This window comes from Zoogloea sp., assembly GCF_041904905.1.
GTDB lineage: Bacteria > Pseudomonadota > Gammaproteobacteria > Burkholderiales > Rhodocyclaceae > Zoogloea.
The window spans coordinates 1-45769 of record NZ_JAYRMI010000029.1 but is presented as its reverse complement, the minus strand read 5'-3'; the positions used below and the strand labels follow the sequence as shown (position 1 = coordinate 45769).

The 45769-nt window shown below is 70.2% G+C and carries 45 protein-coding genes; 18 read left to right on the top strand and 27 right to left on the bottom strand.

The features are described 5' to 3' along the window. The 6 genes from ACE3N6_RS10290 to ACE3N6_RS10265 all read right to left on the bottom strand — a co-directional run. A partial coding sequence (locus ACE3N6_RS10290) for an AAA family ATPase (protein ID WP_374245427.1) occupies window positions 1–1690 on the bottom strand: 1690 nt, incomplete at its 3' end. Further along, window positions 1687–2799, bottom strand: a complete 1113-nt coding sequence (locus ACE3N6_RS10285; RefSeq protein WP_374245425.1) for an exonuclease SbcCD subunit D — start codon at window positions 2797–2799, stop codon at window positions 1687–1689. The genes ACE3N6_RS10290 and ACE3N6_RS10285, both read right to left, overlap by 4 nt. Window positions 2800–2872: 73 nt before the next feature. Next, the gene (locus ACE3N6_RS10280) at window positions 2873–5809 is read right to left on the bottom strand and encodes an EAL domain-containing protein (RefSeq protein ID WP_374245423.1); all 2937 of its coding nucleotides are present in this window, start codon (window positions 5807–5809) and stop codon (window positions 2873–2875) included. Beyond that, complete coding sequence (locus ACE3N6_RS10275) at window positions 5806–9210, bottom strand: response regulator (protein WP_374245421.1); 3405 nt, start codon at window positions 9208–9210, stop codon at window positions 5806–5808. Before ACE3N6_RS10275 ends, ACE3N6_RS10280 begins: the two co-directional genes overlap by 4 nt. Next, complete coding sequence (locus tag ACE3N6_RS10270; RefSeq protein WP_374245419.1) at window positions 9207–9743, bottom strand: YfiR family protein; 537 nt, start codon at window positions 9741–9743, stop codon at window positions 9207–9209. The genes ACE3N6_RS10275 and ACE3N6_RS10270 overlap by 4 nt, the downstream gene beginning before the upstream one ends. Window positions 9744–9762: 19 nt before the next feature. Further along, window positions 9763–11814, bottom strand: coding sequence for a TonB-dependent receptor plug domain-containing protein (locus ACE3N6_RS10265; RefSeq protein WP_374245417.1), 2052 nt, complete (start codon window positions 11812–11814; stop codon window positions 9763–9765). Window positions 11815–12066: 252 nt separating this feature from the next. Here ACE3N6_RS10265 and ACE3N6_RS10260 point away from each other — a divergent pair, with 252 nt between their 5' ends. Further along, complete coding sequence (locus tag ACE3N6_RS10260) at window positions 12067–12618, top strand: winged helix DNA-binding protein (RefSeq protein ID WP_374245415.1); 552 nt, start codon at window positions 12067–12069, stop codon at window positions 12616–12618. Here the strand turns inward: ACE3N6_RS10260 and ACE3N6_RS10255 are convergent. From ACE3N6_RS10255 to ACE3N6_RS10205, 11 genes are all read right to left on the bottom strand, one after another. Then, window positions 12615–12875 (bottom strand): SemiSWEET family sugar transporter, encoded by a 261-nt coding sequence (locus ACE3N6_RS10255; protein WP_374245413.1) that lies wholly within the window; start codon window positions 12873–12875, stop codon window positions 12615–12617. The two genes, ACE3N6_RS10260 and ACE3N6_RS10255, sit on opposite strands and share 4 nt — an antisense overlap. Before the next feature lie 3 nt (window positions 12876–12878). After that, window positions 12879–13895: a 2Fe-2S iron-sulfur cluster-binding protein gene (locus ACE3N6_RS10250; RefSeq protein ID WP_374245411.1), complete on the bottom strand. Its 1017-nt coding sequence runs from the start codon at window positions 13893–13895 to the stop codon at window positions 12879–12881. Next, the gene (locus ACE3N6_RS10245) at window positions 13886–14218 is read right to left on the bottom strand and encodes a non-heme iron oxygenase ferredoxin subunit (RefSeq protein ID WP_374245409.1); all 333 of its coding nucleotides are present in this window, start codon (window positions 14216–14218) and stop codon (window positions 13886–13888) included. Before ACE3N6_RS10245 ends, ACE3N6_RS10250 begins: the two co-directional genes overlap by 10 nt. A gap of 52 nt (window positions 14219–14270) precedes the next feature. After that, entirely contained in the window at window positions 14271–15431 is a 1161-nt protein-coding gene (locus ACE3N6_RS10240; RefSeq protein WP_374245407.1) for an OmpP1/FadL family transporter, read from the bottom strand. Next, window positions 15428–16210 (bottom strand): SDR family oxidoreductase, encoded by a 783-nt coding sequence (locus ACE3N6_RS10235; protein ID WP_374245405.1) that lies wholly within the window; start codon window positions 16208–16210, stop codon window positions 15428–15430. Before ACE3N6_RS10235 ends, ACE3N6_RS10240 begins: the two co-directional genes overlap by 4 nt. A gap of 148 nt (window positions 16211–16358) precedes the next feature. After that, the gene (locus tag ACE3N6_RS10230) at window positions 16359–16898 is read right to left on the bottom strand and encodes a flavin reductase family protein (protein ID WP_374245403.1); all 540 of its coding nucleotides are present in this window, start codon (window positions 16896–16898) and stop codon (window positions 16359–16361) included. Further along, entirely contained in the window at window positions 16888–18156 is a 1269-nt protein-coding gene (locus tag ACE3N6_RS10225) for a styrene monooxygenase/indole monooxygenase family protein (RefSeq protein WP_374245401.1), read from the bottom strand. The genes ACE3N6_RS10230 and ACE3N6_RS10225 overlap by 11 nt, the downstream gene beginning before the upstream one ends. Window positions 18157–18183: 27 nt before the next feature. After that, window positions 18184–18663, bottom strand: a complete 480-nt coding sequence (locus tag ACE3N6_RS10220) for a nuclear transport factor 2 family protein (protein ID WP_374245399.1) — start codon at window positions 18661–18663, stop codon at window positions 18184–18186. Window positions 18664–18675: 12 nt separating this feature from the next. Continuing rightward, complete coding sequence (locus ACE3N6_RS10215) at window positions 18676–19020, bottom strand: hypothetical protein (RefSeq protein ID WP_374245397.1); 345 nt, start codon at window positions 19018–19020, stop codon at window positions 18676–18678. 11 nt (window positions 19021–19031) lie between these two features. Continuing rightward, window positions 19032–20237 (bottom strand): SRPBCC family protein, encoded by a 1206-nt coding sequence (locus tag ACE3N6_RS10210; protein WP_374245395.1) that lies wholly within the window; start codon window positions 20235–20237, stop codon window positions 19032–19034. A gap of 39 nt (window positions 20238–20276) precedes the next feature. After that, window positions 20277–21599: an acetamidase/formamidase family protein gene (locus tag ACE3N6_RS10205; RefSeq protein WP_374245392.1), complete on the bottom strand. Its 1323-nt coding sequence runs from the start codon at window positions 21597–21599 to the stop codon at window positions 20277–20279. Window positions 21600–21865: 266 nt separating this feature from the next. Between ACE3N6_RS10205 and ACE3N6_RS10200 the strand changes: the two genes are divergently transcribed. The 3 genes from ACE3N6_RS10200 to ACE3N6_RS10190 all read left to right on the top strand — a co-directional run bounded on the left by ACE3N6_RS10200 (window position 21866) and on the right by ACE3N6_RS10190 (window position 24454). Beyond that, on the top strand, window positions 21866–23371 hold the full coding sequence (locus tag ACE3N6_RS10200) for a PAS domain S-box protein (RefSeq protein WP_374245390.1): 1506 nt from the start codon (window positions 21866–21868) through the stop codon (window positions 23369–23371). Further along, complete coding sequence (locus ACE3N6_RS10195; RefSeq protein ID WP_374245388.1) at window positions 23352–23984, top strand: response regulator transcription factor; 633 nt, start codon at window positions 23352–23354, stop codon at window positions 23982–23984. Before ACE3N6_RS10200 ends, ACE3N6_RS10195 begins: the two co-directional genes overlap by 20 nt. A gap of 158 nt (window positions 23985–24142) precedes the next feature. Next, window positions 24143–24454, top strand: coding sequence for a BON domain-containing protein (locus tag ACE3N6_RS10190; protein ID WP_374245386.1), 312 nt, complete (start codon window positions 24143–24145; stop codon window positions 24452–24454). Between the two features lie 99 nt (window positions 24455–24553). Here ACE3N6_RS10190 and ACE3N6_RS10185 read toward each other — a convergent pair whose 3' ends face one another. Next, complete coding sequence (locus tag ACE3N6_RS10185) at window positions 24554–24952, bottom strand: response regulator transcription factor (RefSeq protein ID WP_374245384.1); 399 nt, start codon at window positions 24950–24952, stop codon at window positions 24554–24556. A 310-nt stretch (window positions 24953–25262) separates the two neighbouring features. Here ACE3N6_RS10185 and ACE3N6_RS10180 point away from each other — a divergent pair, with 310 nt between their 5' ends. Continuing rightward, window positions 25263–26231, top strand: a complete 969-nt coding sequence (locus ACE3N6_RS10180; protein ID WP_374245382.1) for a diacylglycerol kinase family protein — start codon at window positions 25263–25265, stop codon at window positions 26229–26231. Beyond that, on the top strand, window positions 26228–27055 hold the full coding sequence (locus ACE3N6_RS10175) for a metallophosphoesterase (RefSeq protein ID WP_374245380.1): 828 nt from the start codon (window positions 26228–26230) through the stop codon (window positions 27053–27055). Before ACE3N6_RS10180 ends, ACE3N6_RS10175 begins: the two co-directional genes overlap by 4 nt. A gap of 53 nt (window positions 27056–27108) precedes the next feature. On the opposite strand, the gene ACE3N6_RS10170 is transcribed toward ACE3N6_RS10175, so the two are convergent. Beyond that, complete coding sequence (locus tag ACE3N6_RS10170) at window positions 27109–27537, bottom strand: hypothetical protein (RefSeq protein ID WP_374245378.1); 429 nt, start codon at window positions 27535–27537, stop codon at window positions 27109–27111. Window positions 27538–27760: 223 nt separating this feature from the next. Between ACE3N6_RS10170 and ACE3N6_RS10165 the strand changes: the two genes are divergently transcribed. Continuing rightward, window positions 27761–28396, top strand: coding sequence for a response regulator (locus ACE3N6_RS10165; protein WP_374245376.1), 636 nt, complete (start codon window positions 27761–27763; stop codon window positions 28394–28396). Here ACE3N6_RS10165 and ACE3N6_RS10160 read toward each other — a convergent pair. The 4 genes from ACE3N6_RS10160 to ACE3N6_RS10145 all read right to left on the bottom strand — a co-directional run bounded on the left by ACE3N6_RS10160 (window position 28370) and on the right by ACE3N6_RS10145 (window position 31645). Next, window positions 28370–29806, bottom strand: coding sequence for a CHASE3 domain-containing protein (locus ACE3N6_RS10160; RefSeq protein WP_374245374.1), 1437 nt, complete (start codon window positions 29804–29806; stop codon window positions 28370–28372). The two genes, ACE3N6_RS10165 and ACE3N6_RS10160, sit on opposite strands and share 27 nt — an antisense overlap. A 95-nt stretch (window positions 29807–29901) precedes the next feature. Continuing rightward, entirely contained in the window at window positions 29902–30069 is a 168-nt protein-coding gene (locus ACE3N6_RS10155) for a DUF1328 domain-containing protein (RefSeq protein ID WP_374245372.1), read from the bottom strand. A gap of 22 nt (window positions 30070–30091) precedes the next feature. Further along, the gene (locus ACE3N6_RS10150) at window positions 30092–30274 is read right to left on the bottom strand and encodes a hypothetical protein (protein ID WP_374245370.1); all 183 of its coding nucleotides are present in this window, start codon (window positions 30272–30274) and stop codon (window positions 30092–30094) included. 156 nt (window positions 30275–30430) lie between these two features. Then, window positions 30431–31645, bottom strand: a complete 1215-nt coding sequence (locus ACE3N6_RS10145; RefSeq protein WP_374245368.1) for an RtcB family protein — start codon at window positions 31643–31645, stop codon at window positions 30431–30433. Between the two features lie 197 nt (window positions 31646–31842). Between ACE3N6_RS10145 and yiaY the strand changes: the two genes are divergently transcribed. Further along, window positions 31843–32994, top strand: a complete 1152-nt coding sequence (gene yiaY, locus ACE3N6_RS10140) for an L-threonine dehydrogenase (RefSeq protein WP_374245366.1) — start codon at window positions 31843–31845, stop codon at window positions 32992–32994. A 120-nt stretch (window positions 32995–33114) separates the two neighbouring features. After that, complete coding sequence (locus tag ACE3N6_RS10135) at window positions 33115–34134, top strand: zinc-dependent alcohol dehydrogenase family protein (protein WP_374245364.1); 1020 nt, start codon at window positions 33115–33117, stop codon at window positions 34132–34134. A 1-nt stretch (window position 34135) separates the two neighbouring features. On the opposite strand, the gene ACE3N6_RS10130 is transcribed toward ACE3N6_RS10135, so the two are convergent. From ACE3N6_RS10130 to ACE3N6_RS10120, 3 genes are all read right to left on the bottom strand, one after another. Next, window positions 34136–35536, bottom strand: a complete 1401-nt coding sequence (locus ACE3N6_RS10130) for a dihydrolipoyl dehydrogenase (protein ID WP_374245362.1) — start codon at window positions 35534–35536, stop codon at window positions 34136–34138. After that, entirely contained in the window at window positions 35533–36447 is a 915-nt protein-coding gene (locus ACE3N6_RS10125; RefSeq protein WP_374245360.1) for a YihY/virulence factor BrkB family protein, read from the bottom strand. The genes ACE3N6_RS10130 and ACE3N6_RS10125 overlap by 4 nt, the downstream gene beginning before the upstream one ends. 259 nt (window positions 36448–36706) lie before the next feature. Next, window positions 36707–37105 carry a BLUF domain-containing protein gene (locus ACE3N6_RS10120; RefSeq protein WP_374245358.1) on the bottom strand — a complete coding sequence of 133 codons (399 nt, stop codon included), beginning with the start codon at window positions 37103–37105 and terminating at the stop codon, window positions 36707–36709. A 153-nt stretch (window positions 37106–37258) separates the two neighbouring features. On the opposite strand from ACE3N6_RS10120, the gene ACE3N6_RS10115 reads away from it, so the two are divergent. The 5 genes from ACE3N6_RS10115 (at window position 37259) to ACE3N6_RS10095 (ending at window position 41567) form a co-directional block, all read left to right on the top strand. After that, complete coding sequence (locus tag ACE3N6_RS10115; protein WP_374245356.1) at window positions 37259–37990, top strand: Crp/Fnr family transcriptional regulator; 732 nt, start codon at window positions 37259–37261, stop codon at window positions 37988–37990. Between the two features lie 20 nt (window positions 37991–38010). Then, on the top strand, window positions 38011–39102 hold the full coding sequence (locus ACE3N6_RS10110; protein WP_374245354.1) for a putative zinc-binding metallopeptidase: 1092 nt from the start codon (window positions 38011–38013) through the stop codon (window positions 39100–39102). A 51-nt stretch (window positions 39103–39153) separates the two neighbouring features. Further along, a complete protein-coding gene (locus ACE3N6_RS10105; protein ID WP_374245352.1) occupies window positions 39154–40899 on the top strand; it encodes an ABC transporter ATP-binding protein/permease in 1746 nt (581 codons plus the stop codon). Between the two features lie 255 nt (window positions 40900–41154). Further along, the gene (locus ACE3N6_RS10100) at window positions 41155–41358 is read left to right on the top strand and encodes a CsbD family protein (protein ID WP_374245350.1); all 204 of its coding nucleotides are present in this window, start codon (window positions 41155–41157) and stop codon (window positions 41356–41358) included. Between the two features lie 41 nt (window positions 41359–41399). Continuing rightward, complete coding sequence (locus ACE3N6_RS10095; RefSeq protein WP_153163244.1) at window positions 41400–41567, top strand: DUF1328 domain-containing protein; 168 nt, start codon at window positions 41400–41402, stop codon at window positions 41565–41567. 99 nt (window positions 41568–41666) lie between these two features. Here the strand turns inward: ACE3N6_RS10095 and ACE3N6_RS10090 are convergent, their stop codons facing one another. Further along, window positions 41667–43577, bottom strand: a complete 1911-nt coding sequence (locus ACE3N6_RS10090; RefSeq protein ID WP_374245348.1) for an AsmA family protein — start codon at window positions 43575–43577, stop codon at window positions 41667–41669. A 324-nt stretch (window positions 43578–43901) separates the two neighbouring features. On the opposite strand from ACE3N6_RS10090, the gene ACE3N6_RS10085 reads away from it, so the two are divergent. The 4 genes from ACE3N6_RS10085 to ACE3N6_RS10070 all read left to right on the top strand — a co-directional run bounded on the left by ACE3N6_RS10085 (window position 43902) and on the right by ACE3N6_RS10070 (window position 45646). After that, the gene (locus ACE3N6_RS10085) at window positions 43902–44240 is read left to right on the top strand and encodes a BON domain-containing protein (protein ID WP_374245346.1); all 339 of its coding nucleotides are present in this window, start codon (window positions 43902–43904) and stop codon (window positions 44238–44240) included. A gap of 74 nt (window positions 44241–44314) precedes the next feature. Next, a complete protein-coding gene (locus tag ACE3N6_RS10080) occupies window positions 44315–44644 on the top strand; it encodes a hypothetical protein (protein ID WP_374245344.1) in 330 nt (109 codons plus the stop codon). Between the two features lie 80 nt (window positions 44645–44724). Next, window positions 44725–45372, top strand: coding sequence for an OmpA family protein (locus ACE3N6_RS10075; RefSeq protein WP_374245342.1), 648 nt, complete (start codon window positions 44725–44727; stop codon window positions 45370–45372). Window positions 45373–45397: 25 nt separating this feature from the next. Then, complete coding sequence (locus tag ACE3N6_RS10070; RefSeq protein ID WP_374245340.1) at window positions 45398–45646, top strand: hypothetical protein; 249 nt, start codon at window positions 45398–45400, stop codon at window positions 45644–45646. The last annotated feature ends 123 nt before the right edge of the window (window positions 45647–45769 follow it).

Sequence of the window (45769 nt, the reverse complement as noted above, 5' to 3'; positions counted from 1 at the left end):
CGTCGGGGGGCGCGGCGGGCAGGCGGGCGAGGGCTTGGGCGGCGTCGGCGGCGCGGGCGCGCTCGGCGTCCAGGTCGGCCTGGAGGGCGTCGAGGCCGCGGGGGGCGAGGGCGGCGAGCCGGGCGGCGGCGGTCTTGACCTCGAAGTCGAGTTGCTGGGCGGTGCGGTGGCGGGCTTCGGCGGCGTCGAGGCTGTCGAGGCCGAGGCGCTGGAGGTGGTCGGCGTGGGCGTCGGCGAGGTCGATGGCGGCCTGGGCGAGCCGGGCGAGATCGGCGCCGCCGGGGGTGACGGTGAGCCGGCCGAGGCCGGGCAGGGCGATGGCGGTGGCTTCGAGGAGCTGGCGCTCGCCGCTGCCGGCCACCGGCTCGCCGCCGATGGCGATGTGCTGCCCGTCGTCGAGGTGGAACTGGAGGCGGGTGGCGGCGGCGGACTGGCGGAGGCGGGTTTCGTCGAGCTGGCGCTGGCGTGCCCGCAGGGCGGCGAGGTCGGCGTCGTCGATGCGGCTGGCGGCGGCCTGGGCCTGGAGGGCGTGGAGGCTGTGCCGGGCGGCGTCGGCGGCGCGGAGGCGGTCGGTGCCGTCGGCGGCTTGCTGGCGTAGGCTGGCGAGGCGGGCGGCGAGCTGTTGGCGGGTGTCTTCCTGGCGGGCGAGGCGCAGGGCCTGGCGGGCGGTGTCGGCGGCGCGGGCGGCGTCGGCGTGGCGGGCCTGCCACTGGGCGGTCTGGCGGCGGGCGTCGTCGGCGCGGTGGGCGGCGTCGGTGGCGTCGGCGTGGCGGCGGCGGGCGTCGTCTTCCTGGCGGGCGAGGGTGTCGAGCTGACGGTGGAGGAGCTGGATGCGGGCGTCGAGCTGGCCGGCTTGCTGGCGGGCGCCGGTGAGTTCGGTTTCGAGGGTGGCGATGGCGTCGAGGCGTTCGGCGGCGCCCCGGGCCTGGGCGCGGAAGGCGAGCCAGGGGCGGGCGGCGTCGTCGGCGGCGTGCTCGCGGCGCAGGGCGGCGAGGCTGTCCACTTGCCGGCAGTAGCCGGCGATGGCGGTGTCGAGTTCGGCGAGGCGGGCTTCGAGGGCAGCGACCCTGGCTTCGGCGTCGGCAAAGGGGCCGCGGGGGCGCCCGCCGGCGGGGGTGAGCAGCTCGTTGCGGGCGGCTTCGACCTTGGCGAGGATGGCGTCGCCGCGGCTGCTGGCGACTTCGCCGAGAGATTGGCCGAGCACCCGGTTGAGGTGGCCGGCGGCGTGCTCGACGGGCTTGGCGATGGTCTGGGCGCTGCCCTGGGCGATCCACAGCAGGCCGGGGATGCCCCAGTGTTCTTCGGTGCTGGCGCCGCGGCCGGCGAACTGGAAGCCGAGCAGTTCGGCGAGCTGGTCTTCGGCGTCGGCGCCGTCCAGGTGCTGGTTGCCCAGTTGCAGGTCGCAGCGGGCGCGGCCGAGGAAGCGCTTGACGAGCCGGCAGGGTTGGCCGTCGAGTTCGAAATCGAGTTCGACGGTGGGGGCGGCGGCGGTGTCGCCCCAGGGTTGGAGGTCGTCCACGCGGCGGGAGCGGTGGCGCTCGAAGAAGGCGGCGCGGATGGCGGCGACGAGGGTGCTCTTGCCGGCTTCGTTGGGGCCGGTGATGACGTTGAGGCCGGGTTCGAGGCCGGCCAGTTCGAGGGGCTGGCGGAACTGCCGGAACTGTTCGATGCGCAGGCGGGTGAGCTTCATGGGGCGGCGCTCCGGTCGTCGGCGAGGAGGCCGGCCAGCAGGGCCAGGGCGTCCCGGGCGGGGCCGTCGGGGCGGGCGCGGAGGTCGGCGCCCAGGTCGGCGATGACTTCGCCCAGGTAGCCGTCGGCGTCGAGGGCGGCGATGTCGGCGTCGGTGGGTTCGAGGCGCAGGGCGTCGAGGTTGGCGCTGAGGCTGCGGGCCTTGCCGCCGGCGCGGGCGATGGCGTCGTGCAGGCGGCGGTGTCCGGCGAGGTCGGTGTGGCCGCGCAGGGTGAGCTGCACGACGTCGGCGGGGCCGTAGCCGCCGAGGCGTTCGAGGGCGGCGTCGAGGTCGGTGGGCACCTGCAGGTCGACGGTTTCGTCGAGCCAGCGGTACTGGCCGGTGGCGAGGCGGGTGACCTGGGGCGGGGCGCCGGGGCCGTCGAGGCGGACGAGCAGGGCGTTGCCGGAGTCGTTGGCGCGGAAGCGGTCGGTCTCGGGAGTGCCGGCGTACCAGCAGCGTTCGTCCACCTGCCGGGTGCCGTGCCAGTCGCCCAGGGCCAGGTAGTCGAGGTGGGCGCTGGCGGCGCGGCCGGCGGCGATGGGGTTGGAGGCGTCGATGCCGTCGGCCAGCAGGCCCTCGACGCTGCCGTGGGCGAGGCCGACGCGGGGCAGGCCGGCGGGGGTGGCGGCGCCGGCGAACCAGTCGGTGAGGTCGGCGTGGGTGATGCGCTGGGTGAGGGGCGCCGGGAGGATCGCCAGCCCGGCGACGGTGAGCGGGGCGGGCTGCAGGCAGAGGTGTACGTTGGGGGGCACGGCGCCCAGCCGCAGGGCGCGGGTCCACACCGATTCGGCGAGGCCGGCGTCGTGGTTGCCGGGGATCATCACCCACGGCCCGGCAAAGCCGGCGAGGGCGTTGAACAGGCGGAACACGGTGCGGTCGGCCACGCCCTGGGCGTCGAACACGTCGCCGGCCACCAGCACGGCGTCGACCCGGTGCTCGGTGGCGAGGCGGGCGAGGCGCAGGATGGCGGCGAGGCGGGCGTCGGCGAGGAGGGCGGCGTCGTCGGGCTCGAACTGGCCGAAGAGTTTGCCGATCTGCCAGTCGGCGGTGTGCAGGAAGGTGGTCACGGGGGCGGGGCGAAAACGGGGAGGCGGCGCGGATTGTGGCACGCCCGGCCGGCCGCGGGGGCGGGCGGCCGGATCAGCCGCGGCAGAAGGCTTCGAAGCGGTCGGCCGGCACGGCGCGGGAGTAGAGGTAGCCCTGGGCGTAGTCGCAGCCGATCTGGCGCAGCAGGTCGCGCTGGAGTTCGGTCTCGACGCCTTCGGCGATGACCTTCAGGCCGAGCTTGTGGGCCATCACGACGATGGCTTCGCAGAGGGCGAAGTCGGGGGCGTCGGGGCTCAGGTTGCGGGTGAAGGATTGGTCGATCTTGAGCACGTCGATGTCGAACTTCTTGAGGTAGGCGAGCGACGAGTAGCCGGTGCCGAAGTCGTCGATGGCCACGCCGATGCCGGCGTCGCGGAGGCGCAGCAGGATGTCGAGGATGCCGGGCTCGGTGTTCATGAGCAGGCCCTCGGTGATCTCGATGACGAGGTTGGCGCCGGGCAGCTCGCCGCTGGAGAGCTGGTCGAGCCACTGGCGGCAGCTGGGGCCGCTGCCGTTGAACTGGACCGGCGACATGTTCATGCTGACCTGGAAGTCGGCGCCGAGGGCTTCGCGCCAGCGGCGGGCCTGGCGGATGACCTGACGGAAGACCCACTCGCCCAGGTCGTGGATGATCCCGGTGTCTTCGGCGACGGGGATGAACACCGCCGGGCTGACGTTGCCCTGGGTGGGGTGCTGCCAGCGCAGCAGGGCTTCGGCCTTGGTGACCCGGTTGGTGTCGAGTTCGACGATGGGCTGGTAATAGACTTCGAGCTGCTCGGCTTCGACCGCCCGGCGCAGCTCCGCGGCCAGCCGGACGCGCTGTTCGGCACTTTGCTGGAGGGCCCGGGTGAAGAAGCGGAAGCAGCCGCGGCCGGCGTCCTTGGCGAGGTACATGGCCTGGTCGGCGTGCTTGACCAGCTCGCTGATGGTGAGGCCGTCTTCGGGGAACACGGCGATGCCGATGCTGGCGGAGACGAAGTGTTCCTGGTGGGCCAGCAGGAAGGGTTCGGACAGGCGGTCGATGATGTCCTGGGCGATCCGGCCGATCTCGCTGCCGCCGTGGAGTTCGGACAGGATCACGGTGAATTCGTCGCCGCCCAGCCGGGCCACGGTGTCGTAGTCGCGCACGCACTGGCGGATGCGGCTGGCGGCTTCGACGAGGAGCAGGTCGCCGATCTCGTGGCCCTGGGTGTCGTTGACCTCCTTGAAGCGGTCGAGGTCGATGAACAGCAGGCCGACCGCGGTGCCGTTGCGCTGGGCCTTGCGCACTTCGCGCTCCATGCGGTCGTTGAACAGGCGGCGGTTGGGCAGGCGGGTGAGGTGGTCGTAGTTGGCCTGGGTCCAGATGAGGTTGTCGACCTTCTTCTTCTCGGTGATGTCGGAGAACAGCACGACCCGGCGGTGCACCGAGGCGTCTTCCCGGTAGAGGGTGCTGACGGTGGCCCAGGCGATGAACTCGCGGCCGTCCTTGCGCCGGCTGGTGATCTCGCCCTGCCAGCGCCCGGTGCTGTTGACCGCCGCCCACAGGTGCCGGTAGGGCTCGGGGTCGGAGGGGTCGGCGGGCAGCATCACGGGTTCGTGGCCGGCGGTTTCGTCCTGGGTGAAGCCGGTGATCTCGGTGAAGGCGGGGTTGACGGTGAGCACCCGGTTGGCGGCGTCGATCACCATCACCGCTTCGGTGGTGGTGGCGAACACGGTGGCGGCCAGGTGGAGGTCTTCTTCGGCGCGCACCCGGCCGGTGATGTCGCGGTTGCTGCCGCGGGTGCCGAGAAAGCGCCCGCGGGCGTCTACCACCGGCTGGCAGATGTGCTCGATCCAGCGCTCGGAGCCGTCGCGGGCGCGGATGCGGAAGTTGGGCAGGTGGTGGCCGTCGGGGCTGGGCTGCTGCTCGTCGTGGGCGTCCCAGATGGGGAGGTCGTCCGGGTGGATGAGCTTGCGCATCAGGCCGGGGTCGCCGACGAAATCGACGGCGCTGTAGCCGGAGACTTCGTGGCAGGCGGGCGAGACGTAGAGGTAGCGGCCGTGGGGGTCGATCCAGTATTCCCAGTTGGGGGAGTACTCGGCCAGGATGCGGTACTTCTCCTTGCTCTCGGCGAGGGCTTCGTTGGCTTCCTGGAGCGAGGCCATGCGCTCTTCGATGAGGTGCTCGAGGGAGCGCTGGAGGCGGCTGAGATCCAGGTGGGTGCGCACCCGGGCGCGCACTTCGTCGATGTCGAAGGGTTTGGTGATGTAGTCGGCGGCGCCGATGGAGAAGCCGTGGAGCTTGTTCACGACGCTGTCGGCCACGGTGACGAAGATCACCGGGATGCGGCCGCCGCCGGGGCTGGACTTGATCCGCTGGCAGACTTCGTAGCCGTCCATGCCGGGCATGATGATGTCGAGGAGCACCAGGTCGGGCGGGTTGGGGCCGGTGGCGAGTTCGACGGCGCGCTGGCCGTTGGCGGCCACCATGATGCGGTAGTCGTCGTGGAGCGCGGCGGAGAGGCCGTGGAGGTTTTCGGGGATGTCGTCCACCAGCAGCAGGGTGGGCTTGTCGGCCCGCAGCACGGCCGCGGCGCCGTTGCCGGCGGCGGTCTTGCGGCGGTGGCTGCGCAGTTCGAGCTGGTTGCGCACGCGCAGCAGCAGGAGTTCGGGATTGACCGGCTTGGTGACGTAGTCGGCGGCGCCCAGGCGCAGGCCGACGGCTTCGTCGGCGGTTTCGGCCAGGGCGGTGACGAAGATCACCGGGATGTCGGCGGTGGTCGGGTCGGACTTGAGGCGGTGGAGCACCTCGTAGCCGTCCATGCCGGGCATGCGGATGTCGAGGAGGATCAGCTCGGGCGCGGGCTGGCGGGTGGCCAGTTCGAGGGCCTTGGGGCCGGAGGTGGCGACGATGACGGCGAACTCGTGGCGCAGGATGCCGACCAGCACGTGGAGGTTCTCGTTGACGTCATCGACGATGAGGACGCGCGGCTTGTGGGGCTTGTCGGCGGGGGCGGGGGTGTCGTTCATGGCTCACCGGCCAGTTCGGCGTGCAGGCATTTGAGCAGGGCGATGGCCTCGTCGATCTCGAAGAGATCGAGCTTCTCGGCGATCTCCTGGATGACGGTTTCCACCGCCGTGCCGGCGACGCCTGCGCGCAGTGTCGTCATGACCGCCTGGGCGGCGCCCAGGTCGGATTCCAGCAAGTCGAGCAAGTGTGCCACTTGTCGGGTTGCTTCGGAACGGTCCATGCCGCCGGTGGGGGCAGCGGCGACCGCGGGGGCTTCGAGGCCGGCGATCTCGCTCATCACGGCGCCGAGCAGCTCGGACATGTGGGCCAGTTCGGCGGGCGTCGGCCGGGTGTCCTGCTTGAGCCGGTTGTCGATGGCGGTCACGCAGGCGAAGAGGGCTTCGGCGCCGATGTTGCCGCTGACGCCCTTGAGGGCGTGGCAGAACTCTTCCGCTTCGCGCAGCGGGCGCTCGTCGATCATGGCGCGGAGGGTGTCGGCGGCCCCGGCGTAGCGGGCGCGGAAGCGCTGGAGCTGCTTGCGGTAGGCGCTCTGGTCGCCGCCGATGCGCCGCACGCCTTGTTCGGCGTCGATGGTGGCGAGGCCGCGCAGATCGGGGTCGAGACCGCTGGCGGCGGAGGGCGCGGGCTGGACGGGCTGGGGGATCTTGAGCCAGCGGGCCAGGGCGGCCTGCAGGCGGTCGGGGGCGACGGGCTTGGTGATGTGGTCGTTCATGCCGGCGGCGAGGCTGCGCTGCTCGTCGTGGGCCATCGCCAGGGCGGTCATGGCGATGATCGGCAGGTCGCGGAAGCGCTCTCCGCCCGGCGCTTCGCCGAGGGCGCGGATCTGGCGGGCGGCCTCGAGGCCGTCCATCACCGGCATGTGGATGTCCATCAGGACCGCGGCGTAGTCGTGCTCGCGCACCCTGGCGACGGCTTCGGCGCCGTTCACGGCGCAGTCGACCTCGGTGTTCATGCTGCGCAGCAGCTCGGTGGCGAATTCGCGGTTGATGTCGTTGTCTTCGACCAGGAGCAGGCGGGCGCCGCGCAGGTCGCAGCTGCCCTGGCGCAGCCCGCCGGTGCGCCGCTCGTCGAGGATGCGCCCGCGGCCAAGGCTGGTGAGGATGGTGTCGAGGAGCATCGACGGGGACACCGGCTTGACCAGGAAGGCTTCGGCGCCGGCCTGCTCGGAGGCGCGGATGACGTCTTCCCGGCCGTAGGCGGTAATCATCACGACCTTGGGTTTGTGGCGGATGGCGGGGTTGGCGTGGATGCGCCGGGTGACCTCGTCGCCGTTCATCATGGGCATCCGCCAGTCCATCAGCACGATGTCGAAGGGCGGGTCGGCGGCCTGGAGCAGGCTGAGGGCGGTGGGGCCGCTGGCGGCGACGCTGACCTCCAGGTGGAAGAAGCGCAGCATCTCGGCGACGATCTCGCGGGAGACTTCGTTGTCGTCCACCACCAGCACGTGGATGCCGCCGAGCAGCGGGCCGGCTTTCTCGACGAGGCGCTGGCGGTGGGTGCGGGCTTCGGGCGAGACCTTGAGGTGCACGGTGCAGCACACGGTGGTGCCTTTGCCGGGGACGGATTCCTCGATCCAGATCCGCCCGTCCATCAGCTCGACCAGGTGCTTGCTGATGGCGAGGCCGAGCCCGGTGCCGCCGAAGCGGCGGGTGGTGGTCTGGTCGGCCTGGGTGAATTTCTGGAACAGCCGGCCGACGAGTTCGGGGGTCATGCCGATGCCGGTGTCGCGGATGGAGAAGTGCAGGGTGAGGTCGGTGTCGCTGGCTTCGATGCAGCGGAAGGCCAGCTCGACTTCGCCCTTCTCGGTGAATTTGACCGCATTGCTGCACAGGTTGAGCATGATCTGCCCGAGCCGCAGCGGGTCGCCCACCAGCACCGGGGGGATGGTGACGTCGTAGCGGATGAGGAACTCGATGCCTTTCTGTTCGGCCTGCAGGACGAGGGTGTCCTTGAGCTGTTCGAGCACGGCGTCGAGGCCGAACTCGATGGATTCGATCTCGAGCTTGCCGGCCTCGATCTTGGAGAAGTCGAGGATGTCGTTGATGATGCCCAGCAGCGAGTGGGCGGCGCCCTGGGCCTTGGCGAGGTAGTTGCCGAGCCCGGGGGGCAGGTCGGCCTTGAGGGCGAGGTAGAGCATCCCGATGATGGCGTTCATGGGGGTGCGGATCTCGTGGCTCATGGTGGCGAGGAACTCGGATTTCATCCGCGAGGCGTCCTCGGCGAGGATCTTGGCGCGGAGCATCTCGTCCATCGCGGCACGTTCGGCGGTGATGTCCTCGACGACGCCCACCATGCCGCGGGCGGGGTCGGCGGGGTCGATGACCCGGGCCGACAGGCGCACCCACATCCGGCGCGCGTCGGGCTGGGGCACTTCGAGATCGCAGCGCACCGTCTCGCCGCGGGCCAGGGTGGCGTCGGCGCCGTCGGGGCCGTGCCACAGGCGGGCGAGTTCGGCCACCGTGGCGTCGTCGGCGCCGAACATCTCTTCCATCCGCCGGTTCCGGTGGGTGATGGTGCCGTCCCGCACCAGCACGATGCCTACGCTGGCCGAGTCGAACAGGGCCTGGAGTTCGGCGGTGCGGGCCCGCACCCGCTCTTCGAGTTCTTCGTTGGCGAGCTTGAGCTGGGCTTCGTTGTCGGAGAGGCGGCGGTTGCTGTCGATGAGGGCCTGGTTGCGCTCTTCGATGGCGTCGAGCATGCCGTTGAAGACGTCCACCAGGGTGCCCACCTCGTCGTCGCTCTCGCCGGTGGCGCGCAGGCTGTAGTCCTTGCCGGTCGAGATGGTCTTGACGGTGTGGGTGAGGCGTTCGATGGGGCCGGAGACGATGCGCTGCCAGCGGGTGGCCGCCAGCAGGGCGATGAACGACACCGCCATGGCGATCAGCCCGGCGAACAGCAGGTAGTCGCGCCAGAGCTGGTTGAGTTCGGCAAAGCTGGCGCGGATGAAGACGGTGCCCAGCTGCACGCCGTCCTCGATCACCGGCTCGGTGAGGTGGAGGTAGCCGTCTTCGATGAGGGTGGCGCTGCCGCCGGCGGGCGGGGGCGGGAAGCGGAAGGGGCTTTCCTCGCCGCTGTCGTAGCGGGCGAAGACGCGCCCGTCGGCGTCGTAGACGCAGGCGGCGACGATGGCCCGCTTGACCTTGAGGGCGCCGAGGGTTTCGCCGACGACCTTGTCGTCGTTGAAGATGAGGGCGGCGGTGCTGCGGTTGGCGACGATCCGGGCGAGGGAGGACAGATCGCCGATGAGCTGGTCGGTGACGCGCATCCGCTCGTAGGCCACGAAGCCGGCGGCCTGCACGATGAGGGCGCCGATGCTGGTGGCGACGATCAGCAGGACCAGCTTGGTCTTGATCTGCAGCCGGTCGAAGGCGCCGCGCTTGTCGGTGGTGGGCTGCATCATTGCACCGTTCTGGCCAGTTCGAGGAGCTTGGCGCTGATCTTCAGGTTGGCCTGGCGCGCTGCCTCTGGATTGATGTCGAGTTTGATCCGGCCGTTCTCGGAAAGAAAGCCGACGATGCCGCCGCCGGCGGCGAAGCCGTCCGCGTCGCTGACGGTGAGCACGCCGCCCCGCAGCCGGGCCAGGGTGTCCTGCCAGCGGCGCTCGGAGCGGCCGATGAACAGGGCGTGGCAGCCGGAGAGGTCGGCGCCCGGAGCCAGGTCGACCCGCAGCGGGCGATCCTTGATCTGCTTGCCGTTCAGTTCGGCGAGCAGCTGCGCCACCGCGTCGGTGCCGGTGACGCACAGGCGCAGGGGCTCGGCCGCGGCGCCCGGCCATTCGACGAACTTGAGGACGTGGAAGACGTAGGCGGCCTTGATCTTGGCCTCCAGCTCGCCGGCGGCGTGCACCGGGGCGTGGGCGAGCACCAGCAGCAGGGCCAGCAGCCCGCCCAGACTGGGCAGCAGGCGGTGCGGTCGGGGAGCCGGGGCGGTCATCGGGGGCGGTGGGCGGCGGTCAATAGCGCACTTCCACACCGGCAAAGCCGTTGATGCCCGGATCGCGGAAATCGAAGGGCATCCGGTACTGGCGGTCGGTGAGGTTGTTGAGGTCGGCGGTGAGCAGCACGGTTGCGTCGGCGCTGCGGACGAGCAGCTTCTGGACCCGCAGGTTGAACACGCCGTAGTTGCCGAAGGGCAGCCGGGCGCTGCGGTCGGTGCTGTCGTAGTAGCGGCCTACCCAGTGGTAGTAGGCCGCCAGGGTGAGTTCGCCGGGCAGGGGGACGACCAGCCCGGCGTTGGCGAGCCGGGCCGGCGCGAAGGGGATCTGGCTGCCATCGTGACCGGGGTTGAGGGTGTCGCTGACCCGGGTGCGGGTGTGGGTGAGGTTGGCGAAGGCGGTGAGGCCGGAGCCCAGGGTGTAGCGGGTGTCCACCTCGAAGCCGGCGGAGCGGGCGCCGCCGGCGTTCTCGGAGCGCACCTGGGAGGGCACGGCGCTGACGATGTTGGTGACGATGGCGTCGCTGATGGTGTTGAGGAAGCCGCGCAGGTTGAGGTGGAGGGCGGAGGTGGCCTGCCAGTCGAGGCCCAGGTCGCGGCCGATGCCGCTCTCGGGGCGCAGCGCCGGGTTGGGCAGCTCGCCGCTGGCGCCGGGGGTGGGCACGGTGCCGCCGATCTGCTTGGCGGTGGGCACCATGAAGCTCGAGCCGGCGTTGCCGTAGAAGGCCAGCCCGGGCGACAGGTTGTAGCGTGCGCCGACGCTCCAGAGGTTCTTGCTCCAGCTGGCGTTGGCGGTGGCGGGCACGCTGCCGCCCAGGAGGGCGTAGTCGTGGTGGATGGTGTTGCGGCGCAGGCCGGCGCGCAGCACCCAGTCGTCCAGGCGCAGCTTCTCCTGGACGAAGTAGCCGGCGGAGCGGGCTTCGGCCCGGTTGGCGGGGGTGCCGACGCCGGCCGGGCTGCGGGTGGTGGTTTCGTAGTCGACCCACTGGCCGTCCACGCCCAGGGTGAGCATGGAATCCTGGCCGTGGCGGTGGCTGAGGGTCAGGTCGGCGGGGCGGATGGTCTGGCGGTTGATGTCGCGATTGACCAGGGCCAGGCTGGCGGGGTAGCCGTCGTTGGCGAAGCGCCGGTCGTAGCGGCGTTCGCCGGATTTGAACTGGAGGTGCCAGTCTTCGCCGATGGGGTTGTTGTAGGCGAAGTTGAAGGTGCCGTAGGTGTGGTCGAAATCCCGGTTGGGGCGGCCCATGGTGCCCTGGTGGGCGGTGTGCTGGTAGAACAGGCTGACCGTGTGCTCGGGCTGACCGAGGGTGTAGACGAGGTTGGCGAACAGCCGGTCTTTTTCGTAGTGGGGGTGGTCGGTGGTCTGCAGCCACGAGCCCGCGTTGCTGTACTGGCGGTAGTCGGCGCGTTCGTGGCTGGCGCTCACGATGTAGCTGAGCTGGCCGCTGGCGCCCTGGGTGTAGGCCCGCGCGGTGCGCGCGCCCCACGCGCCGAAGCCCGCGCCAAAGCGGGTGAGCGGGGTGTCGATGCGGTTCTTCAGCACGAAGTTGGTGGTGCCGGCCAGCGGCGCCTCGTTGCCGACGAAATCCATCGTCAGGTAGTTGGAGTACAGCACCGAGGCCGGGCCCTTGTGGATCTCGACGCGCTCGATGGCCGAGCTGTCGAGGCTCATGGCGTCGGCGAAGGCGTCGATCGGCAGGCCGTCGAGGAGGTAGCTGTTGTACTTGGGCCCGAGGCCGGCGTAGGAGCCCCAGTTGGCGTCGTTGCGGGACAGCACATTGACGAACTGGCCGGAGGTGTGGCGCATCAGTTCGGCCAGGTTGCCGTTGGGGGTGGGCAGGCGCTCGATCTCGTCGCTCTTGAGGACGACGATGCGCTGGGTGACGGAATCCGGGCTCTGGCCGAGCTTGGTGTCGGTGACGACGAGGTCGGCGAGCTGCTCCAGGCTGGTGGCCTCGACGAAGCCGCTGAGGGGGAGGTGCTTGATGTCGCCCGGCGCGGACGGCGGGGCGTCGGCGTGGGCGAGGGCGCACGACAGGGCGATGACAGGGGTAAGGTGGTGCGGCTTCATGGACCCTTCCATGATCCTGCCGTGCGTGGTGTGGCGAACCGGTCGGCAACGATTTTTAACAGATATGAGGCCGGGATGTTATAGCGCGTTTGCCGGAAGATCAAACGAATATGGGCCGGGGGCGGGTGCCACGCAGGCCGTGGTGGATGCCGGGGCGTGCCGGGCGGGACGCCTTCCGGTTTGACGGGTGCCCGGCGCGGTCCCGATCTGGGTTAGATTCGGGGCTGTGCCAACCGATGGAGTGAGCCCGCCATGACCACCGACCCCGCCACCGCCCCCGACGATGTGCCCGCGTCTGCGGCGCAGCCCTGGCATCTGGCCGCCTCCGACGCCGAGCGGGTGGTGGCCGATTTCGAGCACGCGCTGATCTGCCTGTGCGAGGCCTTCGGGCGCTACAACCTGCAGGGGCTGGCGGGGGTGCCGGGGGAGGTGAGCTTCTCCGGGCAGGACAACATGGTGCTGCACATCGTCCAGACCCTCGACCGGCCCAAGAGCCTGTCGGACATCAGCCGCTTCATGAACCGCGACGACCTGGCCAACATCCAGTACAGCGTGCGCAAGCTGTTGAAGGCCGGGCTCATCGAAAAAGCCAGCGACCGCTCGGCCCGCGGCACCACCTACCGCAGCACCGACGCCGGGCGGGCGGTGGTGGCCGATTTCGTGGCCCGCCGGCGCGAGCTGGTGCTGGCCCCGGCCGAGGAGATGGAGCAGCTGCGCGAGCAGCTCCGCGGCGCCACCAAGGTGATGAGCCACTTCATCGGCCTGTACGATCAGGCCGCGCGGGTGCTCACCACCCGCGGCTAGCCGTCGCCGAACCGGCGCTTCATCGCCAGGATCACCAGCGCCACCAGCAGGATCACCCCGTTGGTGAGCACCAGCGGCAGCGCGCCGCGGCGCAGGCCATAGACGATCCACAGGGCCACGCCGGCGATCAGCACCGCGTACATCGCCCACGACACGTCCCGCGCGCTTTTGGTCTTCCAGATCTGCCAGGCCTGGGGCACGAAGGCGGCGGTGCTGAGGCAGCCGGCGACGGTGCCGATGAGGGTGTCGATTTCCATCGCTCAGAAGAACCGGTCGAAGTGGATGCGCTCGGGCGGCAGGCGGTGGGTGACCTGCAGCAGCTGCTGGACGGCCTCGACCATCGGCGGCGGGCCGGCGAGGTAGAACTCCGCATCCGCCAGCCGCTCGCCCAGCACCGCTTCGGCCAGTCGATGCACCGGGCCCACCGGGCCGCGCCAGCCATCGCGGGCAGCGGCGTCGGCGTCCGACACCGCGGCGTGGTAGCGGATCGTCTCGCCGAAGCCGGGCAGGGCAGCCAGATCGGCCTCGCCGCACAGGTCGGCCGGGGTGCGTCCGCCGTAGAAGAAATCCACCCGCCGCCCGGCGAGCGCCGGATCGGCCGCCACGCCGCGGGCCACCGACAGCATCGGCGCGAGGCCCGAGCCGCCGGCGATGCACACGATGTCCCGCGGGCTGTCGCTGCGCAGGTGGGCCAGGCCGTAGGGGCCGTCGAGGCCCACCGTGGCGCCGACGGCGAGGCGCTCGAAGAGCGTGGTGGTGGCGCCGCCGCCGGCCACCTTGCGGATGCGGAAGTGCCACTCGCCCGCCGCGTTGGGCAGGTTGGCCATCGAATAGGCGCGCTCCCGATCCAGGCCGGGCAGGGCGAGCAGGGCGTACTGGCCGGGGCGGAAATCCGCCGGGGTGTCGGTGCGCAGCACGAACTCGCGGATGTCGTGGGTCACCTGCCGGCTGGCGACGAGGGTGGCGGTGTGGCGCACCGGGCGGAGCGCCGGCTCCGGCTGGGGATGCTGGCGCAGCTTGTGGCGGACGTCGCCGGCCGGCAGGCTCTGGCAGGCCAGCACGCGGCCCTTGCGGCGGTCGCGGTCGGAGAGGCCCGGCGCTTCGGGCCACAGGTTGGCCACTTCGCCGGCGGTCACCTCGCAGCGGCAGCAGCCGCAGGCGCCCACGCCGCACTCGTAGGGCAGCGCCAGCCCGGCGCGCAGGCCGGCGCGGAGCAGGGTGTCGCCCTCGGCGCAAGCGAAGCGGGCCTCGCCGTCGTTCAGGTCGATCAGGGGCATGCGGCCTCCGTCTCGTCGATGGCGGCGTAGATGGCTTCGTCCTTCACCTCCACGCGATACACGCGCAGTGGGATGGAGCACGGGGCGCCGGCCGGGCGGCCGGTGGCGATCTCGAAGGCGCCCTGGTGATAAGGGCACTCGACCACGCCGTCGTCGCAGTCGATCTCGCCGTCGCACAGGGACGCATCGCCGTGGGTGCAGGTGTCGTCGGTGACGTAGAAGCGGCCGTCGAGGTTGAACACGGCCAGGGGCGGTCGGTCGGTGAGTTCGACGCGGTGGCAGCCGCCAGCGGGCACGTCGCGGGTGGAGCAGAGCTGTTTCATGGGCGTTTCCTTTCTTGTCGTCGTGGGCCGGGCCGAAGCCCGGCCGGCCGGGTTACCACTTCCAGGCGTAGGCGGCGCCGATCCAGTTTTGCGACATGCGCACATCGACGCCGGCGCTGGGGCCGGTGCCCTTCACTTCCTCGCCCAGCACGCGGGCGTACACCACCGACAGCTCGCTGCGGTCGGGGAGCGTCCAGGTGGCGCCGGCGGTGACGTGGTTCTGGGGCGTGACGGGCGCCAGATAGTTGAGGGTGGCGTCCTTCGCGGCGACGATCTGGGTGCCGTGGCTGAAGCCGCCGCGCACCTGCAGCGTCGGGGTGGCCTGCCAGCTGGCGCCGATGCGGCTGATGGTCTGGCTGCGCCAGCCAAAGCCCGCCTGAGGCGCGGTGAGGGGGTTACCCAGCGAGTTGATGTCGCCCCAGTTCACCCGCATCAGATCGGCGGCGATCACCACGCCCTCCACCGGCCGTACGGCGATGCCCACGCCGTAGCGCTCGGGCACGTCGAACTCGCCGTTGTGGGCGAGCAGGTTGCGGTAGGCGTCGAGCTTGCCCATGCGCATCTGCGCCGCGTACATGGCGCCGAGGGTGACCTTCTCGCTCACCTGGCCGGTCCAGCCGAGCTTGAAGCCGGCACCCATCGAGGTCTCGGTGCCCTGGCCTTCCTGGCCGGTGGCGTCGGGCACGCCGTCCACGCGGAAGCGCTGGTAGGCGAGGTCGAGCGACACGCCGACCGCCTGGGTGTCGGAGAGCTTGACCGCGTAGGTGGGCGAGACGATCACCTGCATCAGCTTGGCGCCGTCCTTGCCGCTGCCGGGGCCGCCGAGGATGTTGGTGTCGTACTTGGTGGTCACGCCGTTGCCGTACACCGACACGCCGACGGACTGGCGGCTGTCGAGCATGCGGTTGTAGCCGAACTCGGGGATCGGGATGGCCTTCACGCCGTCTCCGTCGAAGTCGGTGCCGCCAAAGGTGGAGGCGGGCTTGGGCATCACCACCGCGAGGCCCAGGTCGAGCCGGTTGCCCACCAGCGCCATGCCGGCGGGGTTGTTGGCGGCAGCCAGGGCATCCTGGGGCAGGGCGATGGACGCGCCGCCCATGCCCTGGGCCTTGATGCCGTAGCCGTGGGGCATGGTGCCGTTGGTGGCGAGGGACGGCAGGCTGGTGGCGAGCGCGGCAGCGAGAAGGGTGAGGCGCAGGGGCAGGCGGGTCATGACAGCAGCTCCGAGATGGGGGAAGTGGCCTGCTCGGGGCCGAGCGCCGCGTAGCCGCCATCTACCGGCAGGTTGCTGCCGGTGATGAAGCGGGCGTGGTCGGAGGCGAGGAACAGCACCGCGTCGGCCACTTCGGCCGGATCGCCGATGCGCCCGAGCATGTGGAAGGGGCGGGCGACGGCGTCCACCTTGTCCCGGTCGCCGCCGGAGATCTGGTCGAGGATGCCGGACCAGGTCCAGCCCGGCGACACGGCGTTCACCCGGATGCCGTCGGCGGCCAGATCGAGCGCCGCGCTGCGGGTGAGCTGGAGCACCGCGGCCTTGGTGGCGGGGTAGGTCCACCGCCCGGCCTGGGCCACGCCGGCGCTGGTGGAGCCGAAATTGATGATTGCGCTGCCCCGCGCCATGTGGGGCCGACAGGCGCGCAGGAACATCGCCGCGCCGAACACATTCACCGCAAAGGCCTTCTCCCAGTCTTCCCGCGGGGAGGCGGGGCCGTTGTCGGCGTAGATGGCGGCCACGTTCACCAGGCAGTCGATGCGCCCGAAGGCCTTCAGCGTGGCCTCGACGCAGGCGTCGATGTCGGCGTCGCGGCTCACGTCGGTGGCGACGAAGCGGGTGGTCTCGCCCAGCTCGGCCACGAGCGCGCTGCCGCCCTTGATGTCGATGTCGGCGATGACCACCTTCGCCCCCTCGGCCACGAAGGCCCGGGCGATGGCGGCGCCGATGAGGGTGGCGCCGCCGCTGACGATCACCACCTTGTCCTTGAGTCCTCTCATGTCGGTTCCTTGATGTCTTTGATTCGAAATGCGTCAGGCGTGAGGAAGGGGGCACGGCGATCCGGTTGTGCGCCCCAGCGTCAGCGCACCGGGCCTCAGCCCGGCCTCCTCACTCCTAACCCCTTACTCCTCACTGCCCTTGCCGGCCTCAGCCGGCCAGGGCCGGTTCGGCCGGCAGGGCGGCGCCGAGCTTGCCGCGGCAGAACAGCAGCGGCGTGCGTTCGCTCCAGCGGAAGCGCAGCACCCGGCCGAGGAGGATCTGGTGGTCGCCGCCGGGATAGACGGCTTCCAGCGCGCACTCGAACTGGGCCGCCGCGCCGGGCAGCAGCGGCGCGCCACCGGCGCCGGGGGTGACGGCCAGCCCGGCGAACTTGTCGGCCACCGGGCGGCCGAAGCGGTGGCACAGCTCGATCTGCTCGTCGGTGAGCACATTCACCGCGAAGTGGCTGCCCTCGCAGAAGGCGGCCAGGCTGGGCGAGCGGTTGGAGAGGCTCCACAAAATCAGCGGCGGGTCCATCGACACCGAGTTGAAGGAGCTGGCGGTGAGGCCGACGGGGCTGCCGTCCGGCGCGACGGTGGTGACGACCGTCACGCCGGTGGCGAAGCTGCCGAGGGCCTTGCGCAGGGCCTGGGGATCGCCGCTCGGGCCATCCCCCGCCCAGCGGGCGGAGTGGGTGTCAGGCTGCACAGCGTTCCTCCGTGCGTTCGGCAACGAAGCGGCGGGCCTCGTCCAGATCGGCGATCCACGGCCAGTAGTTGCGGGGGTTGTCGAAGCAGCGCATGAAGGCGTCGGCCACCGGCGGGTGCTGGGAGGCGGCGCCCAGCACGGTCATCACCGGTTCGCCCGACGGGTTGAGCAGGGCGTTGGTGAAGGCGGTGGTGTAGCTGGCGGATTCATCCCAGAAGGTCTCGAAGGTGTCCTTCATCCAGGCGGCGTCGAAGGCGGCGTTGCCGTGGGCGACGATGCGGGCGACCAGGTGGCGCACCATCCGCGCGGCGTTGTTGGAGCCCTGGCCGGCGATCGGGTCGTTGAGCACCGCGGTGTCGCCGATGGCCATCACAGAGGCGCCGGAGGGCAGCTGGCCGACGGGTTTGCGCACGGTGGGCACGAAGGCGCCCTTGAGCCACGCGTCCTCGTCGGTGAGTTCGGCGCCTTCCAGGTGGTGCAGGTCGTCCGGGGCGAACTCGGCGACTACCTGACGGGCGATCTCCAGCAGCTCGTGGCCGTCCCTGGCGTCCTGGAAGCGGTCCATCGGGCCGCCGGGGATGGCTTCGAACAGGAAGCTGCGGCACTCGCCGCGGGTGTGGGTGTAGAAGGGCAGCGAGAAGTACTCGCCCACACCGGCGATGAAGTTGAAGCGCAGCGGGCGGAAGGGCACGCGCTTCCAGGGTCGGTCGCCGGTGAGCTTGGGGCCGGTGAGGAGCATCGCGGCGAGGTTGCGCGGCGGCGCGCTGTGCACGCTGCGCTCGTCGTCGCGGGCGAAGAAGGCGTTGATCTGGCCCTTGCCGGCGGCAACCATCGTGAGGTCGGATTCGGCGGCGATCTTCTCCAGGTCCGTCACCGACACGGCCTGGACGATCAGCTTGCCGCCGCGGCGGGGGAATTCCTGCAGCCAGCGGGAGAACTTGGTGCGCTGGTCGAGGGCCTGGCCCTGCAGGTCGCCCAGGCGGCCCTGCACGGTGAGGCCGATGCTGCCGTCCGGCCCGCGGAAATCCACGTGCATGCCTTCGCCGAAGGGCACCAGGTCTTCCCAGAAGTTGAGGCCCAGCTCGCGCTCGGTGGCGAGGGTGGATTCAAACAGGAAGGCGGTGCTGGGGATGCGGCTGTTGAGCACCTGCTCGGGGCTGCGGTCGGTGTAAAGCGAGACGGAATAGCCCTTGTCGAGGAGGGCGAAGCCGAGCAGCAGGCCGGCCTGGCCGCCACCGATGATGGAGATCTTGCGCATGATTGGGTCCTCGGAATCTGTGTGGGTTCAGTCGGCCGCCGGCAGGGTCTTCCAGCCGTCGGCGTGCGGGCTCAGGAGCTTCAGGTGCAGGCGGACGTGGGTGAAACGCCAGCCTTTCCTGCCTTTTTTCAGGCGGCTTTCGTACCAGCCGCCGATCCAGTGGGCCTCGGCCGCCTCGCCGACCCGCGCCAGCTCCCACAGGTACCAGTGGCAGCGGGCGTGGCGGCCGTCCGGGGACGGCTCGACGAGGGGCGAGACCATGTAGTGAAGCGACCAGCGGATGGCCTCGCGGCCGATCCGCGCCAGCTCTGCGGCAATCTCGTCGCGGCCCCGGTAGTGGCCGAAGCCTTCGCACACCCATTCGGCGCGCTTGGCGAACAGCGGCCCGAGGATGGCCGGGTCGTTGTTGCGGTCGGCGCCAAGGGCGTAGCGGGCCACCAGGGCACGGATCGCCTCGATGTCCTCGAGGCGGGTGAGGCGGGCGGCGAGATCGGGCGCGGGCTTCATGATCGAGTGCGCTTACGCAGCCACGCGGCCGTGGTCGGCCACGAAGCGGGCTTCGTCGAAGCTGTAGGGCACCTTCGGGTCGCCGCCGTAAAGCTCGATGTGCGGTGCCACTTCGGCCAGCGACAGGGCCAGGTGGAACAGGCGCGCCGACGCCGGCGGCAGCTCGCCCAGGGGGAAGGTATCGACGTGGGTGAGGATGTCCGGCAGGCGCGGCAGCATGGCCTCGTAGAAGGCGCGCAGCTCGCCGCGGCTGCTGCGGATGCGGCGCTGCTGGCGTTCGTCCTGGGTGGCCAGCGCCCAGGTGGCGACCAGCGGCTCGAGGACTTCGAAGGACTTGGGCAGGGAAAGGTCGGTCATCGCGGTGTTCCTTACTTGGCGTGCATGTAGGCTTCGAGGGCGTGGTAGCCGTGGCGGATCAGGATTTCGTCGTCCTGCAGGTACATCACCTGCTTGGCGCCGGATTCGAGGGCGGTCTGGGTGTCTTCCATCGTCGCGGTGTCTTCCAGCCAGGCGTTGCGCTGCAGGCACTGGGCGTGCTCCAGCGCCCAGCGCTGGCTGTTGGTCTTGGCCGGGCGGACGTAGTACTTGCCTTCCCACAGGGTCTTGTTGTGGGCGATGGGCCAGAACTGGTGGGTGAACCAGATGCCTTCCGACACATGCAGCAGCAGGTTGGGGAAGAGCACCGACAACTCGAAGGAGAAGTCGTCGCGGCGATCCGGGTTCACCGTCGGCGGCAGCATCGAGGCGCCGCGCTGGGCGACCAGCGAGCCGGTGGCGAGGCTGTTGGCGATCTTGGCGACCGGGGTCGGTTCGGCGTTGAGGGACAGGCAGATCGCGGTGGTGCGGTGCGGCCCGAACAGTTCGACGTTCTGCAGGCCCGACGAGAACACGTTGGGGAAGGAGCCGGCGTGGATGGTGGCCACGTGGTAGGCCTCGGCGAAGGCGTCGTGGGCGACCTTCCAGTTGCAGTCCAGGTAGGTGTGGTAGCTGAAGCACTGGGACAGCTCGCCATACGGGAAGCCGGCCAGGTGGGTGCCGATGCCGCCCAGAAACTCGGCCAGCGGGGTGACGTTTTCGGATGGGTCGAGGTTCACGAAGATGAAGCCTTCCCACACGTCGGTGTGCACCGGGGTGAGGCCGTTCTTCGCCTTGTCGAAGTCGGCGGAAAACTTGTTCTCCTCGGGCACCTGCACGATGCTGCCGTGGGCGTTGTACACCCAGCCGTGGAAGCGGCAGGTGACCACCGCCGCCTTGTTGCGGCCGAAGGTTTCCTCGCCGGTCTCGACCACGACCTTGTTGCCGCGGTGCGAACAGGTGTTGTGGAAGCCGCGGATCTGGCCGTCCTTGCCGCGCATGAGGATCACCGAGGTCTTGGCGAAGGCGAGCTTCTTGACCTTGTAGTCGCCCGGCTTGGCGATCTCCTCGACGCGGCCGACCTTCAGCCAGCTCTTCAGGAAGACCTTCTGGCGTTCCTGCTCGAAGAACTCCGGCGACACGCAGGGTTCGACCGGGATCGGGCCGGTGCCGAGGTCGGGGTACTTCGCGGCCCATTTCAGGTCGTTGGGGGCATTCATGGGTGTGCTCCTTCAGTTTGGGTGGGTGTGGATGCGGGTTCAGGCGGCGTCGAGGCCGTATTGCTGGCGTACGAGGTGGCCGACGCCGATGCGGTCGAGGATGGGCATCGGGCACTGGAAGGTGACGCGCACCACGCCGGGCAGGCGGCTGATCTCGATGGAGCCGGCGAGGGTGGCGCGGTTGAGGATCTCTTCCGGCGACAGGCCGGTGACCTTGGCGGCGCGGTCGACGCCGTTGTGGGTGGCGTCGTTGAGGGTGCGGCCGGTGCCGATGAAGGTGATCGGGCCGTTCTCCTCGACCGTGGCCTGGCCGAAGCGCGCGGCCAGGGCCTGCACCGCGGCGCGCTGCTCGCGGTTCATGGGGCGGGCCATGGGCGGCAGGTCGTCGGGGCGCTGGAGCAGGATCGGGCCGTCGAGGGTGAGGCCCTTGATGACCTCCACCTTTACCTCGGTGATGCCCGACACGTCGGTGGCGTGGCCGGCCACCTCGCCGTTGCCCTGCTGGGCGTGCATGTCGCCCATGTAGATGCCGGCGCCGGGCACCTTGACCGGACAGATCAGGATCGCCCCGGCGCGCACCGAGTTGGTGTCCATGTGGCCGTCGGTCTTGTGCTGTTCCAGCTCGGCCTGGGTCATGGCGTAGGCGTGGGGCGCATCTACCAGGAAGCTGCCGAAGTCGCCGGCGTTGTGGGAATCCGGCAGGTCCTTCGACGGGGTGGTGCCGATGTTGCCGAGGAAGGGCTGCATGTGGGCCGCGAGGCCGACGATGTCGGCGCGGGCCAGCGACAAAATCGAGTGCTGCTCGGAATGCTCGGGCAGGCGGGCGTTGTCTTTGGCGTGGGCGGCGAGGCGTTCGGCGGCGGCCTTGTCGACGGTGAGGGAGACGTTGTTGTCCTTGTCGAGGACGATCACGTAGCCGTTGGTGAAGCGGAAGGCGTTCACCTCCGCGCCGCACACGTCGCAGTGCACGGCGTCGTCGCCGATGCCCTCGATGTGGCTGGGCGGGCTGACGGTGCCACAGCTCGGGCACAGCTTGGCGACGAAGGGGTCGCCCAGGTAGCGGCCATCCACGAAGGCCATCACGCCCGACGAGGTGGCCAGCGAGGTGACCTCCATCCGCTGGATGTGGATCGCCACCGCGTCGCCCACCTGGGCGCCTTCGACGGCCACCGGCTGGGACACCTCATGGCCGCCCTGGAACTTGGGGGTAATCATCGGGCCCCAGCAGCCCGGCGGGGTGCCGACGCGGAGGGTGCCGCCGTCGGCCACCGGGCCGAGCATCGGGTTGCCCGGCCCGACGATGCCGCGGGTGTAGGTGGAGACGACCACTTCGCGCTGTGCGCTGGTTGGCTTCTGGCTCATGGAAATCACTCCTTGCGTTGGGGGCTGGGGTTACGCTTGGCACCGGTACGCGGGGTGGGCGAGATCCCGCTGGCCGGAAGCCGATGGCTAATTTTTCAATTAGATTTACACTGTAATTTCACATTTACGAGCGTCGTTCCGTCATCGACGGCAGGTGCTGACAAGGCTATCGGCGGGGTTTCGGGGCGTAAATCGGGCGTCGCATCTAAGCGACTAGGTACAAGTGCTTATCGGCCTAAAGCAGGAGCGGCCGGCGGAGAGATGCCATGCAGGTGGCGACCAACTATCAGGACGTGTTCGATCACGCCAACGACGCGATCTTCATCCACGACGAGGAGAGCGGCGCGATCCTCGACGCCAACCGGATGGCGGCCAGCCTCACCGGTTATCCGGTGGATCTGCTGCGCTGCATGGACGTGGGCGACATCAGTTCGGCCCGCCGCGGCTGCGACAGCCGGGCGGCACGGGCGCTGATCCACCGGGTGATCCAGGACGGCCCGCAGATCTTCGAGTGGTGGCTGCGCCGGCCCGACGGCAGCGACCTGCCCGCCGAGGTGAACCTGAAGCGCATCATCTCCGACGGCCACCCGCGGGTGATCGCGCTGGTGCGCGACATCCGCGAGCGCAAGGAGGCCGAGGAGCGGCTGGTGGCGCGCGAGGCCTACTATCGGCGGCTGATCGGCAGCATCAGCGACGGCATCGCCATCCTCGACCGGCGCGGCCACGTGCGCTGGGTGGGGCCGTCGATCCGCCAGGTGCTGGGCTTTCGCGAGCGGGAGGTGCGCGGGGTGAGCGCGTTCCGGCGGATGGACCACGACGACGCCAACCGGCTGGCGGCGCTGCTCGAACAGGCCGCGCGGGACGCGGGCGGGGTGGTTCCGCTGGCCTACCGCATCCAGCACCGGGACGGCAGCTGGCGCCACCACGAGGGCAGCTGCGTCAATCTGCTGGAGGACAAGTGCGTCGATGGCCTGCTGGTCACCTTCCGCGACGTGACCAGCCGCATCGAGGCCGAAGCCCGGGTGCGCCAGCGGGACATGGAGCTGTCGCACATGGCGCGGCTATCGACCACCGGCGAGATGGCTTCGGCGCTGGCCCACGAACTCAACCAGCCCTTCTTCGCGATCATGAACTTCGTGGGCGGGGCGATCCGCCGGGCCCAGGCCGGCCGGCTCGACGACGCCAGCCTGAAGGAGGTGCTGGAGAACACCCGCGTCCAGGCCGAGCGGGCCGGGCGCATCATCCGCACGGTGCGCAACTTCACCCGCAAGAGCGGCTATCACCGGGAGACGGTGGACATCCGCACCATCGTCGAGGAGATCGCCCCCTTCATCGAGATCGAGGCGCGCAGCCGGCGCATCCCGGTGCGCTACCGGCTGCTGCGCGAGCCGGCGGCGGTGAACTGCGACTGGGTGCTGATCGAGCAGGTGATCTCCAACCTCGCCAGGAACGGCATCGAGGCGATGGCGGACACCCCCCAGGAGCGCCGCCAGCTCACCGTCGCCACCACCCTCACCGCCGCCGGCACGGTGAACGTGAGCATCGAGGACCGCGGCCACGGCCTGCCCAAGGCCAACCCGGATCGACTCTTCGACGCCTTCTACACCACCAAGAAGGAGGGGCTGGGCATCGGCCTGTCGTTGTGCCGCTCCATCGTCGACTCCCACGGCGGCCACCTGTGGGCCACCCGGGCGGCGGGCGGTGGTGCCAAATTTCACTTCAGCCTGCCGCTGGCTACAGGAGAATCGAGCGATGTCCACCCCGACCGTTAAGCCTGCCGCCATCCCCACCGTGTTCGTCGTGGACGACGACGACGGGGTGCGCGAATCCCTGCGCTGGCTGCTCGAATCGGTGGGCCACCCGGTGCGGGTGTTCCGCAACGGGCGCGAGTTCCTCGATGGCTACGACGCCGACCGTCCCGGCTGCCTGCTGCTGGACGTGCGCATGCCGCTGATGGGCGGCTTCGAGCTGCAGGAGGTGCTGCGCATCGACAACCCGGCGCTGCCCATCCTGTTCCTCACCGGCCACGGCTCGATCCCCATGTCGGTGCGGGCGATGAGGAACGGCGCCTTCGACTTCATCGAAAAACCCTTCTCCGATCAGGCCCTCCTCGACCGGGTACAGGACGCCGTCAATCGCGCCGCCGAACTCCACCGCCAGCAACGCCACAGCCGCTCGATCAACCAGCTGCTGGCGCTGCTGTCGCCGCGGGAGCGCGAGGTGCTCGACCTCTTGATCGACGGCCTCTCCAGCCGCGAGATCGGCACGGAGCTGGGCATCAGCAAGAAGACGGTGGAGGTGCACCGCTGCCACATCCGCGAAAAGCTGGGCATCGGCTCGGTGGCCGAGCTGGTTCGGCTGGTGCTGAACAACGACGGGCGCTGAGCCTGGGGCTGGCCGGTGCATCCCGGCAAGATTTGTCCTACATGCCAATCCGCCCTGTCGGACAGAACGGCGGAATGCGCAAACCTATTCTGGAATCAGCACCACGAATCGGGAGACGCGCTTTCCCGGCCAGAAAAAAGACCTCAAGGAGTCCGAAAATGAAAGTCAATGCCGCCACCCTCGCCCTTGCCGGCCTGCTCGCCTTCACCGCCGCCGGCTGCGCCGTCACCCGCGAGCAATCCACTGTCGGTCAGTATGTGGACGACGCCACCATCACCACCCGCGTCAAGGCCAAGTTTGCCGAAGACTCCACCGTGAGCGCGATGGCCATCAGCGTCGAAACCCTGAAGGGGGTCGTCCAGCTCTCCGGTTTTGCCAAGAGCAGCGCGGAACGGAGCAAGGCCGAAGACTTGGCGCGCGGCACGCCGGGCGTCGTGAATATCAAGAACGACATCGTGGTCAAGCCGTAACCGGCGAGCCGAGGGGCAACAGCGAAGAGGGGCGGAGAACCGCCCCTTTTTTTGGCGTCGCGCCGTCTTCCGACGGGCTGGTCTGTGGCTGCCGCGGGTTCAGGCGGTGCTCTCAGCCAGCGCCTGGACGAACTCGAGCAGCTCGTCCATCTGGAAGGACTTGTCGAAGAACGCCGCTGCGCCAAGGGCGAGACAGCGCGATTTCACGATCGGGTGGGCGTGATTGGAAAACACGACCGTCCGCGGCGCCCCGAAATCGGCGGCGTTGCGCTGGATGGCGCCGAGCACCTTGAGCCCGGTTCCCGCGCGCAGCTCAAGGTCGACGATGGCCAGCCTGGGGCGGGTGCTGCGGATCATCGAGATGGCCTCCGCCTCGCTGGCCGCGGTGCCGACGACCTCGACCCGCTCGATGCCGCCCAGCATGCCGGAGAGCAGCTCCAGGAGTGCCGGATTGTCTTCAACGATCACGGTGTTCAGCGATGCAGGGGCGGACGACATGCAGATAACTTGGTACAGAAGTCGGTTAAGAAGCGCGGTTGCCCAGGCGCCCTGCGGGCTGCACCTGCAGGAGACGACACGGACTACGACTGTCTCCAGCGTAGCGCGACGCAAACCGCCTGTCTGTCGGTGACGTCCTACAGCGCATCGGGCGGTCGGCCCACATTCCTGCCCGGGCCGCCGGGGCTAAGCTCTGGGCGTCTCCTGCGGTGTCCGCGGGGGTTCAACCGGGAACCGACCGATGCCTGCCTTGCCTTGCCAGCGCACCCCGTCCGCAGTCGGCCACCCCACAGTGGGGCGGGCGTGAGCCATGGGCCAGGCCGACGCACCCCGGCTCGATGCCGTCCCGCCGTGGCTGGTGGTGGTCAACGCCGCTTCCGGTCGGCAGGAGGGCGACGCGATTGCCGCGTTGATCCGCGACACGGTGAGCGCCCGCGGGCATCAGGTGAGTGTGCGGCTGATAAACCACGCCGCGGAGCTTGAGCAGACGGCCCGCCAGGCAGCCCGGCAGGCCCGCGATCGCAACGGCCTGCTGGTGGCGGTCGGCGGCGACGGCACGCTCAACGCGGTGGCCGCGGCGGCCCTCGAAGCGGGGGCCGCGTTCTCGGTGATTCCCGGCGGCACGTTCAACTATTTCGGCCGCAGCAACGGCTTTCCGACCGATCCCGAGGCGGCCATCCACGCCGTGCTGAGGGGGCGCCTGAGGCCGATCCAGGTGGGGCGGGTGAACGAGCGGATCTTCCTGGTCAATGCCAGCCTCGGGCTGTATCCCCAGCTGCTGGAAGACCGCGAGGCCTTCAAGCGGCAGTGGGGCCGCAGCCGGCCCGTGGCGTGGGGGGCGGCGCTGCTGACCTTGCTGGGCAGGCATCGTCTGCATCGCCTCCATCTCCAGTCCGGCGACGTGGACGAGCACTTGCTCGCCTCGACGCTCTTCGTCGGCAACAATCGCCTCCAGCTCAGCCACATCGGCCTGCCGGAAGCCGGCGAGGTGGATGCCGGGCAGCTGGTCGGTCTGGTGCTGCGCCCGGTGGGCCGGCTCGGGCTGGTCCGCCTGGCTCTGCAGGGGGTGCTCGGTCGCCTCGCCGACGCGGACGAGGTTGAGCGGCGGGTCTTTCGCCGTCTGTGGGTAGCGCCGGGGCGGTGGTGGCGCAGGCGTCAGGTCCGGATCGCGGTGGATGGCGAGCAGCTTCGGATGCGGACGCCGCTGGTCTTCGAGGTGGCACCCCGGCCCCTGTGGCTGGTGGCGCCCGACCCGCCGCAGGACGAGGCGAGCGGATGAGCGTCATCCTGCAGATATCCGACACCCATTTCGGCACCGAGCAGACGCCGGTGGTGGAGGCGCTGCTGGCCCTGGCGTGGCAGCTCCAGCCCGATCTGGTCGTGCTGTCGGGGGATGTCACCCAGCGCGCCCGTCCGGCCGAGTTCGCCGCCGCCGCAGCGTTCGTGGCGCGGCTGCCACCCGGGCTGCGGCTGGTCGTGCCGGGTAACCACGATATTCCGCTGTTCAATGTGCTGCAACGGCTGATGGACCCCTTCCAGGGCTACCGGCAGTGCCTCGGTTCGGCGCTGGAGGGTTCGTGCCGCCTGCCCGATGTGTTCGTGACCGGGGTGAACAGCGCGCGCGCCTGGCGCCACAAGCACGGCGCCCTGTCGCCCGAGCAGATCGAGGCCGTGGCGGAGCGGCTGCGCCGCGCGGGGCCGACGCCCATGCGGATCGTGGTGGTGCACCATCCGCTCGACGTGCATGACGCCGGCGACCTGGGGGACATCGTCCGCGGTGCGTCCGAGGCCGTGCGTGCGTGGGCGCGCGCAGGCGCCGATCTGGTGTTGTCGGGCCATGTGCATGTGCCCCTGTGCCGACCGCTGGCCGTGCGCTACGGCCCGGGTGCGGGCGCCTGCTGGGTTGCGGTGGCGGGCACCGCCACGTCGAGGCGCACCCGGGGCGGGCATCCCAATTCGGTCAATGTGATCCGGGTCGACCGCTTTGCCGGGGCGGTCCGGCATGTGCTGGAGCAGCGGGATTACGACAGCGAGCGGCAGGCCTTCCGCGTGGCGGCTACCCGCGATCTCTCCGACCGCCTGCCGACGATCATCGCCCCTTGAGGGCAATGTGGCTGCGGCAGTGCTGTCGCCGGCCCCGCGCGTGGCTCAAACGCTCAGAGAAGCCAGCGTTGCGGCGCCGCATCGTCGCGCCCGCCGCTGGCGCCGAGCACGATGCGGTCGCCCTGCAGGTCGAGCTGGGCCACCGGGATCGCGATCTCGCCGGCGAGGCTGGCGTCCCGATCGTAGGTGGAGATCAGCGCGAAGCTGCTGCCGGTGTCGGTGCCGCGGATGATGGCGGTGAGGCGTCCGAGGGGCGTGCCGCGGGGGGAGTACACGTCACGCCCGATGGCATGGCCGTCGATGGCCGATGCCGAGCGGTCGCCCGCGGCGGTCGAGACGAGTTCGATCGACGGCCGCTTCGCGGAGGACAGGGTTTCGGCCGTGATCGCGCCGGCGGCGAAGGCGGCGACCAGCATGCCGGCAAACAGGCCCAGCAGGGCAGGGCGGTGGCTGAGGCGCTGAAGGCGGCGGATCGTGTACATGATGACTCCCGGTGGTGCGTGCGTAGCGGACGGACTACGATGTTTCAATGATCTGCCCGTTTCCGGCCGGTAGCCAGTCGTTCAATGCCGATAGCGTTGTAGGCGTTGTCCTACGCTTCTGGCGTTGGATGTAGGACAAGTCCTGCATCAATGTCAGACCGCGAAGACGGCCAGTCCAGAGGGTGTCCGATACAATGAGGTCATTGAATCGAGGAGAACTCTCATGCTGCGTCTGGCCATCGTGGACGATCACAAGATCGTGCGGGCGGGTTTCCGGGAGATGCTGTCCGACGAACTCGGGATTCGCGTCGAGTTCGAGGCCGCCAGCGGCGAGGAGGCCATGCAGAAGCTGCGTGAAACGCCTTGCGACGTGCTGCTGCTCGACCTCTCGCTGCCCGGGCAGAGCGGTGTGGATGTGCTGCGCGCGGTGCGTCAGCGCTACGAATCCCTCAAGGTGCTGGTGCTCAGTGGCTTTCCCGAGGAGCGCTACGCGCTGCCGATGATCCGCAACGGCGCCAACGGCTACCTGTGCAAGGATTGCGAGCGGGACGAACTGCTCAAGGCGATCCGCACCGTGGCCCAGGGGCGGCGCTACGTGTCGGCGCGCACGGCCGAGCTGATGGCCGACGATCTGGCCGGGGCCGGCACCGCGCTGCCCCACGAGAGCCTGTCGGAGCGGGAGCTGCAGGTCTTCCTGCGGCTCGCCAGGGGTGAATCGGTGTCGGGCATCGCCGAGGTGCTCAACCTGAGCGTGAAGACGGTGAGCACCTATCGCTCGCGCCTGCTCGAGAAGATCGACGTGGCGAGCAACGCCGAGCTGGCCGCCTACTCCTTACGCCACGGGCTGATTGTGGACTGATTCGGGCGGCGGCGGGCCGTCCAGCAGGGGCATCCGGGCGTCGATGCGGGTGCCTTGGCCGGGGGCCGACACCAGCGAGAACTCGCCCTCGAACATCTGCACCCGGTGCTTCATGCCGGCCAGGCCGTGCCGGTTGAGGGTGGGGCTGGCGATGTCGAAGCCGTCGCCATCGTCGGCGATCCACAGGTGGACGTCGCTCCCCCTCACCTCGAGCCCCAGCTCCAGGTGGTGCGCGTTGGCGTACTTGCGGATGTTGGTGATGGCTTCCTGGGCGATGCGGAAGAGGGCGAGGGCCTGCTGCTCGGGGCAGTGGATGTCCTTGTCGGGCAGATTGAGCGTCAGCGCGTAATCGTGGCGCAGATCGTCAGAGGTGGCGCGCAGCGCCTCCACCAGCCCCAGCCCCTGCAGCAGCGGCGGGCGCAGGTCGTCGATGATGCGGCGCTTGATGGTGATGCCGGAGCCGATGGTGTCGATCAGGCGGCGGAAGCGCGCCTGGATGTCCGGGCTGCTGTTGGCGCCCAGGCTGCGCAGCAGCCAGCTCGCGTCCATCTTGGCGGCGGTGAGCAGGGCGCCCAGCTCGTCGTGCATCTCCCGGGCCAGCCGGGCCTTTTCGGCCTCGCGGCTGTCGGTGAGGTAGCTGGCCAGATCCGACAGCTCCCGCGTGCGCTGCACCACGGTGGATTCGAGCACGTCGTTCTCGTGCTTGAGCAGTTCGGCGATCCGGGCGCGCAGGGCCGCCTGACGCTGCTGCACGGCGAACAGCGCGACGATGAGGCCCAGGGCGCCCACCGCCAGCGCGGTGACCGTGCGCTGGATGCTGCCGAGGCGTCGCACCGATTCCTCGACGACCTGACGGTTGCGCTCTTCCAGGCGCGCGCGGAGGGCGTCGATGGAGGTCCGGATCTGGTCCATGTAAGCCTTGCCCGGTCCGCCCGCGCCCTGCGAGATCAGCGGCGGAGGCCGGCCGGACAGGATGGCCTCGCTGAGGATCGAGCGCTTGAGCGCCACCAGACCGCGGAGCATCTCGAACTCGGCACGGTTGGCGCTGCCCTCGGGGAAATCCTGGCTCATCCGCTCCAGCAGCGGGCCGACCTCCTTCTCGCTCGACTCGTAGGAGTCGAGGTAAGCCGGGTTGCGTCCGGACAACAGATAGCCTCGTACGCCGGTTTCGGCATTGAGCACCGCGACGAGCAGGGCGTCGATGCGGTCGATCCGCGCCTTGTAATCCTGGGTGCTGCGCATGGCCTCGATGCCAAACTCCGAATGGAGCCGGCCGAAGGCAAGCAGGCTGATGACCGCCAGGCAGCCGGTGGTGATGAGGAGATAGGACCACAGCTTGTGCGGGAGCAGCCGGGTGATCTGCTGGCGGAGGGGGAGACGGTCGGACGGCGGCATGGTTGGGGGCGGCATCGATGGCTAGGCGGGAGTCTGCCAGACTTGCCAAAGGCTGGCACGGCTGGCGGGACGGGGCCGCCAGCGCCAGCCGGGTCGGGGGTGTCGCCGCGTCAGCTTCGGCCGCGCAAGGCGTTGATGACGAAGCTGGCGATGGCCAGCACGAGGAAGACGAAGAACAGGATCCTGGCGATCTCGACCGCGCCCGCGGCAATGCCGCCAAAGCCGAACAGCGCGGCGATCAAGGCGATCACGAAGAACACGACGGCGTAGTGGAGCATGAGGGTCTCCCGGGTTGGCGGATCAGCGCGGGGCTTCGTTCGCCTGGTTGGCGATCGACCTGCGCACCTTGTCGAGCTTGCGGCCGGAGCGCAGCTTGCGCATGTCGATCTCGTCCTCGATCCATTCGTTCCAGCCACTGCGGGCTTCACCGCGGCGGGCGGCACGGATGGGACGGGTAGGGAACTCGATGTTGACGCGCTTCATGGCCTGCTCCTGAGCTGATCCGGTGGGGCAGTCTGGCCGGGATGCATGGCCCTCGCTGCATGTTTCCACTTTAGGCCGGCGCGCGCTGCGGGGCCGTCGGTGCGGGCCGAATGCGCTGTGGGAATCGTCTGACGACGCAGGTGCGGGACGAAGGTCTCAGCCCTTCACGCAGACCACCTGGCGCAGGGTGTGGACGATCTCGACCAGATCGGCCTGGGCCGCCATCACCGCGTCGATGTCCTTGTAGGCCATCGGGATCTCGTCGATCACCCCGGCGTCCTTGCGGCACTCGACGCCCTGGGTGGCGCGCACCTGATCGGCCACGCCGAAGCGTTTCCTGGCCTGGGTGCGGCTCATGGTGCGCCCGGCGCCGTGGCTGCAGGAGCAGAACGAATCGGGGTTGCCGAGGCCGCGGACGATGAAGCTCTTCGCGCCCATCGAGCCGGGGACGATGCCCAGCTGCCCGCGGTGGGCGGCGACGGCGCCCTTGCGGGTGACGAGCACCTCGCGCCCGAAGTGGGTCTCGCGTTGCACGTAGTTGTGGTGGCAGTTCACCGCCTCCACGTCGGTCTGGAAGGGTTTGGGCAGCACCTGCCGGGCTGCGGCCACCACCGCGTCCATCATCAGCACGCGGTTGTGGCGGGCGAAATCCTGGGCCCAGCCGACGGCCTCGACGTAATCGTCGAAATGCCGGCTGCCCTCGGTGAAGTAGGCCAGGTCGCGGTCGGGCAGGTTGGCGATGTGCTGGCGCATGTCGTCCTGGGCCAGCGCGATGAACAGGTTGCCGATGGCGTTGCCCACCCCGCGGGAGCCCGAATGCAGCATGAACCACACCCGGTCGGCCTCATCCAGGCACACCTCGATGAAGTGGTTGCCGGTGCCGAGGGTGCCCAGGTGCAGGCGGTTGTTGGTGCGTTCGAGCTTGGGGTACTTGCCGGCGATCCGGGCGAAGCGCCCGGCAAGCTGGCGCCACCCGGCATCGACCGCGGCGGGCGCCTCGTCCCAGGCGCCCCTGTAGCGGCGGGCGCAGGTCTTGCCGTGGGGGACCGCCGCCTCGCTGGCGCTGCGCAGCGGGTGGAGGCTGTCGGGCAGATCGGCGGCGGTGAGCGAGGTGCGCGCCGCCATCATGCCGCAGCCGATGTCGACGCCCACCGCCGCCGGGATGATCGCCCCGACGGTGGGGATCACGCTGCCGATGGTCGAGCCCTTGCCCAGGTGCACATCCGGCATCGCCGCCAGGTGGCGGAAGATGAAGGGCATCCGGGCGGTGTTCATCAGCTGGCGGCGGGCGTCGTCCTCCACGGGGACGCCGCGGGTCCACATCCGGATCGGCGCGCCGCCGGCAACGAGAAGGGTGTCGTGATTGGGCATGGGGGAATTATCAATGATCGGAATGGGGTTTTTCGAGCTGTCCACTTAATGGACATTTTGTCTTTTTTCGATTCAAAACGGCACCGTTCGGCGAATTTTGCCGGTTTTTGGCTTGCCCGGGATCAAAGCGCGGCGAGGTTGGCGGGGCTACGCTCCCCCCGCTTTCGATCCCCTCCCCCTCACTGCGAGACATCACGATGACCACCACCACCTTCTTCATCCCCTCCGTCAACCTGATGGGCAGCGGCTGCCTGGCCGACGCCGCCCGCACGATCCAGTCCCGCGGGTGGACCCGCGCCCTTGTGGTGACCGACGCGCCGCTGGTCAGGACAGGCCTCGTCGCGCGTGTCACCGAGTTGCTCGGCGCCCATGGCGTCACCTCGATCGTGTTCGACCACGTCAAGCCCAACCCGAATGTCGCCAACGTGGTCGATGGGCTTGCGGTGCTCCAGGCCAACGCCTGCGACTTCGTGATCTCCCTGGGCGGCGGCTCGCCCCACGACTGCGCCAAGGCCATCGCGCTGGTGGCTGCCAACGGCGGCGCGATCACCGACTACGAGGGCGTGGACAAGAGCGCCCGCCCGCAGTTGCCGCTGGTGGCCATCAACACCACCGCCGGCACCGCCAGCGAGATGACCCGCTTCTGCATCATCACCGACGACGCCCGCCACGTGAAGATGGCCATCGTGGACAAGCACACCACGCCGGTGCTGTCGGTGAACGACCCCGACCTGATGCTCGGCATGCCGCCGGCCCTCACCGCCGCCACCGGCATGGACGCCCTCACCCACGCCATCGAGGCTTACGTCTCCACCGCCGCCACGCCGATCACCGACGCCTGCGCGCTGCAGGCCGCCGGCCTGATCGCCCGCCACCTGCGCAGCGCGGTGAGCGACGGCTCCAACCTGGAGGCCCGCGAGCAGATGGCCTACGCCCAGTTCCTCGCCGGTATGGCCTTCAACAACGCCTCGCTCGGCTACGTGCACGCCATGGCCCACCAGCTTGGCGGTTTCTACGACCTGCCCCACGGCGTGTGCAACGCCATCCTGCTGCCCCACGTGCAGGCCTTCAACGCCCGGGTGGCGGCACCCCGGCTGGGTCAGGTGGCCCGGGCGATGGGTGTCGACGTGACCGGCCTCGACGACGCCGCGGCGGCCCAGGCCTGCCTGCAGGCGATCCGCGCGCTGGCCGCCGACGTGGGCATCCCGGCCGGCGTGGGCCAGCTTGGCGCCAGGGAGGCGGATATCCCCACCCTCGCCGCCAACGCCATGAAGGACGCCTGCGGCCTCACCAACCCGGTGCAGCCCAGCTTCGACGAAGTCTGCGCGATTTTCCGCGCCGCCCTGTAGGCGTATCCTGCCCCTGTCGCCGGCGCCGCCGGCGGCTGACGGATGACGGCGCCCCGGCCCGCCGGCATCCGCTGGCGGAGCCTCCGCCGTGTCGTCTCCGGCCGGGTCGGGAGCTGCCAGATGAACATCTCGATCCCCCCCTCCATGCGCGCCATGGTCCTCCACCGCCCGGGTGAGCCGCTGGTGCTGGAAACCCGTCCGGTGCCCCGGCCCGGCCCCGGCCAGGTGCTGCTGAAGGTGGAGGCCTGCGGCGTGTGCCGCACCGACCTGCACCTCATCGACGGCGAGCTGCCCGACCCGCTGCTGCCCATCGTGCCCGGCCACGAGATCGTCGGCCGGGTGGCCGGGCTGGGCGACGGGGTGAGCGGCTTCGTGCCGGGCCAGCGCATCGGCGTGCCGTGGCTGGGCTGGACCTGCGGCACCTGCCGCTTCTGCCGGAGCGGCCGCGAGAACCTGTGCGACCACGCCCGCTTCACCGGCTACCGGATCGACGGCGGCTACGCCGAATTCACCGTGGCCGACGCCCGCTACTGCTTTCCGCTGGCCGATGGCGCCGGGCTGCCCTCGGCGCTGGAACTCGCCCCGCTGCTGTGCGCCGGGCTGATCGGCTACCGGGCGCTGCGGCTGGCGGGCGACACCGAGCGGGTCGGCATCTACGGCTTTGGCGCGGCGGCCCACATCGTGGCCCAGGTGCTGCGCCACCAGGGGCGGCCGTTTTACGCCTTCACCCGGCCGGGCGACGTGGAGAGCCAGCAATTTGCCCGCCAGCTCGGCGCCGCGTGGGTGGGCGACGCCAGCCAGCGGCCGCCCGAGCGCCTCGATTCGGCGCTGATCTTCGCCCCCGCCGGCCCGCTGGTGCCGGCCGCGCTCGCGCACCTGGAAAAGGGCGGCGTGGTGGTGTGCGCCGGCATCCACATGAGCGACATCCCGGCTTTTCCGTACGCCGACCTGTGGGGCGAGCGGTCGATCCGCTCGGTGGCCAACCTCACCCGCCAGGATGGGCTGGACTTCCTCGACCTCGCTCCCCGCGTGCCGGTGCACACCGCGGTGACCCGCTTTGCGCTGGCCGACGCCAACCTCGCGCTGGAGGCGCTCCGCCGCGGCGTGATACAAGGCGCGGCAGTATTGGCGATGAATTGAATCAGATCGCGTCGCGGAGCGCCCGGGCGAGATCCTGCAGCGCGGTGCGCAGCCCCTCTTCGACCACCGGATGGTAGAAGGGCGCGGCGAGGGCGTCCGCCACGGTGTCGCCGCGCTGGATGGCCCAGGCGAGCAGATGGGCGAGGTGCTCGGCGTCGGGCCCGAACAGCTCCGCTCCCAGCAGACGGCCGTCCGCCTTGCCGGCATACACCCGCATCTCCCCCAGGTTGCGGCCCATCGTCCGGGCCCGGCCCTGGTCGGCGAAGGACGCCGCGCCCCGGGCGAAGGCCACGCCGCGGCGGGTGAGGTCGGCGTGGCTGGCGCCCGCGATGGCCATCTGGGGGTCGGTGAACACGATCGTCAGCGGGGTGCGGCGCGCCGCCGGGCGCACGTCGGGGTAGCGGCCCGCGTTGTCGCCGGCGATGCGCCCTTCGTCGGCCGCCTCGTGGAGGACGGGCCGATCGTCGTCCGCGTCGCCGGCGATGAACACCGGCGTGTCGCCGATCCGCCCGGTGGCCGGATCGAAAACCGGCCGGCCCCGCGCGTCCAGCGGAACGCCCGCCTTGTCGAGATCGAGCCCGTCCAGCGCCGGGCGGCGGCCGGCGGCGGCGAGCACGAAGGCAAAGCGTTCGCGGCGCGGGCGGCCGCGCTCATCCTGCCAGGTGACCACCACGCCATCTCCGTCGCGGCCCACCTCGGGTTCGCCGACATTGCCGCTGTAGGGCAGGGTTGCGTCGATCCACGCCGCAACCGCGGCCTGGAGGGCCGGGTCGGTGAGCGGGCCGACCCGTTGGCTGCGCCCGAACAGCCGCACCCGCACCCCCAGCCGGTGCAGCGCCTGGGCCAGCTCCAGCCCGACCACGCCGGTGCCGACCACGGCCACCGACTCGGGCAGGGCGTTCCAGTCGAACACGTCGTCGTTCACCACCAGCCGGTCGCCCAGGCGCGCCCGCCAGCCGGCCGGCACCGCGGGGGTGGCGCCGGTGGCGATGATGACGCGCGCCGCTTCGATGGGCGTGTCGGCCACCCTCAGCCGGCCGGGCGCCTCGAAGCGGGCTGCCCCGGAAAGCTTGTGGGCGTCGGGCCAGCGATCCACTTCGTCGAGCACGAAGCCGACGAAGCGATCCCGCTCGCGGCGCACCCGCGCCATCACCGCCGCGCCGTCGATCTTCAGGCCGGCGACGGTGACGCCGAAGCGCTCGCCGGTGGCGGCGGCGTGGGCGTGATCGGCGGCCGCGATCAGCAGCTTGCTGGGCATGCAGCCGACGCGGGCGCAGGTGGTGCCGTACGGGCCCTGTTCGATCACCGCCACGCGGTCGGTGTGCTTGCGGGCGGCCTTGTAGGCGCTCATGCCGGCCGAGCCGGCCCCGATGATCGCGACGTCTACCTTGAGAGGATTCATGGAGAGGGCTCCTGGAGGGCGGCGGGGGCGTCCCGCCGGGTCTGCACGTACAACACGCACGCGCCGTAGAGGAAGATCTGCGCCGATGCGTAACACCACACCAGCACGGCCGCCAGCGAGCCCGCGGCGCCGTAGGCCGAGGCGACACCCGCGTGGGTGAGGTAGGCGGCGATCAGGTAACGCCCGATGGCAAACAGCACCGTGACCACCAGCGCCGCCGGCAGCGCGTCGCGCCAGCGCGTCCGCCCCGGTGCGAGGCGCGCCAGCAGCAGCGCGAACAACGCGGCGCTGAAGGCGTTCATGAGGGTCAGGTCCACCAGCCCGGCGGCGATGTCGAGCCCCGGCGTGTCCTTCCCCAGCCACGCCACCGCCGCGTGCATCGCGGCTTCGGCGAGCAGGGTCACGCCCAGCAGGAAGCCCACGCCGAGCGCCAGGGCGAGCCCGCTCAGGCGACCGACGATCAGGGCAAGGGTGGCCGAGCGGGCGACGGGCCGCACGTCCCAGATCGACGCCAGCGCCGCCTTGAGTTCGAGGAAGGTGACGCTCGCCCCCAGCAAGGTGCTGCCCATCGCCAGCCACGCGGCGCCGCCGCTGGCCTGGAGCCGGTCGAGCGCATTGCGGGTCATCGCGGCGATCACCAGGGCCTCCTCCGGGCCCAGCATGCGCTGGATGTACTCGCCGATGGCGTTCTGGGCGGTGGCGGTGCCCAGCAGTACCGCAATCCCCGCCGTGACGACGACCAGCAGCGGGGCGAGGGAGAACACCGTGTAGAACGCCAGCGCCGCGCCGTGGCGGGGGGCGTCGCGCTCGACGAACACCTTGGCGGCGGGCCACAGGGCGGCGGGTAGCGTGGCGAGGCGCGACGCCTGCCGCGCGGGCGCAGTCTCGGGGGCGGTCGAAGAGCGGGTCATGGCACTCAGCCCTGCTGAAGCGGCCAACGCGGGAGCGTCGGCACCGCCCGGTCATTATCGGCGGTTCGGCCAGCCGCGCCATCGGGCCTCGCCGACACCCGCGTAGGACTCGTCTGGCGCGGCGCGCGGGCTGTGGGCGCCGTCCTACGCGTGTTCTCGGGTCAGTCCGACAGCCGTGGGTGCGCGTTCCGGTTGAAATGACGACAGGCAAGCTCGCGGTTGGCGCAGGACGCGGCGGCGCCCAGGGGGATGAAACGGGTCAGGGTTCGAGATCGACGCTATCGACGAGATCGGGAATCCGCAAGACCACCTCACCCGGCGTGAGCCGGGTGAATGCAGTGAGCAGCGTCTCATCCGCCGTGACCGAGTAACCCATCGACCAGTTGCGGAACAGCCGGGGGCCGGCGAACGGCGTGGAGAGCAGCTCGGTGAACTGATGATGGCGCTCATCCTGACGCAGCTTCCGGACCAGATCGAGCACGGCGTCGGCGTCTCCTTCGATGTATTGGAAAAAGCGCCAGCCGTCGAAGACCAGAATGCCGGTGATGTTCGCGCTCCGGTTGTGCTTGCGTGAAACCTGGACGATTTCATACACCCGGGTCAGGCTGATCTCGGGACGGATGCAGCTCAGATAGGCGTACTGATAGAGGTTTCCCATGGGGTTTCCGGTCGGCGCAGTGAGTCCGGCGCAAATCTAACGCGTCTGGCTCCTCCTGGGTACGTCATAAGACATTGCGTCGAGCGGGTGTTTTCGATCTGTACGGCAGCGTGTCCCGGAAATGGGCAAGGGCACGATCTTCAGGGGGGTGACATGAGCGATACGTCTTGTGCGGCGTGCCCGCTGCGGGGGCAGGGGGGCTTCACGCGGGTCAGCGACGCGGAGCTGGCCTTCATCGAGCAGTTCCGCTGGCGGGAATCCACGCTGGGGCCGGGCGAGGCGATCCTGCGGGAGGGCGAATCCTCCAGCCTGCTGTTCACCCTGCGGGCGGGCTGGGCCTTCCGCTTCCGCAGCCTGCCCGACGGCCGCCGGCAGATCCTCAACTTTCTGCTCCCCGGCGACTTCGTCGGGCTCCAGGCGGAGCTTTCCGGCCAGGTTCCCCACGGTGTCGAAGCGCTCACCCCCGTGCGCCTGTGCGTCTTCCCCCGCGACGCGCTGTGGGATCTCTACCGGGGCTTTCCGGGGCTCGCCTACGACCTCACCTGGCTCAGCGCCCATGAGGAGCTGATCGTCGACGAGAACCTGCTGGGCGTGGGCCAGCGCAGCGCCATGGAGCGCATTGCCATGCTGCTGGTCCATCTCTACAAGCGCGCCCGCAGCGTGGGCGAGGGCGATGACTCCGGCGTCAATTTTCCCCTGACCCAGCAACACATCGCGGACGCCCTGGGCCTGTCCCTGGTGCACACCAACAAGTCGCTGCGGCGTCTGCACGCCTACGGGCTGCACGAACTTTCTGCCAATCGTCTGCGCCTCCTCAAGGTCCAGGCGCTGCAGCGGCTGGCAGACTACTACGCGTTGCCGCTGCGGGCGCGTCCCCTCATCTGACCACCCAGGCGCTCCCCACCATGAAGACATTCCGCTGCAGCCAATGTGACCACCCGGTCTACTTCGAGAACACCGCCTGCGCGGCCTGCGGGGCGGCGCTGGGCTACCTGCCCTCCGAGGCCGCCATGGCCGCCTTCGAAGTCACGCCGGCAGGCCCCTGGAAGGCGCTGGGCAACGCCGTCGAAGGTCAGTGGAAGCCCTGCGCCAACTACACCGGCCCGCAGGTCTGCAACTGGATGGTGGCCGCCGACGACCCGTCGGCGCTGTGCGCCTGCTGCCGGCAGACCGAGGTGATCCCCACCCTGGAGAAGCCCGACAACGCCCTTTACTGGGCGCGCCTGGAGGCGGCCAAACGGCGCCTCTACTACGCCCTCGATACCCTGGGCCTGGATCGGCCGGGCCTCGCCGAGGACCCGGAGCGCGGCCTGCGCTTCCGGTTCCTCGAAGCCGTCGAAGGTGGCGAGCCGGTGCTCACCGGCCACGACAGCGGCTGCATCACCGTCAACATCGCCGAGGCCGACGACGCCGAACGCGAGGCCCGCCGCACGGCGATGGGCGAGCCCTACCGCAGCCTGCTGGGGCACTTCCGCCACGAGATCGGCCACTACTACTGGGATGCGCTGGTGGCCCAAGGCGGCTGGCTCGAGCCGTACCGCGCCCTCTTCGGCGATGAGCGCGCCGACTACGCCACGGCGCTCGATACGCACTACAAGGACGGCCCCCGCCCCGACTGGCCGGCGCATTTCATCAGCGCCTATGCCGCGTCCCACCCCTGGGAAGACTGGGCCGAGACCTGGGCCCACTACCTGCACGTGGTCGATGCGCTGGAAACCGCCGACCACTGGGGGCTCCACTTGAACGATGGCGCCGACGGCCCGGCCGGCGCCGACCCGGGCGCGTCGGCCGGCAAGCCCTTCCGGGAGCGCCTGAGCTGCGCGTGGCTGCCGCTCTCGCGCTTTCTCAACAGCATGAGCCGCAGCCTGGGCCACGGCGACAGCTACCCCTTCGTGCTGCCCGACCCGGTTCTCGACAAGCTGGCCTTTGTGGACGAGGTGGTGCGCAGTGCCCACGGCGTGGCCTGGCGCGACTGGCCCCCCGCGCCGCGGGAATGAAGTTCCGAATCGACGCCTGACCGCCCGGCGGCGCCCGATAGTGAGGATGCGATGAAACCCGTCTCCCTGTTCTCCCAGCATCTCTGGCGCCGCTTCTGGGCCATCGCCTCGCCCTACTGGCGGGGCGAGCAGCGCCTGCGGGCGTGGGGCCTGCTCCTCGTGCTGGTGTTGCTGATGCTGGCCGAAACCCGCCTCGCGGTGATGCTCAACGCCCAGACCGGCGAGTTCACCTCAGCCCTCGCCGGCGGCGACCGGGATCGCTTCTGGACGGCGATCCGCACCTGCCTGCTGGTGCTGGCGGTCTTCGTGCCGGTGCACGCCCTGTACTACTACGCCCGCGACTACATGGGCATCCACTGGCGGCGCTGGCTCACCTACAGCCTCCTTGGCCGCTACTTCGCCCGGCGCCGGTATTACCGGCTGGGCATCGGCGACGAGATCGACAACCCCGACCAGCGCATCGCCGAGGACGTGAATGTCTTCACCCAGCGCTCGCTCTACTTCCTGCTGATCTTCATCGGCTCGCTGATGCAGCTGGTGGCTTTCAGCAATGTGCTGTGGTCGATCTCGCCCAAGCTGGTGTATTTCCTCGCGGCCTACGCCACCGTCGGCACCGCGCTCGCCGTTGGCGTGTTCGGCATGCCGCTGATGCGGCTCAACTTTCTGCAGCTGCGGCGCGAGGCCAACCTGCGCTACGGCCTCGTGCGGGTGCGCGAGAACGCCGAATCCATCGCGTTCTATGGGGGCGAGGCGCCCGAACTCCAGCAGATCAAGGGGACGTTCGCCGCGGCTTACGCCAACTACCGCAGGTTGATCCGCAAGCAGTTCGGTCTCAACTTCTTCCAGCAGGCGTACAGCCAGCTCACGGTCGTCCTGCCGAGCATCATCATCGCCGACGCCGTGCTCTCGGGCGAGGTCGAGGTCGGGCGCGCGATCCAGGCCGCCGGCGCGTTTGCGGTGGTGCTCAGTGCGGTCTCGTTGATCGTCGAGAACTTCGAGAGCCTCAGCCGCTTCACCGCCGGCATCGACCGGCTCGACACCCTGGCCCGGGCGCTCGAATCGGAGCCGGGCGCCGGCCCGTCCGGGCGCCGCATCCGCAGCCGCGACGGCAGCACCCTCGCCGCCCGCCACGTCACCGTCGAGACGCCCCAGGGCGAGCAGACCCTGGTCACCGACCTCAGCTTCGAGCTGCCCACCGGCGGCGGGCTGCTCATCGTCGGCCCCAGCGGCTGCGGCAAAAGCTCGCTGCTGCGGGCGATCTCGGGCCTCTGGAACAGCGGCGAAGGCGAGATCCAGCGCCCGCCCGACATCGACACCCTGTTCCTGCCCCAGCGGCCCTACATGCAGATCGGCAGCCTGCGCAGCCAGTTGCTCTATCCGCGGCCCAGCCGGGACGTGGACGACGCCCAGCTCGCCGAGGCGCTGGACGCCGTGCAACTTGGCGGGCTGATCCAGCGCTGTGGCGGACTCGACCGGGAACTCGACTGGTCGCGGGTGCTCTCCATCGGCGAGCAGCAGCGGCTGGCCTTTGCCCGGCTCCTCCTCATCAACCCCCGGGTGGCCATTCTCGACGAGGCCACCAGCGCCCTCGACAGCGCCAACGAAGCCCTGCTCTACCGTCGCCTGCGCGAGCGCAACACCACCATCGTGAGCATCGCCCACCGGGAATCCCTGCTCACCTACCACACCCAGGTGCTCGAACTCACCGGCGATGGCGGCTGGCGTCTGCTGACGCCCGACGAATTCCGGCGGCGGAACGACGCCGACACCCCGGCGCCGGCGGTGGCGGTGGTCTGACCCGCCGCGGCGCAAACGAAGCCGGCCCACCCGGCGATCCCCCCGATGGCCTGTCCGGTGTCCTGCATCGGGCAGGCCATCTGCCTTCTCAGGATTCCCACACGGCCGTCAGCGCATTCTCACATTCCATTCGGATGGGGCCGACTGCCCGGGAAAACGCGCCCCGCTAAAGTAGAACCATGCAGAAACCACTGCATCGCCGCGAAACAGGGCCGCAGCCCGGAATCGCAGATCAACCCGAAAAGGAGAAGCACCATGAACCGCGACATCATCGAAGGCAACTGGAAGCAACTCAAGGGCAAGCTCAAGGAACAGTGGGGCAAGCTCACCGACGACGACATCGACGTGATCGAAGGCAAGCGCGAAATGCTGGCCGGCAAGATCCAGGAGCGCTACGGCATCACCAAGGACGAGGCCGAGAAGCACGTCAAGGAATGGGAAAAGACGTTCGACGCCTGATCGTCGCGCCCTGACCTCAACCTGAACCCAGGAGAACCGCCATGCTGCACTACGCCGTCGTCTTCTTCGTGATCGCGCTGATCGCCGCCGTTTTCGGCTTTGGCGGGATCGCCGCGGGTGCGGTGGGAATCGCGAAGACCCTCTTCTTCATCTTCCTGATCCTCGCCATCGTGAGTTTCATCTTCAACGGCGTACGCGGCAAGGGATAAGCCCGCCGCCAGCCGAGGAAAGTCGGGGGCAGATCGAAAGGTCTGCCCCCGACTTCTTGCGTGCCCGGCGGGTTTCCGCGCGGGCAGCCTGGGCAAGCTTCAGGGCTTGGCCGGCGTCGCCCGGCGGCGGGCGAGGAGGGTGGCGCAGGGCGTGTCTTCCGCGCCGCCGGTCTCGACGAGGGCAAGCAGGGCCAGGGGCGGAGAGATCAGCCCCAGCGCCACCGCCCCCGCGATCCGCGACCCCAGGGGGATCGGCTCGGGCCGGACGACCGGCGCGGCAAAGCTGCCGCCGAGATACAGCGGCCCGCGCAGGGCCAGCAGGCTGCCGTCCTTCGGCTCGGTCCGCAGATGCAGGTCGAACTGCTCGTCGCGTAGGCTGATCGTGCCCTGGCCGATCACCCGGCTGCGGGTCGTGTCGAGCACGAGGGTGCGCGGCTTGAGCACGCCGCCGCTGGCCGTCATGTCGCCCACCAGGCAGCGGATGTCCTCCCTCTGGCCGCCCGACAGCCAGGCGATCAAGGCATTGGCCACGTCCAGGTTGGCCAGCCGCACCAGCAGGCGGTTGGTGCTGCCACCGGTCATCGCCAGCGCCACCTCGCCGTCGGCGCTGCCCAGCAGCTCGGCCACCGACCGGCCCCGCATGGCGAGTCTGGCCCGGCCGCCCAGGTGCCCCGAGGTGAAGTTGCGCGATTCGGTGCCGGGCAACAACTCGCGCAGGTGCAGCCGGGTGGCGCGCACATCCAGCACGGCCTTGGCGGGCTGGCTGCGGGCGTCGAGTTCCAGCCGCCCATCCACCTTGCCCTTGGCGAGCCCCAGCCGCAGGGGCGCCAGGGTGACGCGACGGTCGTCGATGCGCAGATGGCCTTCCGCCGCCTCCAGGGGCAGGCCGGTGTTGCGGATGTCGTCGATGGCGAAATCCACATCCACATTGGCCGCCGCGATCTTCTCGAAGCCAAGGGCGCGGGACGGCAGCACCTTGCCCGGCCGAGGCGCGATCTCCTGCCCCGACGTGGCGCGGGCGCCGATGAAGCCCGACAGGTCCGACAGATCCAGGCGGCGCGAGCGCAGGCGCCCTTCCAGCCGCTGGGGCTGGGTGCCGCGATCGACCGTGAAGGTGCCGCGCAGGTCGCTCGAACCGACCAGGCCGTCCAGGTCGTCGAACTGCCAGCGCTGGCCGCTGTGCACCAGGTGCCCGGCGAGCCGATAGGGCGGGGTGGCGGGCAGCGGCACGCCGGTCAGGGCGTAGAGCGGCGCGAGGCTGGGGCCGGAAAGCGTGAAGCGGATGTCCAGCCCGTCGAGGTCCGGCAGGTTCGCGCCGCTGCCGGCCACGCTGAAGCGGGTGGCGCCGATGCTGCCGCCGGCCTCCACCGGATAGGGCTTGGCGCCGTCGAGATAGCCCTCGACGCTGCCCGCCTTGCCGCGGATGTCGAGGGCCTCGCCCTGCCAGCGCCCGGTGGCGCTGAAGCGCAGCGCGCCGCCGGTGTCGTCGCTGGCGACGCGCAACTGCAGGTCGGTGCGGCGCGAGGGCAGACGGACGGAGAGCACGCTATCGCGGATGCGGATCGTGCCCAGGCGCAGCGCCGGTGCGCTGCCGCCGGAGTCCTTGCCGAGCAGCCAGTTGCCTTTGCCGTCGGCGTCTTCTTCAAGGTGGATGTCGGCGCCGTCCAGCGCGATGCCGTCCAGCACCCACTCGCCCCGCAGCAGGGCGGGCAGGTCGACGGAGAAACTCAGCCTTCCGACGGCGGCCAGCTGGGGCACCTTGCCCCCGCTGACATTCGCCACCGACAGCCCGTCGGCGCTGACGCTCGGGTGCAGGCTCCACGGCCGGACCGAGAGCGGCCCGGCGATCCGGAAGCGCCGCTCCAGGCGCTCGCTCACGATGTGCTCGATCGGCCGGCGCAGCAGGTTCCAGTCGAACAGGGCGACGCCGAGCCCAACGACGGCGAGGGCCGCTGCGGCGGTGCGCAGGCGTCGCTGGCGGCGCGTGGCAGGGGGGATGGCTGAGGGCATGGTCGGTGAGGCGAGACGTTGGCTGGTTACATCTTATTCACGCCCGACCGGCGCCGGTGTCGGTGCCGGACGAGCCCGATGTCGGAATCCTCCTTCAGCAGGGCATGGCGCAACCCGCCAGCCGCCACGCCTGGCCCGCCCGACGCGCCGCGCGTCCGGCCTGCCGCTCCCACGCGGTCGACGGTCGATTCCTACATCGCATTCGGCGCTTGTCGGACAGAACGGCCCCAGCCCCACGCATAAAGTGAAACCATGGAAACGCGGACGTCAGCCTTCAAACGACAGACGTGCTTCCAGAAACCCCCAGAACTTCAGGAGAACGCCATGAGCAAGCCCGTCACCCGAATCCTCGTCGCCAGCCTGCTGGCCCTCGCCACCGCCTCCTCGGTGTATGCCGCCGAGAAGGCGCACACCGAGAAGACCGACAAATCTGCCGCCGCGCAGTACGTCGACGACGCCTCGATCACCGCGAACATCAAGGCCAAGCATGCCGAAGACAAGTCGGTCCGGGTGACGGCGATCGGCGTCGAAACCAAGAACGGTGTCGTCCAGCTCTCCGGCTTCACCCCGTCCAACACCGAGAAGGTGCGCGCCGAAGAGATCGCCAGGACGGTGCCCGGCGTCAAGTCGGTGAAGAACGACATCATCGTCCGCGCCAACTGAGCGTGACCTGAGCCCGCCCGGCCATGTCGCCGGCGGCGGGCCCCAAGCCCCCACAACCCCGACAGGAGATCGCCATGAACACCATCGAATCCACCCCCGCCAGCACCGCCACCCCGGGCAGCCTGCGCCAGGTAGCGACCGACCTTCAGGACACCGCGCGCGACGCGATCCCGGGCGTCCGCCGCCAGGTGGACGCCGCCGCCGACGCCACCCGCGATGCCGCCGCCAGCCTGATCGACAACCTGCGCTCGGCGGCCAAGGACGCGGCCGGCGTGCTCCGCCGCGACGCGCACCACTCGAAGGACGTGGCCGAGCGCTACATCGGCAGCAACCCGTGGCGCGCCGCCGCGATGATCGGCGCCGCCGGCCTGCTGCTGGGCGCGGCGCTCACCCGCCGCCGCTGAACCGGGTCGTGAATGACCCGCAGGCACCGGCCCCGGCAGCCGTCGGGCCGGTGCCCCAACACAACGACAGGAGCCCCGCGATGAAGCACCGAACCCTTCCCCTGGCGCTGGCCCTGGTCCTCGGACTGGGCGCCTGCACGACGATGACCGATACCCAGCGCAACGCCGGCCTGGGCGCCGTGGGCGGCGCCGTGGGCGGCGCCCTCATCGGCAAGGCCACCGGCAGTGACAAGGTGGGCCGCGATGCCGCCGTCGGGGCAGGCCTGGGCGCCCTCGGCGGCTACGTCTGGTCGCAGCGCATGGAGGCCCAGCGCCAGGCCATGAGTCAGGCCACCGCCGGCACCGGCGTCGAGATCAGCCGCACCGCCGACGACCAGCTCAAGCTGGAGATTCCCAGCGACATCTCCTTCGACGTAGGCCGCAGCGACATCAAGCCCGACATGCGCCCGATCCTCGCCCGTTTCGCCCAGACCTTGAAGGACAACCCGGCGACCGCCATCCGCATCGTCGGCCACACCGACAGCACCGGCGGCGAGGCCGTGAATCGCCCCCTGTCGCTGGATCGCGCCATGAGCGCCCGGGATTTCCTCGTCGACCGTGGCGTTGCCGCGTCGCGGGTGGGCGTGGCCGGGCGCGGCGAGCAGGAACCCATCGCCAGCAATGCCACCGAAGCCGGCCGGGCGAAGAACCGCCGGATCGAGATCTTCGTGGGCGAGCCGGGCAAGTAAGCCCGCGGCCAGGAGGGATCGAATCATGCGTGGAGTCAGCCATCGCCCCGCGGAGCCCCTCTGGGCGCCCCCCGGTCGCTGGGACTGGACGGTCACCCTGTCCTTCGTCGGCACCGTCCTCCTCAGCGTCGGCATGCCCTTCTCGAACGTGGTCTTCGGGCAGACCGGCGAGCAGCGCTGCGCCGCCGAAACGGCGCGCCTGCACCGGATGCTCGGTCCGGTGGCGTGGCATGTCGCCAGCCCCTGCCCCACCCCGCCCGGCGACCGTCGTTGACCGACCCGGCAGGGGGCGACGCTCGCCCTCGTCCGATCGTCGCCCCTCCTTTTCCCCCTCCTTTGCCATTTACCCACAGCCAGTCCCCCGCCGGCAGCGCCCCCCGGGGCGGCCAGTTCTTGC

Bases quoted from the DNA above. Each gene is read 5' to 3' on its own strand.
- yiaY (WP_374245366.1), top strand. From the start codon at position 31,843: ATGACCACCACCACCTTCTTCATCCCCTCCGTCAACCTGATGGGCAGC.
- ACE3N6_RS10135 (WP_374245364.1), top strand. From the start codon at position 33,115: ATGAACATCTCGATCCCCCCCTCCATGCGCGCCATGGTCCTCCACCGC.
- ACE3N6_RS10200 (WP_374245390.1), top strand. From the start codon at position 21,866: ATGCAGGTGGCGACCAACTATCAGGACGTGTTCGATCACGCCAACGAC.
- ACE3N6_RS10235 (WP_374245405.1), bottom strand. From the start codon at position 16,210: ATGAGAGGACTCAAGGACAAGGTGGTGATCGTCAGCGGCGGCGCCACC.
- ACE3N6_RS10095 (WP_153163244.1), top strand. From the start codon at position 41,400: ATGCTGCACTACGCCGTCGTCTTCTTCGTGATCGCGCTGATCGCCGCC.
- ACE3N6_RS10260 (WP_374245415.1), top strand. From the start codon at position 12,067: ATGACCACCGACCCCGCCACCGCCCCCGACGATGTGCCCGCGTCTGCG.
- ACE3N6_RS10205 (WP_374245392.1), bottom strand. From the start codon at position 21,599: ATGAGCCAGAAGCCAACCAGCGCACAGCGCGAAGTGGTCGTCTCCACC.
- ACE3N6_RS10075 (WP_374245342.1), top strand. From the start codon at position 44,725: ATGAAGCACCGAACCCTTCCCCTGGCGCTGGCCCTGGTCCTCGGACTG.
- ACE3N6_RS10195 (WP_374245388.1), top strand. From the start codon at position 23,352: ATGTCCACCCCGACCGTTAAGCCTGCCGCCATCCCCACCGTGTTCGTC.
- ACE3N6_RS10265 (WP_374245417.1), bottom strand. From the start codon at position 11,814: ATGAAGCCGCACCACCTTACCCCTGTCATCGCCCTGTCGTGCGCCCTC.
- ACE3N6_RS10090 (WP_374245348.1), bottom strand. From the start codon at position 43,577: ATGCCCTCAGCCATCCCCCCTGCCACGCGCCGCCAGCGACGCCTGCGC.
- ACE3N6_RS10110 (WP_374245354.1), top strand. From the start codon at position 38,011: ATGAAGACATTCCGCTGCAGCCAATGTGACCACCCGGTCTACTTCGAG.
- ACE3N6_RS10125 (WP_374245360.1), bottom strand. From the start codon at position 36,447: ATGACCCGCTCTTCGACCGCCCCCGAGACTGCGCCCGCGCGGCAGGCG.
- ACE3N6_RS10130 (WP_374245362.1), bottom strand. From the start codon at position 35,536: ATGAATCCTCTCAAGGTAGACGTCGCGATCATCGGGGCCGGCTCGGCC.
- ACE3N6_RS10120 (WP_374245358.1), bottom strand. From the start codon at position 37,105: ATGGGAAACCTCTATCAGTACGCCTATCTGAGCTGCATCCGTCCCGAG.
- ACE3N6_RS10145 (WP_374245368.1), bottom strand. From the start codon at position 31,645: ATGCCCAATCACGACACCCTTCTCGTTGCCGGCGGCGCGCCGATCCGG.
- ACE3N6_RS10160 (WP_374245374.1), bottom strand. From the start codon at position 29,806: ATGCCGCCCCCAACCATGCCGCCGTCCGACCGTCTCCCCCTCCGCCAG.
- ACE3N6_RS10155 (WP_374245372.1), bottom strand. From the start codon at position 30,069: ATGCTCCACTACGCCGTCGTGTTCTTCGTGATCGCCTTGATCGCCGCG.
- ACE3N6_RS10085 (WP_374245346.1), top strand. From the start codon at position 43,902: ATGAGCAAGCCCGTCACCCGAATCCTCGTCGCCAGCCTGCTGGCCCTC.
- ACE3N6_RS10275 (WP_374245421.1), bottom strand. From the start codon at position 9,210: ATGATGCAGCCCACCACCGACAAGCGCGGCGCCTTCGACCGGCTGCAG.
- ACE3N6_RS10215 (WP_374245397.1), bottom strand. From the start codon at position 19,020: ATGACCGACCTTTCCCTGCCCAAGTCCTTCGAAGTCCTCGAGCCGCTG.
- ACE3N6_RS10080 (WP_374245344.1), top strand. From the start codon at position 44,315: ATGAACACCATCGAATCCACCCCCGCCAGCACCGCCACCCCGGGCAGC.
- ACE3N6_RS10170 (WP_374245378.1), bottom strand. From the start codon at position 27,537: ATGTACACGATCCGCCGCCTTCAGCGCCTCAGCCACCGCCCTGCCCTG.
- ACE3N6_RS10190 (WP_374245386.1), top strand. From the start codon at position 24,143: ATGAAAGTCAATGCCGCCACCCTCGCCCTTGCCGGCCTGCTCGCCTTC.
- ACE3N6_RS10240 (WP_374245407.1), bottom strand. From the start codon at position 15,431: ATGACCCGCCTGCCCCTGCGCCTCACCCTTCTCGCTGCCGCGCTCGCC.
- ACE3N6_RS10255 (WP_374245413.1), bottom strand. From the start codon at position 12,875: ATGGAAATCGACACCCTCATCGGCACCGTCGCCGGCTGCCTCAGCACC.
- ACE3N6_RS10070 (WP_374245340.1), top strand. From the start codon at position 45,398: ATGCGTGGAGTCAGCCATCGCCCCGCGGAGCCCCTCTGGGCGCCCCCC.
- ACE3N6_RS10250 (WP_374245411.1), bottom strand. From the start codon at position 13,895: ATGCCCCTGATCGACCTGAACGACGGCGAGGCCCGCTTCGCTTGCGCC.
- ACE3N6_RS10210 (WP_374245395.1), bottom strand. From the start codon at position 20,237: ATGAATGCCCCCAACGACCTGAAATGGGCCGCGAAGTACCCCGACCTC.
- ACE3N6_RS10245 (WP_374245409.1), bottom strand. From the start codon at position 14,218: ATGAAACAGCTCTGCTCCACCCGCGACGTGCCCGCTGGCGGCTGCCAC.
- ACE3N6_RS10175 (WP_374245380.1), top strand. From the start codon at position 26,228: ATGAGCGTCATCCTGCAGATATCCGACACCCATTTCGGCACCGAGCAG.
- ACE3N6_RS10100 (WP_374245350.1), top strand. From the start codon at position 41,155: ATGAACCGCGACATCATCGAAGGCAACTGGAAGCAACTCAAGGGCAAG.
- ACE3N6_RS10185 (WP_374245384.1), bottom strand. From the start codon at position 24,952: ATGTCGTCCGCCCCTGCATCGCTGAACACCGTGATCGTTGAAGACAAT.
- ACE3N6_RS10165 (WP_374245376.1), top strand. From the start codon at position 27,761: ATGCTGCGTCTGGCCATCGTGGACGATCACAAGATCGTGCGGGCGGGT.
- ACE3N6_RS10270 (WP_374245419.1), bottom strand. From the start codon at position 9,743: ATGACCGCCCCGGCTCCCCGACCGCACCGCCTGCTGCCCAGTCTGGGC.
- ACE3N6_RS10105 (WP_374245352.1), top strand. From the start codon at position 39,154: ATGAAACCCGTCTCCCTGTTCTCCCAGCATCTCTGGCGCCGCTTCTGG.
- ACE3N6_RS10150 (WP_374245370.1), bottom strand. From the start codon at position 30,274: ATGAAGCGCGTCAACATCGAGTTCCCTACCCGTCCCATCCGTGCCGCC.
- ACE3N6_RS10220 (WP_374245399.1), bottom strand. From the start codon at position 18,663: ATGAAGCCCGCGCCCGATCTCGCCGCCCGCCTCACCCGCCTCGAGGAC.
- ACE3N6_RS10280 (WP_374245423.1), bottom strand. From the start codon at position 5,809: ATGAACGACACCCCCGCCCCCGCCGACAAGCCCCACAAGCCGCGCGTC.
- ACE3N6_RS10180 (WP_374245382.1), top strand. From the start codon at position 25,263: ATGGGCCAGGCCGACGCACCCCGGCTCGATGCCGTCCCGCCGTGGCTG.
- ACE3N6_RS10115 (WP_374245356.1), top strand. From the start codon at position 37,259: ATGAGCGATACGTCTTGTGCGGCGTGCCCGCTGCGGGGGCAGGGGGGC.
- ACE3N6_RS10225 (WP_374245401.1), bottom strand. From the start codon at position 18,156: ATGCGCAAGATCTCCATCATCGGTGGCGGCCAGGCCGGCCTGCTGCTC.